The organism is Curtobacterium sp. PvP017, from assembly GCF_054060195.1.
Genome location: NZ_JBSSCY010000005.1, coordinates 57201 through 112249, shown reverse-complemented (window position 1 = coordinate 112249; position 55049 = coordinate 57201). Strand labels below are relative to the sequence as shown.

General features: G+C 70.2%; 55 protein-coding genes and 2 tRNA genes (2 of these 57 cut by a window edge). 21 read left to right on the top strand and 36 right to left on the bottom strand.

Annotation, left to right across the window (positions count from 1 at the left end; genetic code table 11):
- Positions 1-1792: the 3' portion of a valine--tRNA ligase gene (gene valS, locus ACVKXF_RS11555; RefSeq protein ID WP_456795790.1), read on the top strand. The gene continues 803 nt to the left of window position 1, outside the view; the window shows 1792 of its 2595 coding nt (coding positions 804-2595); its start codon lies off the left edge, out of view; the stop codon is at positions 1790-1792.
- 65 nt (positions 1793-1857) lie between these two features.
- Positions 1858-2109 carry a hypothetical protein gene (locus tag ACVKXF_RS11550; protein WP_123313465.1) on the top strand — a complete coding sequence of 84 codons (252 nt, stop codon included), beginning with the start codon at positions 1858-1860 and terminating at the stop codon, positions 2107-2109.
- Positions 2110-2236: 127 nt separating this feature from the next.
- Here the strand turns inward: ACVKXF_RS11550 and ACVKXF_RS11545 are convergent, their stop codons facing one another.
- Positions 2237-3076, bottom strand: coding sequence for an alpha/beta fold hydrolase (locus tag ACVKXF_RS11545; protein ID WP_456795789.1), 840 nt, complete (start codon positions 3074-3076; stop codon positions 2237-2239).
- Positions 3077-3197: 121 nt separating this feature from the next.
- On the opposite strand from ACVKXF_RS11545, the gene ACVKXF_RS11540 reads away from it, so the two are divergent.
- Together ACVKXF_RS11540 and ACVKXF_RS11535 are read left to right on the top strand one after the other, a co-directional pair.
- Entirely contained in the window at positions 3198-3791 is a 594-nt protein-coding gene (locus ACVKXF_RS11540; RefSeq protein ID WP_396290597.1) for a TetR/AcrR family transcriptional regulator, read from the top strand.
- A gap of 176 nt (positions 3792-3967) precedes the next feature.
- Entirely contained in the window at positions 3968-5992 is a 2025-nt protein-coding gene (locus tag ACVKXF_RS11535; RefSeq protein ID WP_456795788.1) for a M3 family metallopeptidase, read from the top strand.
- A gap of 221 nt (positions 5993-6213) precedes the next feature.
- On the opposite strand, the gene clpX is transcribed toward ACVKXF_RS11535, so the two are convergent.
- The gene (gene clpX / locus ACVKXF_RS11530; RefSeq protein ID WP_111084519.1) at positions 6214-7494 is read right to left on the bottom strand and encodes an ATP-dependent Clp protease ATP-binding subunit ClpX; all 1281 of its coding nucleotides are present in this window, start codon (positions 7492-7494) and stop codon (positions 6214-6216) included.
- Positions 7495-7730: 236 nt separating this feature from the next.
- Between clpX and ACVKXF_RS11525 the strand changes: the two genes are divergently transcribed.
- Positions 7731-8459 (top strand): YcnI family copper-binding membrane protein, encoded by a 729-nt coding sequence (locus ACVKXF_RS11525; RefSeq protein WP_456795787.1) that lies wholly within the window; start codon positions 7731-7733, stop codon positions 8457-8459.
- Positions 8460-8509: 50 nt separating this feature from the next.
- On the top strand, positions 8510-9115 hold the full coding sequence (locus ACVKXF_RS11520) for a copper resistance CopC family protein (RefSeq protein WP_456795786.1): 606 nt from the start codon (positions 8510-8512) through the stop codon (positions 9113-9115).
- Positions 9116-9177: 62 nt separating this feature from the next.
- On the opposite strand, the gene ACVKXF_RS11515 is transcribed toward ACVKXF_RS11520, so the two are convergent.
- The 5 genes from ACVKXF_RS11515 to ACVKXF_RS11495 form a co-directional block, all read right to left on the bottom strand.
- Positions 9178-9837, bottom strand: coding sequence for an ATP-dependent Clp protease proteolytic subunit (locus tag ACVKXF_RS11515; RefSeq protein WP_027464696.1), 660 nt, complete (start codon positions 9835-9837; stop codon positions 9178-9180).
- 26 nt (positions 9838-9863) lie between these two features.
- Complete coding sequence (locus tag ACVKXF_RS11510) at positions 9864-10493, bottom strand: ATP-dependent Clp protease proteolytic subunit (RefSeq protein ID WP_340196154.1); 630 nt, start codon at positions 10491-10493, stop codon at positions 9864-9866.
- A gap of 168 nt (positions 10494-10661) precedes the next feature.
- Positions 10662-11969 (bottom strand): trigger factor, encoded by a 1308-nt coding sequence (gene tig / locus ACVKXF_RS11505; protein WP_185021418.1) that lies wholly within the window; start codon positions 11967-11969, stop codon positions 10662-10664.
- Positions 11970-12021: 52 nt separating this feature from the next.
- A tRNA-Pro gene (locus ACVKXF_RS11500) sits at positions 12022-12098 on the bottom strand.
- A 93-nt stretch (positions 12099-12191) separates the two neighbouring features.
- Entirely contained in the window at positions 12192-12467 is a 276-nt protein-coding gene (locus ACVKXF_RS11495) for a hypothetical protein (protein WP_456795785.1), read from the bottom strand.
- 68 nt (positions 12468-12535) lie between these two features.
- Between ACVKXF_RS11495 and ACVKXF_RS11490 the strand changes: the two genes are divergently transcribed.
- Positions 12536-12606: transfer RNA gene (locus tag ACVKXF_RS11490), tRNA-Gly, on the top strand.
- 31 nt (positions 12607-12637) lie between these two features.
- Positions 12638-13198 (top strand): DUF3761 domain-containing protein, encoded by a 561-nt coding sequence (locus ACVKXF_RS11485; RefSeq protein WP_456795784.1) that lies wholly within the window; start codon positions 12638-12640, stop codon positions 13196-13198.
- Between the two features lie 36 nt (positions 13199-13234).
- Here the strand turns inward: ACVKXF_RS11485 and ACVKXF_RS11480 are convergent, their stop codons facing one another.
- From ACVKXF_RS11480 to ACVKXF_RS11445, 8 genes are all read right to left on the bottom strand, one after another.
- Positions 13235-13567: a hypothetical protein gene (locus tag ACVKXF_RS11480; protein WP_222660213.1), complete on the bottom strand. Its 333-nt coding sequence runs from the start codon at positions 13565-13567 to the stop codon at positions 13235-13237.
- Positions 13568-13751: 184 nt separating this feature from the next.
- Positions 13752-14042, bottom strand: coding sequence for a DUF1905 domain-containing protein (locus ACVKXF_RS11475; protein WP_456795783.1), 291 nt, complete (start codon positions 14040-14042; stop codon positions 13752-13754).
- Between the two features lie 152 nt (positions 14043-14194).
- Positions 14195-15118: an endo-beta-N-acetylglucosaminidase H gene (locus ACVKXF_RS11470; RefSeq protein WP_456795782.1), complete on the bottom strand. Its 924-nt coding sequence runs from the start codon at positions 15116-15118 to the stop codon at positions 14195-14197.
- A gap of 28 nt (positions 15119-15146) precedes the next feature.
- Positions 15147-18155 (bottom strand): alpha-mannosidase, encoded by a 3009-nt coding sequence (locus ACVKXF_RS11465; protein WP_456795781.1) that lies wholly within the window; start codon positions 18153-18155, stop codon positions 15147-15149.
- A 32-nt stretch (positions 18156-18187) separates the two neighbouring features.
- Complete coding sequence (locus ACVKXF_RS11460; RefSeq protein WP_456795780.1) at positions 18188-19570, bottom strand: glycoside hydrolase 5 family protein; 1383 nt, start codon at positions 19568-19570, stop codon at positions 18188-18190.
- Positions 19570-20553, bottom strand: a complete 984-nt coding sequence (locus ACVKXF_RS11455) for a carbohydrate ABC transporter permease (protein ID WP_456795779.1) — start codon at positions 20551-20553, stop codon at positions 19570-19572. Before ACVKXF_RS11455 ends, ACVKXF_RS11460 begins: the two co-directional genes overlap by 1 nt.
- On the bottom strand, positions 20550-21428 hold the full coding sequence (locus ACVKXF_RS11450; RefSeq protein ID WP_123673340.1) for a carbohydrate ABC transporter permease: 879 nt from the start codon (positions 21426-21428) through the stop codon (positions 20550-20552). Before ACVKXF_RS11450 ends, ACVKXF_RS11455 begins: the two co-directional genes overlap by 4 nt.
- Positions 21428-22720 (bottom strand): ABC transporter substrate-binding protein, encoded by a 1293-nt coding sequence (locus ACVKXF_RS11445; RefSeq protein ID WP_456795778.1) that lies wholly within the window; start codon positions 22718-22720, stop codon positions 21428-21430. The genes ACVKXF_RS11450 and ACVKXF_RS11445 overlap by 1 nt, the downstream gene beginning before the upstream one ends.
- Before the next feature lie 115 nt (positions 22721-22835).
- Here ACVKXF_RS11445 and ACVKXF_RS11440 point away from each other — a divergent pair, with 115 nt between their 5' ends.
- The 3 genes from ACVKXF_RS11440 to ACVKXF_RS11430 all read left to right on the top strand — a co-directional run bounded on the left by ACVKXF_RS11440 (position 22836) and on the right by ACVKXF_RS11430 (position 24561).
- Positions 22836-23867: a LacI family DNA-binding transcriptional regulator gene (locus tag ACVKXF_RS11440; protein ID WP_456795777.1), complete on the top strand. Its 1032-nt coding sequence runs from the start codon at positions 22836-22838 to the stop codon at positions 23865-23867.
- Positions 23868-23973: 106 nt separating this feature from the next.
- Complete coding sequence (locus tag ACVKXF_RS11435) at positions 23974-24306, top strand: hypothetical protein (RefSeq protein ID WP_123293983.1); 333 nt, start codon at positions 23974-23976, stop codon at positions 24304-24306.
- A 102-nt stretch (positions 24307-24408) separates the two neighbouring features.
- Positions 24409-24561, top strand: coding sequence for a hypothetical protein (locus ACVKXF_RS11430; RefSeq protein ID WP_159572741.1), 153 nt, complete (start codon positions 24409-24411; stop codon positions 24559-24561).
- 8 nt (positions 24562-24569) lie between these two features.
- Here the strand turns inward: ACVKXF_RS11430 and ACVKXF_RS11425 are convergent, their stop codons facing one another.
- The 3 genes from ACVKXF_RS11425 to ACVKXF_RS11415 are packed head-to-tail and all read right to left on the bottom strand — an operon-like array spanning position 24570 to position 27705.
- Positions 24570-25433: an EamA family transporter gene (locus ACVKXF_RS11425; protein WP_456795776.1), complete on the bottom strand. Its 864-nt coding sequence runs from the start codon at positions 25431-25433 to the stop codon at positions 24570-24572.
- Between the two features lie 13 nt (positions 25434-25446).
- Complete coding sequence (locus ACVKXF_RS11420; protein ID WP_111084503.1) at positions 25447-26109, bottom strand: response regulator transcription factor; 663 nt, start codon at positions 26107-26109, stop codon at positions 25447-25449.
- 39 nt (positions 26110-26148) lie between these two features.
- Entirely contained in the window at positions 26149-27705 is a 1557-nt protein-coding gene (locus ACVKXF_RS11415) for a sensor histidine kinase (protein WP_340196147.1), read from the bottom strand.
- A 133-nt stretch (positions 27706-27838) separates the two neighbouring features.
- Here ACVKXF_RS11415 and ACVKXF_RS11410 point away from each other — a divergent pair, with 133 nt between their 5' ends.
- Positions 27839-28681 carry a helix-turn-helix domain-containing protein gene (locus ACVKXF_RS11410; protein WP_456795775.1) on the top strand — a complete coding sequence of 281 codons (843 nt, stop codon included), beginning with the start codon at positions 27839-27841 and terminating at the stop codon, positions 28679-28681.
- A gap of 101 nt (positions 28682-28782) precedes the next feature.
- Positions 28783-29364 carry a hypothetical protein gene (locus ACVKXF_RS11405; protein WP_456795774.1) on the top strand — a complete coding sequence of 194 codons (582 nt, stop codon included), beginning with the start codon at positions 28783-28785 and terminating at the stop codon, positions 29362-29364.
- 66 nt (positions 29365-29430) lie between these two features.
- Here ACVKXF_RS11405 and ACVKXF_RS11400 read toward each other — a convergent pair whose 3' ends face one another.
- From ACVKXF_RS11400 to ACVKXF_RS11370, 7 genes are read right to left on the bottom strand one after another with little or no spacing between them, the layout of a single operon-like run.
- Positions 29431-31083 carry a dipeptide ABC transporter ATP-binding protein gene (locus tag ACVKXF_RS11400; RefSeq protein WP_456795773.1) on the bottom strand — a complete coding sequence of 551 codons (1653 nt, stop codon included), beginning with the start codon at positions 31081-31083 and terminating at the stop codon, positions 29431-29433.
- Entirely contained in the window at positions 31080-31646 is a 567-nt protein-coding gene (locus ACVKXF_RS11395) for a GbsR/MarR family transcriptional regulator (protein ID WP_123313646.1), read from the bottom strand. Before ACVKXF_RS11395 ends, ACVKXF_RS11400 begins: the two co-directional genes overlap by 4 nt.
- Positions 31643-33052, bottom strand: coding sequence for a serine hydrolase (locus ACVKXF_RS11390; protein ID WP_456795772.1), 1410 nt, complete (start codon positions 33050-33052; stop codon positions 31643-31645). The genes ACVKXF_RS11395 and ACVKXF_RS11390 overlap by 4 nt, the downstream gene beginning before the upstream one ends.
- 41 nt (positions 33053-33093) lie before the next feature.
- Entirely contained in the window at positions 33094-33984 is an 891-nt protein-coding gene (locus tag ACVKXF_RS11385) for an ABC transporter permease (RefSeq protein ID WP_123313444.1), read from the bottom strand.
- Positions 33981-34922, bottom strand: coding sequence for an ABC transporter permease (locus ACVKXF_RS11380; protein ID WP_123313443.1), 942 nt, complete (start codon positions 34920-34922; stop codon positions 33981-33983). Before ACVKXF_RS11380 ends, ACVKXF_RS11385 begins: the two co-directional genes overlap by 4 nt.
- Positions 34922-36316 carry a M14 family zinc carboxypeptidase gene (locus tag ACVKXF_RS11375; RefSeq protein WP_456795771.1) on the bottom strand — a complete coding sequence of 465 codons (1395 nt, stop codon included), beginning with the start codon at positions 36314-36316 and terminating at the stop codon, positions 34922-34924. The genes ACVKXF_RS11380 and ACVKXF_RS11375 overlap by 1 nt, the downstream gene beginning before the upstream one ends.
- Positions 36317-36327: 11 nt before the next feature.
- Positions 36328-37914, bottom strand: coding sequence for a peptide ABC transporter substrate-binding protein (locus tag ACVKXF_RS11370; protein WP_260233107.1), 1587 nt, complete (start codon positions 37912-37914; stop codon positions 36328-36330).
- 158 nt (positions 37915-38072) lie between these two features.
- Between ACVKXF_RS11370 and ACVKXF_RS11365 the strand changes: the two genes are divergently transcribed.
- Both ACVKXF_RS11365 and ACVKXF_RS11360 read left to right on the top strand, forming a co-directional pair.
- Entirely contained in the window at positions 38073-38726 is a 654-nt protein-coding gene (locus ACVKXF_RS11365) for an FMN-binding negative transcriptional regulator (RefSeq protein ID WP_456795770.1), read from the top strand.
- Positions 38727-38755: 29 nt separating this feature from the next.
- The gene (locus ACVKXF_RS11360; protein WP_456795769.1) at positions 38756-40192 is read left to right on the top strand and encodes an amidohydrolase; all 1437 of its coding nucleotides are present in this window, start codon (positions 38756-38758) and stop codon (positions 40190-40192) included.
- Between the two features lie 7 nt (positions 40193-40199).
- Here the strand turns inward: ACVKXF_RS11360 and ACVKXF_RS11355 are convergent, their stop codons facing one another.
- The 3 genes from ACVKXF_RS11355 to ACVKXF_RS11345 are packed head-to-tail and all read right to left on the bottom strand — an operon-like array spanning position 40200 to position 42267.
- Positions 40200-41129 (bottom strand): Fpg/Nei family DNA glycosylase, encoded by a 930-nt coding sequence (locus tag ACVKXF_RS11355; protein ID WP_123313440.1) that lies wholly within the window; start codon positions 41127-41129, stop codon positions 40200-40202.
- Between the two features lie 9 nt (positions 41130-41138).
- Positions 41139-41636, bottom strand: coding sequence for a ribose-5-phosphate isomerase (locus tag ACVKXF_RS11350; protein ID WP_123293994.1), 498 nt, complete (start codon positions 41634-41636; stop codon positions 41139-41141).
- A 22-nt stretch (positions 41637-41658) separates the two neighbouring features.
- Positions 41659-42267, bottom strand: coding sequence for a helix-turn-helix domain-containing protein (locus tag ACVKXF_RS11345; RefSeq protein ID WP_456795768.1), 609 nt, complete (start codon positions 42265-42267; stop codon positions 41659-41661).
- On the opposite strand from ACVKXF_RS11345, the gene ACVKXF_RS11340 reads away from it, so the two are divergent.
- On the top strand, positions 42266-42784 hold the full coding sequence (locus ACVKXF_RS11340) for an N-acetyltransferase family protein (protein ID WP_456795767.1): 519 nt from the start codon (positions 42266-42268) through the stop codon (positions 42782-42784). The genes ACVKXF_RS11345 and ACVKXF_RS11340 overlap by 2 nt on opposite strands.
- 36 nt (positions 42785-42820) lie before the next feature.
- On the opposite strand, the gene ACVKXF_RS11335 is transcribed toward ACVKXF_RS11340, so the two are convergent.
- A complete protein-coding gene (locus tag ACVKXF_RS11335) occupies positions 42821-43381 on the bottom strand; it encodes a mycothiol-dependent nitroreductase Rv2466c family protein (protein WP_396291104.1) in 561 nt (186 codons plus the stop codon).
- Between the two features lie 225 nt (positions 43382-43606).
- Between ACVKXF_RS11335 and pepN the strand changes: the two genes are divergently transcribed.
- The 3 genes from pepN to ACVKXF_RS11320 all read left to right on the top strand — a co-directional run bounded on the left by pepN (position 43607) and on the right by ACVKXF_RS11320 (position 47906).
- Positions 43607-46186, top strand: a complete 2580-nt coding sequence (pepN, locus tag ACVKXF_RS11330; RefSeq protein ID WP_396290575.1) for an aminopeptidase N — start codon at positions 43607-43609, stop codon at positions 46184-46186.
- 77 nt (positions 46187-46263) lie between these two features.
- Positions 46264-47331 (top strand): mechanosensitive ion channel family protein, encoded by a 1068-nt coding sequence (locus tag ACVKXF_RS11325; protein WP_396290573.1) that lies wholly within the window; start codon positions 46264-46266, stop codon positions 47329-47331.
- Positions 47332-47390: 59 nt separating this feature from the next.
- Positions 47391-47906, top strand: a complete 516-nt coding sequence (locus ACVKXF_RS11320) for a globin (protein WP_456795887.1) — start codon at positions 47391-47393, stop codon at positions 47904-47906.
- A gap of 194 nt (positions 47907-48100) precedes the next feature.
- Here the strand turns inward: ACVKXF_RS11320 and ACVKXF_RS11315 are convergent, their stop codons facing one another.
- Both ACVKXF_RS11315 and ACVKXF_RS11310 read right to left on the bottom strand, forming a co-directional pair.
- Positions 48101-48943, bottom strand: coding sequence for an NAD-dependent epimerase/dehydratase family protein (locus tag ACVKXF_RS11315; protein WP_456795766.1), 843 nt, complete (start codon positions 48941-48943; stop codon positions 48101-48103).
- 37 nt (positions 48944-48980) lie between these two features.
- Positions 48981-49682, bottom strand: a complete 702-nt coding sequence (locus ACVKXF_RS11310; protein WP_123313433.1) for a hypothetical protein — start codon at positions 49680-49682, stop codon at positions 48981-48983.
- Between the two features lie 47 nt (positions 49683-49729).
- On the opposite strand from ACVKXF_RS11310, the gene ACVKXF_RS11305 reads away from it, so the two are divergent.
- The gene (locus tag ACVKXF_RS11305; protein WP_456795765.1) at positions 49730-50593 is read left to right on the top strand and encodes an acyl-CoA thioesterase; all 864 of its coding nucleotides are present in this window, start codon (positions 49730-49732) and stop codon (positions 50591-50593) included.
- On the opposite strand, the gene ACVKXF_RS11300 is transcribed toward ACVKXF_RS11305, so the two are convergent.
- Positions 50580-51035 carry an acyl-CoA thioesterase gene (locus ACVKXF_RS11300; protein WP_222660160.1) on the bottom strand — a complete coding sequence of 152 codons (456 nt, stop codon included), beginning with the start codon at positions 51033-51035 and terminating at the stop codon, positions 50580-50582. The two genes, ACVKXF_RS11305 and ACVKXF_RS11300, sit on opposite strands and share 14 nt — an antisense overlap.
- A 32-nt stretch (positions 51036-51067) precedes the next feature.
- The gene (gene ettA / locus ACVKXF_RS11295) at positions 51068-52753 is read right to left on the bottom strand and encodes an energy-dependent translational throttle protein EttA (RefSeq protein ID WP_111086790.1); all 1686 of its coding nucleotides are present in this window, start codon (positions 52751-52753) and stop codon (positions 51068-51070) included.
- A gap of 190 nt (positions 52754-52943) precedes the next feature.
- On the opposite strand from ettA, the gene ACVKXF_RS11290 reads away from it, so the two are divergent.
- Positions 52944-53669: a hypothetical protein gene (locus tag ACVKXF_RS11290; RefSeq protein WP_456795764.1), complete on the top strand. Its 726-nt coding sequence runs from the start codon at positions 52944-52946 to the stop codon at positions 53667-53669.
- A gap of 23 nt (positions 53670-53692) precedes the next feature.
- On the opposite strand, the gene ACVKXF_RS11285 is transcribed toward ACVKXF_RS11290, so the two are convergent.
- From ACVKXF_RS11285 to msrA, 3 genes are all read right to left on the bottom strand, one after another.
- A complete protein-coding gene (locus ACVKXF_RS11285) occupies positions 53693-54388 on the bottom strand; it encodes a single-stranded DNA-binding protein (protein WP_456795763.1) in 696 nt (231 codons plus the stop codon).
- Positions 54389-54511: 123 nt separating this feature from the next.
- Positions 54512-54715, bottom strand: coding sequence for a methyltransferase (locus ACVKXF_RS11280; RefSeq protein WP_111086793.1), 204 nt, complete (start codon positions 54713-54715; stop codon positions 54512-54514).
- A 37-nt stretch (positions 54716-54752) separates the two neighbouring features.
- On the bottom strand, positions 54753-55049 hold the 3' portion of the coding sequence (gene msrA, locus ACVKXF_RS11275) for a peptide-methionine (S)-S-oxide reductase MsrA (protein ID WP_222660156.1). Its footprint extends 231 nt past the window's final position; only the last 297 of its 528 coding nucleotides appear in the window; its start codon lies off the right edge, out of view; its stop codon occupies positions 54753-54755.

The following is a 55049-nucleotide window of genomic DNA, read 5'->3' as shown; positions in this document are numbered from 1 at the left end:
CCTGTTCGGCACCACGGTCCGCTCCCCCCTGTTCGACGTCGAGGTCCCGGTGCTGGCGCACCACCTGGCACAGAAGGACAAGGGCGCCGGCATCGCGATGGTCTGCACCTTCGGCGACACCACCGACGTCGTGTGGTGGCGCGAGCTGCAGCTGCCGAACCGCGCGATCCTCGGCTTCGACGGCCGTGTCCGCTCCGACGAGCCCGCGTGGATCGAGAGCGAGCAGGGCAAGGCGCTCTACGCCGAGATGGCCGGCAAGACCGTGTTCTCGGCCAAGAAGGTCGTCGTCGACGCCCTGACCGAGTCCGGCGAGCTCGTCGGCGACGTCAAGACGATCAACCACCCGGTGAAGTTCTTCGAGAAGGGCGACAAGCCCCTCGAGATCGTCTCGACCCGCCAGTGGTACATCGTCAACGGCGCCCGCGACGAAGCCCTGAAGGCGACGCTCCGCGCCCGCGGCGAGGAGATCGCGTTCCACCCGGACTTCATGCGCGTCCGGTACGACAACTGGGTCGGTGGCCTGTCCGGCGACTGGCTCATCTCGCGCCAGCGGTTCTTCGGTGTGCCGATCCCGGTCTGGTACCCGCTCGACGCCGACGGCAACCCGGTGTTCGACCAGCCGATCGTCCCGACCGAGGCGCAGCTCCCCGTCGACCCGTCGTCCGACCCGGCGCCGGGCTACTCCGAGGACCAGCGCGGCGTCGCCGGCGGGTTCCAGGGCGAGCTGGATGTCATGGACACCTGGGCCACCTCGTCGCTCACCCCGCAGCTCGCGGGCAAGTGGGAGACCGACCCGGCACTCTACGACCTGGTGTACCCGTACGACGTCCGCCCGCAGGCGCAGGACATCATCCGCACGTGGCTCTTCACGACGGTGCTCCGCAGCCAGCTCGAAGCGGACACCGTGCCGTGGAAGCACGCGAGCATCTCCGGCTTCATCGTCGACCCCGACCGCAAGAAGATGTCGAAGTCGAAGGGCAACGTCGTCACGCCGCTGTCGATCCTCGAGCAGCACGGCGCCGACGCGGTCCGCTACTGGGCGGCGTCGTCGAAGCTCGGCACCGATGCGGCGTTCGACCCGCAGAACCCGAAGCAGATCAAGGTCGGTCGTCGTCTGGCGATCAAGGTCCTGAACGCGGCGAAGTTCGTCTACGGCTTCCCGCTGCCGGAGGGCGCGAGCGACGTGACCGAGGCACTCGACGTCGACATGCTCGCCGAGCTCGGCGCGGTCGTCGAGCAGGCCACCGCCGCGTTCGACGGGTTCGACCACGCCCGTGCGCTCGAGATCGTGGAGCGGTTCTTCTGGACCTTCTGCGACGACTACCTCGAGCTCGTGAAGGAGCGTGCCTACGGCACGGCGGCCGACGCGACGCACGAGACCCAGGCGAGCGCGGTCCTGGCGCTGCGCGGCGCGATCGACGTGCTGCTCCGGCTGCTGGCACCGTTCCTCCCGTACGCGACGGAGGAAGTGTGGGCCTGGACCCACGAGACGAGCGTGCACCGGGCCTCCTGGCCGACCGCTGCCGATCTGCCGACCGACGCGGCCCCCACCGGGCTGCTCGCGGCCGTCGGGCAGGCGTTGATCGGGATCCGCGGCGCGAAGACGGCGGCGAAGGCGTCCCAGAAGACGCCCGTGACGCGCGCCGTGGTCGCAGCGCCGACCGAGACGCGGGTGCTCATCGAGCGCGCGGCGGTCGACCTGGCGGCCGTCGGCCGCATCGAGAACCTGTCGTTCGTCGACGGTGACGAGCTCGCGGTCACCGAGATCGAGCTCGCGGAGCAGCAGGCGTAAGGTCGGCCGTCCGGGCCGGGTCGCGTCGGCGACCCGGCCCGTCCACCACCGGACAGGAGGCACGGATGCAGTTGGGCACACGATGGGGCGTGGGTGCGGAACCACCTGCGCGACTGCCCGAGGCGATGGTCGTCGCCGTGCGCGGGGTCGAGGACGAGCTCGCTGCGGAGTCGGTCGACACCGGGGCGTGGGGCTGGACCCTGACGTTCTTGGAGGGCAAGCCGATCGTCGAGCTCGACGACGGCACCTCGATCCACCTCGACGATGCCGGGCACGCACAGGTCACGAACCCCGACGACGCGGCTGAAGAGGACTAGCGCGCGGTCCGCAGTCCGCGGTCTGCGGTTCGCTTGGTGAGCAGAAATGGTCGGGTCCCTGGTGGGGACCCGACCATTCCTGCTCACGATGCGGGGACCGTGAGGCACCCGCGTGATCGCCGAGGGATCAGGACTCGGCGAGCCAGGTGAGCAGGACCTCGTTCACCTCAGCGGTGTGCGTGGTGAGCAGGCCGTGCGGGGCGCCCTCGATCTCGACGTACTTCGCGGCCGGCAGGGCTTTGGTGAAGCGGCGACCGGTGGCGTCGATCGGCAGGATGTTGTCCGCCGTACCGTGCACGATGAGTGCCGGGACGGTGACCTTCGGGATGTCCTGGCGGAAGTCCGTCGGCCAGGTCAGCGGTGCTGCGGCGGACGCGATCGCACCGGAACCGGCGGCGACGTTCCAGGCGTTGCGGACGGCCTCTTCCGAGATGCGCGAGCCGAGGTTCTCCGACAGGTTGAAGAAGTCCTGGTAGAAGTTCGTGAAGTACGCGTACCGGTCCTTCTCGACGTCGGCGGCGATGCCCTCGAAGAACGACATCGGGCCGGCACCGTCCGGGTTGTCCTCGGTGATGGCCAGGAACGGCTCGAGCGAGGCGAGGAACGCGACCTTGGCGATCCGGTCCTGTCCGTGGCGGCCGATGTAGCGGGCGATCTCGCCGGTACCCATCGAGAAGCCGACCAGGATCACGTCGCGCAGGTCGAGGGTCTCGAGGACCGTGTGCAGGTCGTCGGCGAAGGTGTCGTAGTCGTAGCCGGTGCTCGGCTGCGAGGACTGCCCGAAGCCGCGGCGGTCGTACGTGATCACGCGGTAGCCGGCCTCGAGCAGGGCCGGGGTCTGGCCCTCCCACGAGTTGCCGTCGAGGGGGAAGCCGTGGATCAGCACGATCGGCTGCCCGGTCCCCTTGTCCTCGTAGTGGAGTTCGATGTCGACGCTGTTCTCGGTTCCGACGGTGATGGCACCCATGATCGTTCCTTCCCTGAGTATCGCGGAGAACGATCGTTCTCCGCCGATGTGGATTACACTAGAGAACGATCGTTCCCGGCGCAACTCGGGAACGGTGAACACACAGCGAACGGGGTACGTCATGGCAACCAGCACCGTCGAACCGGATGTCCGCGCCCACATCGTGGACGTCGCGGACCAGTTGTTCTACGCGCGCGGCATCCAGTCGGTCGGCATGGACGAGATCCGCACCGGCGCCGGCGTCTCGCTGAAGAAGCTCTACGCGGCCTTCCCCGGCAAGGAGCAGCTCATCGCGGCAGTCCTGTCCGGGCGGCACGACCTGTGGGAGCGCGGCGTGCACGGTGCGGTCGAGGCCGCCACCACCCCGCGCGACAAACTGCTCGCCGTGTACGACTTCCTCGAGTCGTGGTTCGGGGACGACACCTTCCGCGGGTGCGGCTTCATCAACGCCTTCGGGGAGCTCGGGGCCACGTCGCCCGCGGTCGCCGAGATCGCCCGCGAGCACAAGGACTCGTTCCAGCGGTTCGTGCAGGAGCTCACCGCCGAGGTCGTCACCGATCCGGAGCGTGCCGAGGAGCTCGCCGCCCAGCTCGCGCTGCTGGCCGAGGGCGCGCAGACCACGGCCGCCATCGCCGGCACCACGGTGCCCGCCGCGCACGCCCGCCGTGCGGCTTCCACGCTGATCGACGCCGCGACGGGGCCGTCCCGCGCCTAGCTGGTCGCTTCGGGCGTACTGGGTCGTTTCTTCTGATCCGGTACGCCCGATTCCGCTTTCCAGACCGGTCGCGATGGGAAGGAACGCACCCACAGGGCGGACGGGAGGCGCGGGGCCGGGCCGCCACGGGCCTCCCGTCCGTCCCGTCCCGGCGCGACGTCCGTAGGGTGGTGACCATGGCAACTCCGTTCGACGTCCCGAGCACCCTCCCCTACGCGCTGCCGCCCTTCGGCGACGTGCGACTCGAGCACTACCGGCCGGCCTTCGAGGCCGGCATGGCCGAGCAGCGCGCCGAGGTCGAGGCCATCGCCACCGATCCGCACGCACCGACGGTCGAGAACACCCTCATCGCCCTCGAGCGCTCCGGGCAGTTGCTGACCCGCGTCAGCCACGTGTTCTTCACGCTGTCGTCGGCGGACTCGACGCCGGAGCTGCACGACCTCGAAGCCGAGATCTCGCCGCTGCTCGCCGCCCACCGCGACGCCATCACGCTGGACTCGCGGCTCTACGCCCGGGTGCAGTCCGTGCTCGACGGCGCCGAAGCGGCCGGGCTCGAGGGCGAAGCGCTCCGACTGGTCGAGCGCACCCACGCCGAGATGACCCTGGCGGGCGCCGGACTCGACGACGCCGGCAAGGAGCGCCTGACCGCGATCAACCAGGAGTTGTCGACGCTCACCACCACCTTCGAGCGCAACCTGCTCGAGGACACCAACGACTCCGCCGTGCACGTGACCGACGAGGCCGAGCTCGAGGGCCTCGACGACGGTGCGAAGTCCGCCGCCGCCGGATCCGCCGCCGACCGCGGGCTCGAGGGGTGGCTCATCACGCTGCCGCTCTACACCGGACACCCGTGGCTGCCGTCGCTGGCGAACCGCGATCTGCGCGAGCGGATCATGCGCGCCTCGCTCGCCCGCGGTCGCCGCGGGAACCAGTACGACAACCGCGAGGTGCTGCTGCGCATCGTGCGACTCCGGGCCGAGCGTGCCGAACTGCTCGGGTTCCCGAACCACGCCGCCGTCGTCACCGCCGACGAGACCGCCAAGACCCCCGAGGCCGTCGACGGGCTGCTGTCGTCGCTCGTCGGCGCCGCGGCACGGAACGCCGACGACGAACGAGCCGTCCGGTCCCGCACCGTCGGGTACGACATCGAGTCGTGGGACTGGGCGTACGCCACCGAGATCCTGCGCGGGGAGCAGTTCGCCGCGGACAGCTCCGCGCTCCGGCCCTACTTCGAGGCCGACCGGGTCCTGCACGACGGCGTCTTCCACGCTGCCGGAGCACTGTACGGCCTGACGTTCACCGAGCGTCCGGACCTGCACGGCTACAACGACGAGGTCCGTGTCTTCGAGGTCACCGGCGACGACGACGAGCCCGTCGGGCTCTACCTGCTCGACCTGTACACGCGCGACGGCAAGCGCGGCGGTGCCTGGATGAACCCCGTCGTCGAGCAGTCCGAGCTGCTCGGCACGCTGCCCGTCGTGGTGAACAACCTCAACGTCGCGAAGCCGGCACCCGGGTCGCCGACGCTGCTCATCCAGGACGAGGTCGAGACGCTCTTCCACGAGTTCGGCCACGCGCTGCACGGCCTCATCGCCCGAACCACCTACCCCCGCTTCTCCGGCACGAACGTCGAACGCGACTTCGTCGAGTTCCCGAGCCAGGTGAACGAGATGTGGGTGTCGTGGCCGTCGGTCCTGGCGAACTACGCCAAGCACCACGAGACCGGTGCCCCGCTGCCGCCCGAGCTCGTCCTGGGCCTGAGCGAGTCCGAGGGCTTCAACGAGGGCTTCGGCACGACCGAGTACCTGGCCGCAGCACTGCTCGACCAGGCGTGGCACCGCCTCTCCGCCGCGGAGGCCGCGGCGGTGACGTCCGTCGAGGACTTCGAGGGTTCGGCACTCGAGTCGGCCGGGATCGCCGTCGAGGCCGTCCCGCCGCGGTACTCGTCGACGTACTTCGCGCACACGTTCTCAGGCGGGTACGACGCCGGGTACTACGGGTACATCTGGTCCGAGGTGCTCGACGCCGACACCGTCGAGTGGTTCCGTGAGAACGGCGGGCTCTCCCGGGACGCCGGCCGTCGGTTCGCAACGCGGCTGTTGGGTGTCGGCGGAGCGAAGGACCCGCTCGAGGCGTACCGCGACTTCCGCGGCCGTGACGCCGAGGTCGGGCCGCTGCTGCGGCGCCGCGGGCTGGAGTAGGGCCCCGCGCGGGCGCCGCGCGGGGCGGGGCGGGCGCTTCCGGGCGTACCGCCTCGAATCGGGCATACCTGGTCGGAACTTTCGACCAGGTACGCCCGATCTCACCCTCCAACGCAGCCGTCATGGGAAGTACCAGACGTCGTTCCGCGCACCGCGCCGACCGCCCCACCACGACGAAGGCCCGCACCGAACGGTGCGGGCCTTCGCGGCGTTCCGGAGCGCTACGCCGACTTCTCGACGCGCTTCGCCCGAGGCCGCGGCACGATGGTCGGCGCGGCGTTCTCGAGGACGGACTCGCGGGTGATCACCACGCGGGCCACGTCGTCGTCGGAGGGGACGTCGAACATCACCGGGCCGAGCACTTCTTCGAGGATGGCACGCAGGCCGCGGGCACCGGTCTGGCGCAGCACGGCCAGGTCGGCGATCGCCTCGAGCGCGCCCTGGTCGAACTCGAGCTCGACGCCGTCGATCTGGAACATCCGCTGGTACTGCTTGATCAGCGCGTTCTTCGGCTCGGTCAGGATCTGCATGAGCGCCGCCTGGTCGAGCTGCGACACCGTGGTGACGACGGGCAGACGACCGATGAACTCGGGGATCAGGCCGAACTTGTGCAGGTCTTCCGGCAGGACCTCGGAGTACAGGTCCTGGTGGTCGGTCGCACTGTGCAGCGGCGCCCCGAAGCCGATGCCCCGCTTGCCGACGCGCGAGGACACGATGTCCTCGAGCCCGGCGAACGCACCGGCCACGATGAACAGGACGTTCGTCGTGTCGATCTGGATGAACTCCTGGTGCGGGTGCTTGCGACCACCCTGCGGCGGGACGGAGGCGACGGTGCCCTCGAGGATCTTGAGCAGTGCCTGCTGCACGCCTTCGCCCGAGACGTCGCGCGTGATCGACGGGTTCTCGGCCTTGCGGGCGATCTTGTCGACCTCGTCGATGTAGATGATGCCGGTCTCGGCGCGCTTGACGTCGTAGTCGGCGGCCTGGATGAGCTTGAGCAGGATGTTCTCGACGTCCTCGCCCACGTAGCCGGCCTCGGTCAGGGCAGTGGCGTCGGCGACGGCGAACGGGACATTGAGGCGCTTGGCCAGGGTCTGCGCCAGGTACGTCTTGCCACAACCCGTCGGGCCGATGAGCAGGATGTTCGACTTCGCGATCTCGATGTCGTCGCGGTCTTCAGCAGCGGTGATCTGCCCCTGTGCCCGGATGCGCTTGTAGTGGTTGTAGACGGCCACGGCGAGGGCGCGCTTCGCCGGGTCCTGCCCGATGACGTACTCCTGCAGGAAGTCGAAGATCTCGCGCGGCTTCGGCAGTTCGAAGTCACCGCTCGAGGTGTCCTCGCCGGCTTCGGCCAGGCGCTCCTCGATGATCTCGTTGCACAGCTCGACGCACTCGTCACAGATGTAGACACCCGGACCGGCGATCAACTGCTGGACCTGCTTCTGGCTCTTGCCGCAGAAGGAGCACTTGAGGAGGTCCCCGCTCTCTCCGATGCGTGCCATTGCCGTGCCTCCCTGGTTGGACATGCCGGCCCGCGCGCTCGCACCGGCCGCTGGTGCACCGCTGCTGGTGGGCACCTCGTCGTGGACACGAGCCTAACCGCAACCGGTGACACCGACCGTGCGGCGCCGCGGGATTTCGCGCGCGCGTTCGCCCAGGGCGTTCGGGCCTGCTACCGTGATCCCGTCGTCTCTACAAGTTGTAGAAACCCCGTCGAACCAACCCCCGAAGGATCCCCATGCAGAAGCGTCTCGCCGCCGGCGGCGTCGTCACCCTCGGAGCAGTGGCCGTCATCGTCCTCGGCACCGCCGGCGCAGCCAGCGCGCACGTGTCCGCGACGGCCACCTCGACCGCCGCGAACTCGTACACCACGGCGACCTTCTCGGTGCCGCACGGCTGCGACGGCTCCCCCACCACGAAGATCGAGTTCCAGGTGCCGGAGTCGGTCATCGAGGTCACCCCCACCGTGAACCCGAACTGGAAGATCACGAAGGCGACCGAGCCGTACACGAGCCCCTCCGCCGCGACCGACGGTGAGCACGCCGAGGACGCCGCCGAGCGCGTCACGAGCATCACCTACACCGCGAAGACCCCGCTCCCCGCCGACGAGCGCGACACCTTCGCGCTGTCCTTCTCGCTGCCCGACGGCACGGCCGGCGACCTCGTCGAGTTCCCCGCGATCCAGACCTGCGAGAAGGGCTCGGTCGAGTGGAACCAGGAGCAGCAGGCCGGCGAGGCCGAGCCCGAGCACCCGGCCCCCTCGATCACGCTGACCGCGGCCGAGGCGACCGACGACGACGGTGACCCGGTCGCCGCCACCCCGACCGCCGAGGCCGCAGCCGGCTCGACGGCCCCCGCGGACCCCGACCTGGTCGGCCGCTTCCTCGGCCTGGGCGGCCTGGTCCTCGGCGCCGTCGCTCTGGTCGTCGCCGTCGCCGGCACGCGCCGCCGGAGCTCCGCCAAGTGACGCAGCGCGGCTCGCGTCGGACCCGACTTCGGTCCTCTGCCTGGAGGCTCGTGGCCGGGTCCGCCGCGGCCGTCGCGATCGCGGGCGGTGCGGTCCTCGGGCTCGCGGGGCCCGCCAGCGCGCACAACTACCTGATCGCGTCCACCCCGGAGGTCGACGGCACGCTCACCGCGCTGCCGAAGACGTTCGAGATCACCACGAACGACAAGCTGCTCGACATCGGCGACTCCGGGTCGGGCTTCGCCTTCCGGGTCGTGGGTCCGGACCGGAAGTACTACGAGGACGGCTGCGTCGACGTCGACGGCCCCTCGATGACCACGCCCGCCGCACTCGGCGACTCCGGGAAGTACACCGTCGAGTGGCAGATCGTCTCCGCCGACGGCCACACCGTCTCCGACGAGTACGCCTTCACGTGGAAGGCCCCTTCCGGGTTCTCAGCTGCGACGGGATCGTCGACGCCGCCGACCTGCGCCACCGCGGGCGACGACTCGACCGAGGCCGCCACCACCGGCACTGCCTCGGGCGACACCGACTCGGCCGCGACCGACGCGCTCTGGATCGGCGCCGGAGGCGTCGTCCTCGTCGCCGCGGTCGTCGCGGTGCTTCTGCTCCTGCGGCGCCGCCCCGCGCCCGAGACGGACGACGCCGACGACTGACACCGCTGCACGACGAAGGCCCCACACCGATCGGTGCGGGGCCTTCGTCGTTCCTGCTGGTGCTACTTGACGAGCGCCGGCAGGTTCTTGCGGCTGGTGAGGACCTGGTCGATCAGGCCGTACTCCACGGCTTCCTGCGCGGACATGATCTTGTCGCGCTCGATGTCGTGGTTGATCTCCTCCGGCGTCTTGTTGGAGTGCTTCGACAGCGTCTCCTCGAGCCAGGTGCGCATGCGGAGGATCTCCGCCGCCTGGATCTCGATGTCGGACGCCTGACCGCCACCCTGCTGGGTCGCGGGCTGGTGGATGAGCACACGGGCGTTCGGCAGCGCGAGGCGCTTGCCGGGGGTGCCACCAGCGAGGAGCACCGACGCGGCCGAGGCGGCCTGGCCGAGGCAGACCGTCTGGATCTGCGGACGGATGTACTGCATCGTGTCGTAGATCGCGGTCATCGCGGTGAACGAGCCACCGGGCGAGTTGATGTACATGACGATGTCGCGGTCCGGGTCCATCGACTCGAGCACGAGCAGCTGGGCCATGACGTCGTCAGCCGACGCGTCGTCGACCTGGACACCGAGGAACACGATGCGGTCCTCGAAGAGCTTCGCGTACGGGTCCTGGCGCTTGTAGCCGTAGGCCGTGCGCTCCTCGAAGCTCGGCAGGATGTACCGATTGGACGGAGCCGGGACGTTCTGCGCGCCACCGAGCATTGGGAGATGCATTCTCGTTTCCTTTTCTTCGGTGGGGATCAGGACTGGGCGTCGGGTTCGGCCGCGCTGGTGGGCGTCTCGCCGTCGGCGACGGTGCCGCCGCCACCGATGACCTCGGCGCTCGAGGCGCGGAGGTGGTCGACGAAGCCGTACTCGAGCGCTTCCTGCGCCGTGAACCAGTTGTCACGGTCGTTGTCCTTGAGGATCTGCTCGATCGACTTGCCGGTCTGCTCGGCCGTGAGCTCCGCCATGCGCTGCTTCATGTCGAGGATGACCTTGGCCTGCGTCTGGATGTCGGCAGCGGTACCGCCGAACCCGCCGGACGGCTGGTGCAGCAGGACGCGGGCGTTCGGCGTGATGTAGCGCTTGCCCGGCGTGCCGGAGGACAGCAGGAACTGTCCCATCGACGCGGCCAGGCCGATGCCCACGGTGACGATGTCGTTCGGGACGAACTGCATCGTGTCGTAGATCGCCATGCCGGCGGTGATCGAACCACCGGGCGAGTTGATGTAGAGGTAGATGTCCTTCTCAGGGTCCTCGGCGGCGAGCAGCAGCAGCTTGGCTGCGATCTCGTTCGAGTTGTCGTCGCGGACCTCGGAGCCGAGCCACACGATCCGGTCTCTCAGAAGGCGGTCAAAAACACTGGGGTTCAGTGTTGCTTCGGCCATGGAAAAGCTCCCGTTCAGTTGTCGCTTGTTGTCGAACTTATCGGTTGCAACGCACCACTTCGCGTGTGTTCGCCGACAGCAATGCGGTGGTGCGGAAATACGAGACGGGAGGCACGGTGCCAGCTGGCACCGTGCCTCCCGTCCGTCGTTCTGGTGGCGTCGAGATCGTTACTCGGCGTCCTCAGCAGGAGCCTGCGCAACGCCCGCCGTGAAGGCGGACAGGTCGACGGCGTCGCCGTTGGTGTCCTTGACGGTCACCTTCGACAGGACGGTCGCGACGGCCTTGGAACGGGCGACCTCGCCGACCATGCCGGGGATCTGGCCGTTCTGGTCGATGACCTTGATGAACTCGGCCGGCTCCATGCCGTACTGCGCAGCAGCCTGGATGAGGTACTGGGTCAGTTCCTCCTGCGAGACCTGGATCTCTTCCTTCTCGGCGATCGAGTCGAGGAGGATCTGCGAGCGGAAGGCCGTCTCGCTGGACTCCGAGACCTCCTTGCGGTGCTCGTCGTCCTCGAGGCGGTTCTCCTGCTCGAGGTGACGGTGCACCTCGTCCTCGATGAGCTGCGCCGAGATCGGGATGTTGACGTCCTCGATGAGCTTCTCGACGAGCTTGTCGCGAGCCGCGGCGCCCTGACCGAAGGTCTTGGACTTCGCGATCTGCTCCTTCAGGTCCGCCTTGAGCTCGTCGATCGTGTCGAACTGGCTGGCGATCTGCGCGAACTCGTCGTCGGCCTCGGGCAGCTCGCGCTCCTTGACGGCGGTGACGGTGACGGCGATCTGGGCGGTCTCGCCCTCGCGGTCGCCACCGACGAGCTTCGACTCGAAGTTCGTCGACTCACCGGCGGTCAGGGACTCGAGCGCCTCGTCGATGCCCTCGAGCAGGTCGCCGGAGCCGATCTCGTAGGAGACGCCGGTGGCCGAGTCGACCTCGTCGTCGCCGATGCTGGCGGTGAGGTCGATCTGCGCGAAGTCGCCGGTCTTCGCCGGACGGTCGACCGTCACGAGCGTGCCGAAGCGGGTGCGCAGGTTCTGCAGCTCCTCTTCGATCTCGTCGTCCGACACCTCGACGGCGTCGACGGTGAGCTCGTACGCGGAGTAGTCCGGCAGGTCGAACTCGGGACGCACGTCGACCTCGAAGGTGAGGACGAGGTCGCCGGCGAAGTCGGCGAGGTTCGGCAGCTCGGCGACGTCGGCCTCGGCACGGCCGAGGATGCGCAGCTCCTGCTCTTCGACCGCCTGGCGGTAGAAGTTGTCGATGGCGTCACCGACGGCGTGGTTCAGGACCTCGCCACGGCCGACGCGCTGGTCGACGATCGCCGGCGGGACCTTGCCCTTGCGGAAGCCGGGGATGTTGATCTGCTCGGCGATGTGCTTGTACGCGTGGTCGATGCTCGGCTTGAGATCTTCCGGCGTCACGTTCACGGTGAGCTTGACGCGGGTGTCGCTCACCTTGTCGACGGTGCTGGTGGCCACGGGATGTTCTCCTGTTGGTTGACGTTCGTGTGGTCGATGGTTCTCGAGGACCTGGTCGGGGCGACAGGAGTTGAACCTGCGACCTCCCGCTCCCAAAGCGGGCGCTCTACCAAGCTGAGCTACGCCCCGTTTGACTGGGCCAGGGTGTTCGCGCACGCCGAAGGGCGCACGCGACGCCGATGAGTCTAGCGGTCCGGGGCCGGGCGGTTCCCGGGAGGAACGTCACTCGTCCGCTGCGGCGCGTCGCAGGCCGTTGCGCCACCGCACACCGACGAGCACCTGGACCCCGAGCGCCGCCACCCCGAGCACGATCCCGACGACGATCCGCCACACGTGCAGCAGGGCGTGCGCGGGCTGCGACTGCGGATCACCGAACAGCTCCGGGCGCATCGAGAACACGATCGCCGCGAGGACCACCAGCACGTACGAGACCACCCGCGACCAGCGGATCGTGCGCTCGGCGCCGGCGTCCGGCTTGGGGAGGACGCGCCCTGGCATGTCGTGCTCGTTCGTTCGGTGCTCGTTCGTCCGCTACGATGGTCTGGCTGCGCCTGGTGCGCAGGCGCGGGGATGTAGCTCAATGGTAGAGCCCCAGTCTTCCAAACTGGCCACGCGGGTTCGATTCCCGTCATCCCCTCTCTTCTTCCCCTGTCTGCCGTCGCCGCACGGTGCGGTGTTCTTCAGCCCGTGCACGGTGGGTTGCTCGGTGCGAGATCGTTCTGGCGCACGGAGCGATCAACCCCGCACGCAGCGAACACGCGCGCACCGTGCATCTCGGCACCACCCTGAACTGGGGATGGGGCGGCGGAGAGACCTCACGGGTCGCGTTCGGCTCCACGACGGTGCAGAGCTCGACCCTGGCCCAGGGCACGACCTCAGTGACGACGCCCGGGGTCCGCGGTGTCAACACGAAGACGTACCTCGTCACGTACACGGACGGTGTGGAAACCGACCGTGTTCTGCGGAGCGAACGCGTCACGACGCCGCCGGTGACGCAGGTCACCACGGTCGGAACCTACGTCGCCCCAGCAGCACCTGCCGCTCCCGCGGCCCCGACGTGCACGAACGGCACCTACGTCAACGCGGCGGGAGCAACGGTCTGTCGACCAGAAGCGGCTTCGAGTGCGCCCGCTGGCGCGACAGCCAAGTGCGTCGACGGTGTTTACAGCTTCAGCCAGTCACGGCGAGGAACCTGCTCTGGGCACGGAGGCGTCGCCGTCTGGCTGTGACACATGCCTGCTGGTAGCGGCACCGATGCTCGGTTGTCAGAGCGCGCCGATCGGCTCTTCGTCGACTTCCTGTCGCAGCATCCGGTACTGCCGCTCCCAACCAGGGGTGCCGCGCCCAGCGGCGTGCAGCGCAGTCCGGACTGCCCCGAGCGCACGGTCGAGCGCACCGAACTCGTCGTCCGAGACGACCCCGATCGAGAAGTTGAGGGTGCCGGTCGCGATGTCGACGGCCAGGTCCTGATCGTGGACGTCGTCGAGATCGAAGAGCGCGTCCGCGATGACGTCGAAGTCCGCCGTGAGCTCGGCGCGGAGGTCGTCCGCTGCCTCGAGCTGTGCTGCGCACTCGACGCGCACGATGTAGTTCGTCATGAGCTTCTCCTGTCCCAGCAGCCTGTTCTCTCGAACCGATACTTCAGATGCACAACGTACCAGGGGTTCGACGGCGTCACGTGGACCGTGTGCAGGTGCTCGCCGCACGGGCAGTACGCCTTGTAGTACTTCTTCCCTTGCCTGCCGTCCCCGCACGGTGCGAACACGAGCGCACCGTGGGTGGTCAGGAGCCGCCGAGTTCGAGCGTGATCTGCGGGGCCTCGCCGACCTCCACCTGAGCACGGCGACGCTCGACAGCACGAAGGGGCACGAGGTACCCGCCGTCCTTCGGGAACAAGGAGGTGGTCCAGGTGACGGCGCCGATCGTCACCCGGGCGGGGATCACACCCCACCCGTAGGTGAGCATCGGCGCGAGGTCGGCGATGACCTCGGCGGCGTCCGGCGGCACGACGGCGAAGAAGAACGGCGACGGGCCGCGCCACTCGACGACCTCGCCGCGGAACTCGAGCTCCATGCGGCGATCGTACGGCCGCACCCCTCGCACGGTGCGAGGTCGACGGAACTCCGTGCGAGGTTCCACACTCGGTGCGACGGCGGGGGGCTCGCACCGAGTGCGGAACCTCGCACCAGGCCGAGCCCCCAGCCGCTGCCGTCAGCGCGAACGTGTCAGCGGTACGACGCGGCCTGCCCGTAGAGCTTCTGCGTCAGCGCGGAGACGTAGGCGGACTTGTCGCCTCCCGGCAGGTTGTACGTCATGAAGACGCCGTACCCGTCGGCCTTGGTGCGCGAGGCGAGCGACACCGCGGTCGACTGCGAGGTGTTCTGGATGTCCACCGCGGCAGCCGACAACCGGGACTTGTCGAGCCCCGGGATCGACGGCGCCGAGTACGTGCCGTAGTAGGGGTTCCAGGCGTAGTCGAGCTTCGAGCCGATGGTGCTGCTCGACTGCGACAGCGAGGACGACGCCGGGCCGATGTCGTAGAACGAGATGAGCTTGCCGGGCATCTGGGCACGCAGCGCGGTGATGAGCCAACCGATGGACTGCTGGTTCGGCTGCGGGGTGCCGTTCGCGCCGTAGTCGGAGTACTCGTCGTCGAGGTCGACGCCGTCGAGTCCGTACTTCGACACGGTGGCGGCGATCTGGGACGCGAAGTCCGACGCCGCTGCCTGGGTCGGGAAGTTGGCGATGCCCGCGCCCTGGTGGTTGCCGAGGACCGACAGCGACACCTTGATGCCCTTCGCCTGCAGCGGCTTGATCTGCGTCGCGGCGTTGTCGAGGGTCGCCTGCACCTTGTCGTTGTTGACCAGGACGGCCTTGGAGCCGTTCCAGTTGATGTTCGCCGCGAAGATGATCGCGACGTCGAAGGCGTTCGCCCCGCCGGACAGCGTGTACCGGCCGACGTTGGCGAGCTGGTCGTTGTTGACCTCGACGTAGGCGATGCTCGTCGGCCCGGACTTGGTTCCGGCGGCAGTGCCGATGGCAGTCGCGGCGGCCGCACCGGGCGCGGCCGTCGCTGCGGTCGGCACGAGCGGTGCCGCCACCATCGCGGCGATGGCCGCCACGATCCCGAACTTCATGGACTTCTTCATGTCATTCCTCCTTGAATGGGTCGGTCGTTCAGTTGTGTGGGAAGCGGAAGGTGCGGACCTCGTAGGCGTCGACGGCGAACGAGGACGCGTCGACGGTCCCGGCCGAGGCCAACGGCTCTTCGAGCAGGGTGACCTCGGCAGCCGGACCGAACGGCCCGTCCACCGCGACCCCACCGGTCCCCCGCCGCCCCACCGGCTCGTACACCCGCACGACCAGGTCACCGGAGCGGTCGTCGGCGAGCTTGACGCTCGACAGCACGACCCCGCCGGACACCCGCACGAGCGGTGCGAAGCCGTGCGCCCCGGTGATCGTCCGCGCTCCGGCGTTCATCCGCACGCCGGCCGCCGTCGCCCCGAGCTGGTCCGTCCCGATGACGATGCCGTACCGGTGCGTCTGCACACCCTGATCGGTCTCGGGGTCCGGGAACCGCGGTGCCCGCAGCAGCGACAGCCGCACGGTGGTGGTGACGTGCCCGTCGACCGCGTCGCGGGTGGTGTCGAACCCGTGGATCGAGTCGTTCACGAGCGCCACGCCGAAGCCCGGCTCCGACACGAGCACGTAGCGGTGCATCGACGTCTCGAACTTCGCGGCCTCCCACGAGGTGTTCGTGTGCGTCACCCGCTTCTGCGCACCGAACTGCGTCTCGGCGACGGTGTGCTCGGCGCGGACATCGAGCGGGAACGCGACCTTGAGGAACTTCTCGGTCTCGTGCCAGTCGGTGGTCTGGTCGAACTCGAGGGTGCGGGAGTCCGGCGCGAGCGTGATCTCCTGGCGCACGGTCGAGTCGCCGAAGGCCCGCGAGACGACGACGCGCGCGACGCCGTCGGCATCGACGGACGCGTCGAGCGACGTCAGCGCGACGAGGTCCTCGACCCGGTTCCGGTAGTACCGGTCGACGTCCCACGCGTCCCACATGTTCGGGAAGTCCTGGTGCAGCTGCAGCAGGTTCGCGGACTGTCCGGCAGCGATCGCCTCACGGCCGCTCGCCAGGTCGACGGCGCTCGTCACGAGCCCCTGCGCGTCGACGACGATCCGCACCAGCTCGTTCGCCAGCACGTACCCGCCGTCCTGCTCGGTCAGGGTCACGGCGGTGGCTTCCGGCACGTCGGTCGCCAGGACCGCGCCCTGCGCGGGTGCGCCGGCCTGGAGGAACGGGGCCGGGTTCACGACGACGGCTGCCTGCCCGGTACCGGCCAGCGCCGAGAGCGCCTGGTCGATGATCGCGGTCAGGGCCGCGGCCGTCTCGGCGTAGCGCTCGACCGCTTCCCGGTGCACCCACGCGATCGAGGTGCCCGGCAGGATGTCGTGGAACTGCTGGAGCAGGACCTGCTGCCACAGGGCGTCGAGCTCGTCGTACGGGTAGGCGAAGTCGGTGCGGGCGGCGGCGGTCGCGGCCCAGAGCTCGGCCTCGATGAGCAGCTGCTCGCACCGGCGGTTGCCCTGCTTCGTGCCGTGCTGGCTGGTCAGCGTGGCGCGGTGCAGCTCGAGGTACAGCTCCCCCACCCACAGCGGCGGGTCGGTCAGCTCGGACTTCGCGCGGTCGAAGAACGTGTCCGGGTGCTCCCACCGGACCTTCGCGCTCCCCTCGAGGTCGGCAAGGCGTGCGGCCGTGCCGGTCATCTCGCGGGTGGTGCCACCACCGCCGTCGCCCCAGCCGACCGGTGCGATCGAGCCCGTGGCGAGCCGGTTCTCACGGAACTGGCGGGAGGCCTTCGCGACCTCGCTGCCGGACAGGCGGGAGTTGTAGGTGTCCATCGACGGGAAGTGCGAGAACACCCGCGAGCCGTCGATGCCCTCCCACAGGAACGTGTGGTGCGGGAACTTGTTCACCTGGTTCCACGAGATCTTCTGCGTGAAGAACCACTCGAAGCCCGCACGGCGCATGAGCTGCGGCAGGGCCGGTGAGTACCCGAAGCTGTCGGGCAGCCAGACGCCCTTGGGTCGGATGCCGAACTCGCGCTCGAAGAACCGCTGTCCCTGCGAGAACTGCCGGACGATGCTCTCGCCGGTCGGCATCACGGTGTCGGACTCGACCCACATGCCGCCGATCGGCAGGAACCGGCCGGCCTCGACCGCGGCCTGCACCCGCGCGTAGACCTCGGGGCGGTGTTCCTTGATCCACGCGTACTGCTGCGCGCTCGACATGCCGTACAGGAAGTCGTCGGTCTGGTCGATGAGCTCGGTCATCGTCGAGGTGGTGCGGGCGACCTTGCGGATCGTCTCGCGGACGGGCCAGAGCCACGCGGAGTCGATGTGGGCGTGGCCGATCGCGGAGATCGTGTGCGCCGAGGCCTCTGCCGGGGCGGCGAGCACGTCGGCGAGCGCCGCGCGTGCGTCACCCGCGGTCGCGGCGATGTGCTGCAGGTCGAGCCGGTCCAGCGCATCGTCGAGGGCCTGCAGGATCCGCATGCGTCGGGGTCCCTCGGGCAGCTCGGCCTGCAGTTCGAGCAGGACGTCGATGTCGAGCGCGAGTTCGTGCACCTCGGACTCGAAGACGGCGAGGTCCATCCGGCGCGAGGTGTAGAGCCGCTTCGACGACGAGGTCTGCACATCCCCCTGCTGCGTCGGCAGGAAGGGGTGGTAGTCGAGCAGGACGGGGTTCGACGCGGCCTCGACGAAGAGCTCGATCGTCTCGCCGCCCTCGGCCCGCTCGGTGACCAGGACCCACTGGTTGCGCGGGTTGATCGACTTCACGGGTGTGCCGTCGGCCAGGTAGACGAGCCCCTCGCACTGGAACCCGGGCATGTTCTTGTCGAACCCGAGGTCGATCACGGCCTCCACCCGACGTCCGACCCACTCGGTCGGCACGGTCCCGGTCAGCCGGAACCACGTGGTGCCCCACGCCGCGCCCCACGGAGTGCCCACCTCGTACGGTTCGAAGGCGAGCTGCAAGCCCTCGGTCGGCGGGATGGGCTCACCGGGCAGTTCGTGCCACGCGGTCTCCAGCGGCACGGCGGTGGCGTGCACCGCGGGCGTGATCCGCTCGTCGAGGACCCGGCGGGCCCGTCCGGTGGTGAGGGGGATGTCGTCGTGCATGGGGCCTTCCAGGGTCGGGGCGTTGTCGCAGGTCAGGGCGTGGTCGCGGGGTGCGCGACGCGGATGGTGGTGGAGTCGAGGTCGGCGGGCACGTCCACGCAGCGGTCGATGCCACGGGCGGCGAGCATCTCGGTGTCGCCGAGTCGGGAACGGAGGACGACCTGCGGACCGCGACCGTCCGGTTCCGCCGACGCGACGGCGAGCCAGGCGGCGGCGAACCGGCCTCCGGGGGCGCAGTCGGCACGCATCCCGTGCCGGTCCGAGCCGTCGGGCAGCACGTCGTCGAGCACGAGCGCGGTGGCCGGCGGCGCAGCAGCGGCGGCGGCGCCTGACCGTGCGACGGCGGCGAAGGCCTCCCCCGCCGGCTTGACGCGGCCGTCGTTGGTGAAGAGCCCGAGGTCGTACTCGAGCTCCGGGAAGTCGGCGAGCGACCGGGCGACGTCGTGCGAGCACCACCACGTGACACCGAGCACCTGCTGCGCCCCGAGCACGTGCCGGATGGTCTGCTCGGTGAACGAGGCGGCGTCCTCCGGGGCGATGACGTTGGTGGGCGCTCCCACTTCTTGCAGCCAGTTCGGCCGTGCTGGGTCGCGGTTCCAGGCGGCGGCGAGCTGGAGCAGGTACTCACCGTGCCGCACCGATCCCGGTCCGAGTGCGCCGTGCAGCGCTGCCGAGCCGTTGAACACCCACGAGTGCGTGACGGTGGCGTCACCGTGGTCCGCCGCGTGCTCCGGACCGAAGGGCTGGGCGTCGTCGTACCACGCGGCGTCGTACTGCGCGACGGTGACCAGCGGCCGTGGACGCGACCCTGCGCCGGACGGCGCCGACGTGGCGGGGTCGAGCCGTGCCTCCAGGCCAGACCCGCCGGACGAACCGGCCGAATCGGCCGACAGCCCGTCACGCGCCGCCGCGACCATCGCCGCCGCCCACGCGTGGCCCTGCTCCGCCGTGATGTCGTGCGGCGCGGGGTGCGGCGCGTGCGCGAACTGGTTCACCTCGTTGCCGATGGTGATGCCGAGCAGGTTCGGCTTGTCCGCGACCGCTCGGGCGAGCGCCCGGACGTACGCCGCGGTCGACGCGACGACGTCCGGGTCGGTGAACATGTTCCGGCGGTGCCAGCTGTCCAGCCACGCGGGCACGAAGTCGAAGCTCGACAGGTGCCCCTGCAGGGCGTCGACGTTGACGTCGAGCCCGAACGAGCCGGCGATGTCGACGACCGTCGCGACGTCCTGTAGCGCCGAGGCCCGGATGAGCGTCCGGTTCGGCTGCACGACCGGCCAGAGCGGGAAGATCCGCACGTGGTCGGCGCCGAGCGAGGCGATCGCCTCGAGGTCCCTGGCGGTGTCCGACGGCGAGAAGTCGAGCCACGAGTGGAACCAGCCGACCGAGGGCGTGTAGTTGACCCCGAAGCGCATCAGCCCTTCACACCGCCCTCTTCGACGCCCTTGAAGAAGAAGCGCTGCAGGACGGCGAAGATCACGGCGATCGGGATGAACGCGATCATGGTGCCGGCGGCGATCATGCGCTGGTCGGTCGCGAACGTGCCCTGCAGGTACTGCAGCCCGACGGTCAGGGTGAGGTTCTCCGGCGACTGCAGCACGATGAGCGGCCACAGGAAGTCGTCCCACGCCCCGATGAACGAGAAGATCGCGATGACGGCGATCGTCCCCTGCACGGCGGGCAGCGAGATGTACCGCAGCCGCTGCATCGCGTTCGCGCCGTCCATCACGGCGGCCTGGTCGATCTCCTCCGGGATCTGCCGGAACGCGTTGAACATGAGCAGCACGTTGAGCGCGGCGATCATCCCGGGCAGGGCGACACCGACGAGGTTGTCGGCGAGGCCGAGGTCCTTGACGGTGACGAACTGCGAGATGATCGTCGCCTCGCCGGGCAGGACGAGCGTGGCGAGGAACAGCCCGAGGACGAGCTTGCGGTGCCGCCACTGCAGCCGCGCCAGGGCGAAGCCGGCGAGCGTCGCGAAGACGATGTTGCCGAACACGTCGATCGCGGCGACGAGCAGCGAGTTGCCGATGTACCGCCAGACCGGGATCGCGGCGGCCACCTTGAGGTAGTTCTCGAAGGTCGGCTCGGTCGGGATGAAGGACGGGTTCGCGGTGTAGATGTCCTCGCCGGCGCCCTTGAGCGATGTGGACAGCTGCCACAGGAACGGGCCGATCGTGATGAAGAGCACCACGATGAGCAGGACGTAGCGCAGCACTTTCTCGCGGGTGGACATGACGCCCCAGACCGCGCGACGGCGCTTGCGTCCGTCTCGTCCGTCTCGTCCGTTCGGTCGGGAGGCCCGTCCCGCGTCCGTCGCGCCGGTCACGTCCGGCGTCGGGCTGGCTGCACCGCGCGCCCCGCCCAGTGCGGGTTCGGTGGTCGTCGTGTTCGTCACTTGTCCGCCTTGCTGTTCATCCGCGCGAGGGCGAGCATCGGGATGAGCGTCACGACGAAGAGCAGGAGGCTCAGGGCGGACGCGTACCCGAGGTTGCCGGTGAAACCGCGGGCGTACTGCTGGATGAGCATGACGAGCGAGTTGTCCTGCCCGCCGGGTCCACCGGTGCCGTTGGTGAGGATGTAGAGCTCGCTGAACACCCGGAGCGCGGAGACGCACACCAGGATCCCGACGAGCGTCATGGTGCCGCGGACCCCCGGCATGGTGACCGACCAGAACCGTCGCACCGATCCGGCGCCGTCGAGGGCGGCCGCTTCGTGCAAGTCCTTGCCGACGTTCCCGAGGGCCGCGAGGAAGATGATCATGTAGTAGCCGAGGCCCTTCCAGACCGTCAGGCTGATGGCGCTGAGGAGCAGCAGCCACCGGTCGGTCAGGAACGGGACGCTGCCCTGCACGACGCCGAGCGCCTGCGCCATCTCGTTGATGACGCCGCGGTCGTCGAGGATCCAGGTCCAGATGAGCCCGACGACCACGGCCGAGGCGATGACGGGCGTGTAGAACGCCGTGCGGAAGAACGCGATCCCCGGGAGCTTCTGCTGGACGAGCACCGCGATGAGCAGCGGCAGCACGGTCAGCAGGGGCAGGCAGATCGCCATGTAGATGACGCTGTTGAGCAGCGCCTCCCACACCTGCGGATCGGCCAGCAGGGTCTCGAAGTTCGCAAGGCCCACCCACTGGCTCACGCCCCCCAGCGGGCTGGCGTTCGTGAACGACAGCCGGACGGTGTTGATCGACGGCCAGAGGCTGAACGCGACGAGCCAGACGAGGGCCGGCAGGACGAGCAGCCAGGGCGTGAACCAGCGGTTGGCGCGCATCAGCCGTTGGCCAGCAGGCTGTTCATCTTGGTCTGCGCCGTCTGCAGTGCCTGCTCCGGCGCGACCTGGCCCTTCATCGCGAGGGCGATCTGCTGGTCGAGGAAGTCCGTCATCGCGGAGTTCGCCTCGACCGGGTTGATCACCTTCGCGGTCTTCAGGGCCTCGTTCGCCAGGACACGGGCCTCACCGTTGACGGTGCCGTCGTCCTTCGAGAAGTACGGGTCGGACTGCGACGACGTGGTCGACGGGAAGATGTTGACCTCGTGGGCGAACGCCTCCTGGTTCTTCGCGTTCGTCATGAACTTCGCGAACGCCTCAGCCGTGGCGAGGTGCTTCGACTTCGCCGACACCGACAGCCCCTGCACGTACAGCGGCGGGGTGTCGAGTGCGGGGCTGACGGTGACCTTGCCCTTGAGCGACGGGTTGTTCTTCTCGAAGTCGGCGAGCGAGGTGGCGCCGCCGGTGGTCCACGCGACCTTCTGCTGCGTGAACAGCGTCGAGTTGCCGAGGTAGTCGCTGTTCAGCACGTTCGAGGGCATGTAGCCGTCCTGGTACGCGTCCTTGTACCGCTCGATCAGGTCGGCGGCCTTCGACGAGTCGGCGAAGGTGAACTTCGTGCCGTCCGCGTTGAGGACCTTCACGCCGGCCAGGGTGAAGTCGCCGAGGCCGGGCTTGCGGCTCATCAGGTAGTCGGTCGGGCAGTTCTCGTGCATGGTCTTCGCCTGCGTGAACAGCTCGTCGGTGGTCTTCGGCGGGTTCTTCGCATCGAGGCCGCACTTCGCGAACATCGTCGCGTTCCAGTAGTCGACGTCGGTGTTGAGGTACCAGGGGTACCCGAACGTGCCGTCCACGCCCTTGTACTCGTACGAGTCCAGCGCACCGGCGACGTAGGTGCTCGCGAGCTCGGTGTCGCCCTTCGCGACGTCCTGCAGGAACCCGCGCTTGGCGAGCGGCAGGGCGATGTCCGGCGGCAGGTTGATGACGTCGGGCAACGAGTTCGACGACGCCTGGCTGAGCACCTTGTCGGCGTAGCCGTCGCCCGGCTGGTCCTGCAGCTTCACCTTCGCGTCCGGGTGGGCCTTCTCGAAGTCGGCGATCACCCCGTTCAGGTAGTCCGTGTACGTCGGCGTGAGCGCCCACGTCTGCAGCGTGATCGACCCGCTGATCTCCCCGCCGCCGTTGTCGGCCGCGGTGCTGCCGCCCGAGCAGCCGGTCAGGACGAGCGCCGTGGCGGCAGCTCCTGCGAGCAGCGCCGCAGCACGGCTCCTCGTCGCACGTGTGGTGGTCCTCATGGCGTCTGACTCCCTCGTCATCCTGCTTCGTCAGCGTGCTGAACCGGTTCAGTTCCTGTCCCTGAACCCGCTTGTGGCAGTGACTATGAAGGACTAAAACGCTATAGTCAAGCCCATGGCCGCGAACCGTCGAACGACGATCTCCGACATCGCCGCGCGTGCCGGCGTGTCCGTCAGCGCGGTCTCGTTCGCCCTGAACGACCGCCCCGGCGTGTCCGACGAGACCCGTGCTCGCGTGCGCGCGATCGCCCGCGAACTCGACTGGCAACCGCACACCGCAGCCCGCGCACTCGGCGGCGCCAAGGCCGGCTCGATCGGCTTCGTGCTGAACCGGCCGGCCCGCACCCTCGGCACCGAGTCGTTCTTCGGCGACCTGATCTCCGGCATCCAGCTCGGACTCGCCGGCACCCACGTCGGGATGAACCTGCTCGTGGCGCGCGACGCCGCCGAGGAACTCGAGACCTACCGGGCGTGGTGGCGTGGGCACCGCGTCGACGGGGTGGTCGTCATCGACCCGCGGCGCGACGACGACCGGTTGACCCTGCTCGCCGAACTCGGCATGCCCACGGTCGTCGTCGGGTCCCACCCCTCGCCCGAGGGCTCCGCGCCGAGCGTGTGGATCGACGACGGCGACGCGACCGACACGGTCCTGCGGTACCTGCACGCGCTCGGGCACCGGCGGATCGCGCACGTCGCCGGGCGCCCCGAGTTCGAGCACACCGCCATGCGGATCGGACGCGTCCGGGCGTTCGCCGCGGCCGAGGGGCTCGCCGACGCGGTGTCGATCCCGACCGACTACTCGGCCGAGGCCGGTGCGAGTGCGACCCGCACGCTGCTGTCCCGCAGCAGCCGACCGACGGCGATCGTCTACGACAACGACGTCCTGGCGGTCGCCGGGCTCGGGGTCGCGAGCGAGATGGGCGTCGCCGTGCCGACCGACGTCTCGATCGTGTCGTTCGACGACTCAGCGATGATCCAGCTGGTCCGGCCGTCCATCACCTCGCTGACCCGCGACACCGTTGAGCTCGGGCAGCGGGCGGCGACGCTCCTGCGCGCACAGATCGACGCCGACGCGCCGCTGCCGTCACGCCCCGGGCCACCGCTGACACTGAGCGTCCGGGAGTCGACGGCGCGCGCCGGGTCCTGAGACGCCGCACCGTCGCTCCGCCGCGACACGCCCAGCGGGCGTCCGACCGAGGTCCACGGCACGCGGCGGACTTGACTCCCGTTCGAACACACGTTCGAATACCGTCGTGGGACGGCGTCGCGAGAACCGGTGGCAGCCCCCGGAACACCCGGAGGTCGAACGTCCGCGCGCCTACTCGCTGTCCGAGGACGCCCGCGGGCCCGACGTCTGCCACGCCGTCACCCCCGTGCCGGTCTGGGCGTGGATCCAGTTCCCGACCTTCCACGTCCGGGTGAAGGCCTTCGCGAAGAGCTGGACCCGTGACGCCGTCATGGTCGAGTGGGCGCAGTTCGGACAGCAGGCGGACGCGTGGGTGTGGCGGTCGGCCGTGAAGCACCGCACCCTGCGTGCCGACCAGGCGGAACGCGCGATGCGGAGTCCGCAGAACGCAGCGCGTTGACTTCCGGTCGCACCCCGAGGATGGTTTAGCGAACACCGGTTCGGCAAGTAACTCACTGATCGAGGCATTCGTTCGAGTGCCGCTCCGGAACGAGGAGGCACCATGAAGAACACCGCGGTGCCGTCCTGGGTCGCCCACGTGCTCACCCCGCCCGAGGTCATCAGCGCCTACGTCGAGGCCCGGGTCAACGACCCCGCTCTGCTGTCGGGCGAGCACACGGAACCCACGTACGCCGACTTCCTCGGCGACGAGTAGACGGTCGTTCAGCGGCGTCGGCGGCGCGCCGAGAGCGTGACGCCGACGCTCGCAGCGGTGACGCACACCAGCGCCACCGTCTCCAGCACCGACAGCCCCTCACTGAGCACCACGAGGCCGGCCAGCGCCGCGATCGCCGGGCCGAGGCTCTGCAGGACGCCGAACACCCGCGTCGGCATCCGCCGCAACGCCGCCATCTCGAGGGCGTAGGGCAGCACGCTCGACAACACCGCGACCGCGCCGAAGACCAGCAGGAGCACGGGTTCGCGGACCACGCCGTCCACCGCGGACGGGAGCCCGAACGGCAGCGACACGAGCATCGCGACCACCATCGACACCACCAGGCCGTCGACCCCGGGGATCGCCGCGCCGACGTGCCGGTTCATCACGATGTAGCCCGCCCAGCACGCCGCCGCGAGCACGGCCCAGACGACCCCGCCGACCTCGGTCACGGCGCTCGGGCCGACCCCGAGCAGCACGACGCCGGCGAGCGCCAGGACAGCCCAGAGCGCGTCCCGCCAGCGTCGGGTGTGCACGAGGGACAGGGCGAGCGGGCCGAGGAACTCGATCGTCACCGCGACCCCGATCGGGATGCTCGCGAACGCCAGGTAGATGAAGACGTTCATCCCACCGAGCGCCAGCCCGAGACCGACGGCGCCGACCCACTGCGCGCGGGTCCAGTGCCGGACGCGGGGACGGACGACCAGGGCGAGCACCACCGCGCCGATGACGAGCCGGAGCGCCGCGGCCCCGACCGCGCCGACGTCGTCGAAGTGGGTCTTCGCGATCGCGGCGCCGAGCTGGACGGACACCATCGCGGTGAGGGCGAGCAGCGGAGCCGGGACCCGATCGGTGCCGCGGGCCTGGTTCATCCGCGCGCCCGGGTCATCCGAGGTAGGCGAGCACGGCGAGGACGCGGCGGTGGTCCTCGCCGGTGTCCTCGAGCGCGAGCTTGCCGAAGATGCTCGAGACGTGCTTCTCGACGGCGCCGGTGCCGATGACGAGCGCGCGGGCGATGGCTGCGTTCGTGCGCCCCTCGGCCATCAGGCCGAGCACGTCGCGTTCACGAGGGGTGAGCGCGGCGAGGGGGTCGCGCCGACGGCTCATCAACTGCGTGACGACCTCGGGGTCGAGCACGGTGCCGCCGGCCGCGATCCGGCGCACGGCGTCGTCGATTTCCTCGAGCCGGGTGACGCGGTCCTTGAGCAGGTAGCCGATGCCCGTCGCGCCGGCGGCGAGGACGTCTTCGGCGTAGGTGGCCTCGACGTACTGCGAGAGCAGGAGCACGCCGGTGCGCGGGGCGATCCGGCGGGTCTCGACGGCCGCGCGGACGCCTTCGTCGGTGAAGGTCGGCGGCATCCGGACGTCCATGACCACGACGTCGGGAGCGCCGTCGGGCAGCGTCGCGAGGAACGCGCGGGCGTCGGCGTACTGCCCGATGACGTCGATGCCGGCTTCGTCGAGCACGCGGGCCAAGCCCTCGCGCAGCAGGACGGCGTCGTCGACGACGACGGCCCGGATGCGTGCTGCATCCGGGCCGTCTGTCATGCCGACCAGCCTAGTGGGAGCGCGGGCGCTCCCGTGGGGTCACGACCGCGGGTTCGCCGTCGTGGGGACGCCGTTCAGGGCACCGAGCGGGATCCGGGCCGTGGCCTCGGTGGGTCCGCCCTCGGGGCTCGCGACGACCAGGTCGCCGTCGAGCGCGCGCATCCGGCCGATCAGGCCCTCGATGCCGTGGCCCTGCTGGGGTCGGGCGCCACCACGGCCGTCGTCGGTGACGCTGACGGTCAGGTACCAGAGCCCGGAGGCGTCGACCACGAGCCCGAGGTACACCCCGGCGGTCGTCGCACCGGCGTGCTTCATGGTGTTCGTCAGGAGCTCGCTCACCGTGAAGTACACGTTGCGCTGGATCTCCGTCGCGAGCTCGAGGCCCTCGGGCAGACGGACGTCGAGGCCGACCGGGATCGGGGTGCGGGCGACGAGCGCCTCGAGGGCCGCCACGAGCCCGCGGTCGAGCAGGATCGGCGGGGCGAACCCGCGGGACAGCGCACGCAGTTCGTCGAGGGCGTCCTGCGCGTGCTCCGATGCCTCGCCGATCAGCTGCTTCGCCTTCTGCGGGTCCTTGTCGAACGCGCGCTCGGCGGCGGACAGGTCCATCCGGAGCCGCACCAGGCGCTGCTGGGGGCCGTCGTGCAGGTCGCGCTCGATCTGGCGCAGGGCCTGTCCCTCGGCGGTCACCGCACCGGCACGGGATGCCTGCAGTCCGGCGACGCGCTGCTCGAGCTGCTCCGCACGGAACCCGCCGAGCAGGCCGAAGTCCACCCAGTAGTGCGCGATGACCGAGCCGCGGGCCCACAGCGGGAACAGCACGACCGAGGCCGCCATCGACAGCAGCCCGAGGAACCCGATGCCCGTGGCGAACCCGATGCCGTCCGGGAAGTACCCGGACCGGACGTTGTTGAGCAGGAACAACCCGCCGACGGCGATCGGCCAGAGGAACCCAGCGAGCAGGATCGCTCCGGCGCCGACGGTCACCAGGGCGACGAGCGGGTACACGACCGCTGCGTGCAGCAGGTAGAGCCAGTAGTGCGGGTTGGCGACCGCGGACCCCGTGCGGGTCCACCAGTTCTGCTGCCAGCGGGGCGTCCAGTCCACCGGCCGGATCGGACGCCGGTCTGCCCATCCGATGCGGAGCTTCTCGAACTGTCCGAGCCACCGCGCCACGAACAGCGCGATGAAGAACATCAGCAGCACGAACGGGTTGAACAGGTCGCGGAACCCGCCACCGAAGATCGCTGCGGGGAACGCGACGTACAGGGTGCACAGCAGCACGGCCGTCAGGGCCATGTAGCCGAAGTCGCGCGGCAGGCGCTTCCAGGACTCGCGGTAGAACGCACCGGCGGTCATGCCGGAACCCGGACCGCGGCCGTGGCCACCGACGGGTGCCGATCCGTTCGGCGGGGTCGCGCCCCACGACGCCGGCGGCGTCTGCTGGTCGTGCTGTCGTGGGTACTGCGGCATCGGCTTGGTGGCTCCAGGTGGGACGGAGTCGCCCAGCGGGACGGTCTGGGCCTGGTCGGGCGAGGGCGTGACGTCGTCCAGCGGGACGGTTCGCGCCTGGTCGAGGCGGTCGGTGTCGGTCATGACTCCAGCCTCGCGATCACGGGGCCGTTCCCCCATCCTGCCCCCTCCCCACCCCGGGTGGGGTTATCCCCCCTCTCCACAGATCGCCCGAGGTCGATCGTCGCGGGACGGCCCGCCGGACATGCTCTTGGCGATGGGCGACGCACTCCGAGCACTGATCGACGCCGTCGGCCTCGAGGTCGGCTCCGGCCAGGAGATCCGTTCGGACGACGACCTCTGGACGCTCGATCCCGATCCGGGCGGCACGCATGCCTGGGTCGCGTCCCTGCGCCGGCCGGTCTGGGTCCGTCACGACGACACGCTCGTGTTCGTCGAGGCGGGTGGAGCCGCACTGGTCGAGCAGCACCCGACGATGTCGATCGGCTCCGACCCTGAACGGCACGGCCCGCCTCGTACTGCTTCTTCGTACGACTTCCCGCACGAGGCCCTGTTCGCCGACACCGGCGTCGTCGTCGGATCCGCGTCGCTCGGGCCACTCGCTGCCGAGGCCCTCGCGCTCCCGCCGATCGCCACCACGCAGCCCGCGGGCTTCCCGTCGGCGGACGTCGTGCTGGCGCTGCGTCACGTCGGTCACCTCGACGGCGGCCGGTGGCACGGCGTGCAGCAGGATGCGCTCGCGCGACTCGTGGTCACGACCGTGCTCCACGACAACCCACCACCCTTGCTGCGCGACAACAGTCTGGCGAGGGTCCTCGACCGGCTCTTCGAACCGGCGGGCGGACACTCGACCGCGGACCTGCTCGACGGCGTCCGCATGTCTACGCGCACCCTCGAGCGTCGGTGCTTGGAGACAACGGGCTGCACGCCGGCCCAGCTCGGGCGGTGGTTCCGGAGCCTCGGTGTCCGGAGTGCACTCACCCGGGGTGACCGTCCCGCCGAGGTCGCTGCACGCTTCGGCTTCAGCACCACCGCCTCCATGCGGCGCGCGCTGCAGCGGGTCCACGCACCGGACACCGACATCCCTCGGCCGATCTGACGGTTCTGGTTCACGGATCCCGCGGTTCGCGAACCAGGACCGTCAGCGGCCCGGCCAGAACGTGCTTTCCCTGCCGTACTGGGTGCGCGTAGTGTGCGGGCATGCAGAACATCACGGGGGTTCGGGTGGTCTCGGCCGCGGCAGTCGTCGCAGCGGTCGTGTTCGGGGCGCGCGGACTGGTGGGGACGATCTGGCTCGCGTCGTGGGACCTGCCGAACGGGCTGCTCCTCGTCGCCACGGCGCTCGCCGGGCTGGCAGCTGCGGTCGTGCTCGTCGCAGCGGTGCGCGCTCGGGACCGCCGGGCGCTCGCGTTCGCGGTGTCGGTCCTGGCGTTCGCGCTCCTGTGGCCGGCGCCGGGCTGGGCCACCGAAGTGCTCCTCGTGGTCGCGCAGGGCGCACTCGTGGCGTTCGGCGTGCTGACCGTCCGGAACGAGGACAGCGTGCAGCGGGCCTTCGGCTGGGTCGTCACCGTGGCGGCGTCCCTGTGGTTCGTCGCGGCGCTCCTGTCGAACACGGTGCTGATCCTGGCGACCCCACAGGAGGCGCTGGGCATCGTGCTGGCCGTCCCGGGGCTGCTGCAGACCGTGGCGTACCTGGCGGCGACGGTGCTCGTCGCCGTCCCGCTCCTGCGTCCGGTCGGTCGGGGCGCGAACGCCCTGTGGGTCTCAGCCGAGGTGCGCTGACGCCACACGGACGCCGACCCCGCAGCTGCGCTGACCCCGCAGCGGCGCCGAGCCTGCGAGTGCCCCTCAGCCGACCCGTGCCGCCAGGCGCTCGGATCGGCGGACGGCCTGCTCGGCCGGGTCGGGTACCGGCGCGGCCTGGATGAGCCGGCGCGTGTAGGGGTCCTGCGGCGACCGGAGGATGGCGTCGCGGGTCCCCTGCTCGGCGACCTTCCCGCCGTGCAGCACGACGACCCGGTCGCACAGCGTGTCGACCACGGCCAGGTCGTGCGTGACGAACAGGCACGCGAAGCCCAGGCGCTCCTGCAGTTCCCGGAAGACGTCGAGCACCCGCGCCTGCACCGAGACGTCGAGGGCACTCGTCGGCTCGTCGGCGATGAGCAGTGCGGGGTCGAGCGCGACCGCGCGGGCGATCGCGACGCGCTGCCGTTGCCCGCCGGAGAGCTCGTGCGGGAAGCGCTCGCGGTACCCGCCGTCCAGGCCGACGTCGGCGAGCAGCCGGTCCACCCGTTCGTCGATCTGCGCCGACGGCAGGCGCAGGACCTGCCGGAGCGGCTCGGCGACGGTCTGTCCGACCGTGTACCGCGGGTTGAGCGACCGGAGCGGGTTCTGGAAGACCACACCGACGTGTCGCCGCATCTCGCGACGAGCTGCTCGCCGGGCGACCGCCACGTCGGTGCCCTCGACGACGACCGATCCGGACGTGATCGGTGCGAGTCCCACGGCGGCGCGGCCGATGGTGGTCTTGCCGCTGCCGGACTCCCCCACGAGTCCGACGATCTCACCGCGACCGACCGTGAAGGACACGTCGTCGACCGCGCGGAACCGCCCGCGCAGCGCACCGCCGTACTCGACCACGAGGTGCCGGACGTCGAGGACGACCGAGGGGGCCTCCGAGACGGGGTCGACCCGGGCCTCCTGGCCGGACCCGGTGCCCATGCGTGGGACCGCAGCGAGCAGGTCGCGGGTGTAGTCGGCGGACGGCGCGGCGAAGACCGCGGCGACGGTGCCCGTCTCGACGACGCGACCGCGGCGCATGACGACCACGCGGTCGGCGATGTCGGCGACGACGCCCATGTCGTGGGTGATGAGGAGGATCGCGGTGCCGGTGCGTTCCCGCAGCGCACGCAGGACGTCGAGCACCTCGGCCTGCACCGTGACGTCGAGTGCGGTCGTCGGCTCGTCGGCGATGAGCAGGTCGGGGTCGGCGGCGAGCGCCATCGCGATCATCACGCGCTGCGCCTGTCCGCCGGAGAGCTCGTGCGGGTACTGGCCGAGCCGGCGTTCGGGCTCCGGCACCTCGACGGCGCGCAGGAGTTCGAGCGATCGTTCGCGGACGGCGGCGCGGTCGTGCGAGGCGTCGGCGCGGCGGACGGCCTCGGCCAGCTGGAACCCGACCGTGAACACCGGGTTGAGCGCGGCCGACGGGTCCTGGAAGACCATCGACACGCTGCGGCCGCGGACCCCGCGCAGGGTGCGCTCGTCGGAGCCGATGACCTCGAGGTCGCCGAGCCGGATGCTGCCGGAGGCGCGCGCGCCGTCGGGGGCTATCCCCATCGCCGTCATCGCGGTCATGCTCTTGCCCGACCCGGACTCCCCGACGACGGCGACGACCTCGCCGCGGCCGACGGTGAACGAGGCGTCGTCGACCGCGCGGACCTCGGCGCCGTCGACGTCGAAGGTCACGGACAGGTGGTCGACGGTCAGGACGTCGGTCATGGGGTCTCCGAACGGTCGGTGTGGTCGCGGGCGGCCTTGAACGCCTCCCACTCCTCGAGCATCTTGCGGTGGTACCCCTGCAGCCACTGCATGTAGTCGCGGCCGTTGAGCAGGCGCTCGCGGACCTCGGCGTCGACGTCGCCCTCGCCGGTGCGGCCCGCGGCCTCGACGACGGTGAGTCCGCGGCCGATGATGTCGCGCTGCCGGTCGAGGTACTTCCGCTCGCTCGCGAGCCAGGAACCCCAGACGTCCGCCTCGGCGCGGAAGTAGTGGCTGCGTTCGCCGGCGACGATGTGGCGCTTCACGAACCCGGAGTCGACGAGCCGTCGCGTGGCCATCGACACCGAGCCCGAGCTGGCGCCGAGGGCGTCCTGCAGGTCGGCGGAGGACGAGTGCGGCGCGCGGGTCATCATGAGGTAGCCGAGCACGCGGGCGTCGGTGAGGGGCATGCCGGCACCGTCGTTGAGCATCAGGGCGAACTCCTCGACGAACGCCTGCCGCTCGGGTTCGAGCACGACGTCGTCGTGCCCGACACCGTCCTCCCGACCGTCGACGCCGCTCACGGTGCCAGCCCCGCCGCGACCTCGGGCGACTCGGTCGGGATCGTCCACGGTTCCTCGGTCATGCCGCCACCGGCGCGGATCGACCGGACGGTACCGTCGGCGTCGCGCGTGAAGGTGATGTCCTCGTCGATCGAACCGAAGCGGTTGCCGTGCGTCATCCGGAGCCTGTCCGCGTCGACGACCTCGAGCCGGGTGGGGGTGTCGAGCGGTTCGGGTCCGGACGGGTCGACCTCGACGAGCCGGTCGCCGATGCGGGCGATGTCGCTGACGCCCCACGGGTTGGCGAAACGGCCGGTGTACGCAGCGGTGTCGACGTCGTCGGGCACGGGGGTGCCGGGTGCGGACGCGTCCGCCGCGGCGTCGAGCATCTGCACGACGGCGGTGGCGATGAGGGTGGCGGGTCCGGCGGCAGCGCTCGTCAGCACGGAGACGACGAGGCCCGATGCCGGGTCGAACAGCGACTGCGTGATGTGCCCGGGGAACCCGCCGGAGTGGCCGCGGACCTCACGGCCTCCGATGCGGTCGACGATGAAGCCGGCGCCGTACCCGCGGGCGGCCGGGTCGTCGGTGGCGCTCCAGGCCTTGCGCTGTGCGAGCCGCTTCGAGTGGTCGTCGAGCAGGCTGCCGTGCCCGATGACGTGCTGCGAGAAGTACCTGACCAGGTCGGAGGCGGTGCCGTGGAACCCGGTGGCGGCGGCCATCGCGCGGGTGTCCACGTGGTCGATGCGCTGCCGGCGCCGCGCGGTGTGGAACCCGGTGTACCCGACCACGAAGTCGTCGGCGCGGGTGGGGTCCCAGTCCGGGCCGGTGTTGCGGAGTCCCAGGGGTTCGGTGATCGACTCGCGGACGAAGTCGTTGTAGGACCGGCCGGAGACCGCGGCGATGACGAGTCCGAGCAGGGAGTAGCCGAGGTTCGAGTAGTTGAAGGACGACCCGGTGGGGACCTTCTGACCGCGGTCGAGCACGAGTGCCAGCAGCTCCTGCTCGTCGGGGAACGGCCGCAGGAGCGACCAGTAGTCGCCGTCGTGGCCGTCGCGGATGACCCCGGCGCCCATCTCCATGAGCTCCCGGATCGTGGCGTCGGCGAGCGGGGAGCCGCCGTCGACCAGAGCGGGGATGTACGTGCCGACGGTGTCGTCGAGCCGGAGTGACCCGCGCTCGGCGAGCTGGAGCAGGGCCGTCGCGGTGAAGGTCTTCGAGTGCGAGGCGATGCGGAACAGGTCGGTGGTGGTCAGGCGACGCCCGGCCTCGACGTCGGCGTAGCCCCAGGCCTCGTCGAACAGCACCTCGCCGCCGAACCCGATGGCGACCTGCACGCCGGGCACCCGCAGCTGCCAGACCTTGTACGACACCCACTCGTGGATGTAGGGCAGGGTCTTCCGGTACGCGGAGAGGGTGTCGGTCACGGTGGTCCTTTCGAGAACGGTTCTGCAGCGAGTCTGGCGTGTCAGCGCCGACGCGGGTCGAGCGCGGCACGCAGCGTGTCGCCGAGCGCGATGACGGAGAGCACGGTGACGGCGAGGAACGTCGCCGGTGCGATGAGCATGTGCGGGGCGCGGAGGAACTGCGAGGTCGCGGCGGAGAGCTGCAGTCCCCACGAGATCGCGGGGCTCTCGAGCCCGATGCCGAGGTAGGTCAGTGACGACTCGGACACGATGACGCCGCCGACGGTGATCGTCGCGAGCACGAGCAGCGGCGAGATCGACGACGGCAGGACGTACCGGGTGGTGATCCGCCAGGTGGACAACCCCATCGTGCGGGCGGCGAGCACGAACTCGGCGTTCCGCACGCTGCGAACGCTCGACCGCACGAGCCGGGCCATCGTCGGCCACCCGAACAGTGCGAGCACGAGCGACACGGTGAGCACCGAGCGCTCCCCCACGCTGTTGAGCACCACGACGGCGCCGAGCAGGAACGGGAAGCCGAGGAACACGTCGGTCAGGCGGGCGAGCACGGCGTCGACCCAACCGCCGACCATGCCCGCGATCGTCCCGACGACGACGGCGACCATGCCGGCGAGCACGGTGGTGAGCACCGCGACGGCGATCGACGACCGGGTGCCGTACACGACGTTGGCGTACACGTCGCAGCCCTGCAGGTCGAAGCCGAACGGGTGTCCGCCGGTCGGCGAGGCGCCGCTCTGCCCGAGGTCGCACACCCGGGGGTCGCCGTGGCCGAACAGTCCGGCGAACAGCTGCGGGAACGACGCGACGAGCAGCACGACGACCAGGACCGAGGCGGGCACCCAGAAGCCGGGAGTCCGGGCCGCGGCCAGCAGGGGCCGGCGGCGACCGCCGACGACGGGTTCGACGGTGGCGCTGAGCGCTGAGGTGGTCATGCGGCTGCTCCGGTCCGGACGCGTGGGTCGAGGGCGGCGTGCAGCAGGTCGACGAGCACGCTCGTGACGAGGAACACCAGGATGAGCGCGGTCGAGATGCCGACGACGACCGCGCCTTCGTGCGACCGGATGCCCTGGAACAGCAGGTTGCCGACGCCGGGCAGGTTGAAGATGCCCTCGATGATCACGGTGCCGCCCATCAGGTACCCGAGGTCGGTCGCCAGGTAGGTGGCGGTGGGGATGAGCGAGTTCCGCATCACGTGCACGCCGACGATCCGACCGGGCGCGAGCCCCTTGGCCCGTGCGGTGCGGACGTAGTCGGCGTCGAGCGTCTCGATCATCGAGGTGCGGGTGAGCCGGGACACCGCGGCGAGGCCGAACAGCGCGATGACGAACGCCGGCAGGATGTACGCCGTCGGCCAGCCCGCGGTGACGCCGGCGACCGGGAACCAGTGCAGCCGCACCGAGAACACCAGCTGCAAGGCGACCCCGAGGACGAACACGGGGATCGCGCCGACGACGATGGTGCCGACCAGGACCGTCTTGTCGAGGGCGGTGCCGCGCTTCAGGGCGGAGAGCACCCCGAGCCCGATGCCCAGCACGATCTCGAGGGCCCAGGCGGTGAGCGCCAGGGTGATCGTGACGGGCCACCGCGAGGCCATCTGCTCGCCGACGGACTGCCCGTTGAAGTCGGTGCCGAAGTCGCCGCGGAACAGCCCGCCGAGGTACTGCACGTACTGCAGCCAGAGCGGCTGGTCCAGGTGGTACTCGGCGCGGAGCGTGCGGACGACCGCGTCGCTGAGCGGACGCTCGCCGCCGAGCGCCTTGATCGGGTCGCCGGGCAGCGCGAAGGTCATCGCGTAGATGAGGAACGTCACCCCGAGGAACACGATGGCCAGGCCGCCGAGCCGGCGACCGACGGCGAGCGTCGGACGCATCACGCGCCTCCCGACACGGCCGCCGACACCGGACGGGAGGCGCGGGTCGGGTCCGCCACGTGCGCCGCGCAGGCGAGGATCGCCCCGTACTGCACCCCCACCAGTTTCCGCACCGGGATCGGCTGGGCGTCCGTGGACGCGTCCGCCTGCCAGCGCGCGTACCGCTCCACCAGGCGGTCGCACAGGCGCCGGAGCGGCGCGGACGCCGTGCCGGCGGTGGTCTCCGCCTCGACCGCACGGAGCAGCATGCCGCCGTAGCGCAGTCGGAAGCAGCGGACCAGGTCCTCGCAGCCGAAACGCTCCGCGACCGTGGCCATCCGCTCGGCCGGCTCGCGGTCGGCGCGACGGCGGTCGGTGTCGGCCGTGCTGACGAGCATCGGCACGAAGGCGCGCGACGCCTCGAGGAACGGCGACTCGATCGACAGCATCGGCGACGCCTCGTCGAGGAGCTGCTGGAGTTCCTCCCCCGAGGCACCGAGCTCGGCGGAGCAGCGCCGGAGCAGGTCGGCGTACGACTCGTCGGTCGGGGTCTGGTCGTCGGCGTCCGGGTGGCTCCAGTAAGGCAGTTCGGCGACCATGCACAGCGCCCCGTGCCGCATCGCCCATGCCGCGCTCGACGCCCCGTGGATGTGCTCGCCCGGGTCGACCCCGAGTCCTTCGAGGTAGTCGTACGCGGTCTCGATCCCGTCCATCGCGAACACCGCGGGGGCGAGTTCGCGCAGGAACGGCGACTCGGGCTCCCCGGTGTCGAGCGGCAGCCCGAGCGCGGCCGGTACCGCGTGCAGGGTGTCGACGACGTCGGGCAGGTCCTCGGACAGGTAGTAGTAGACCCCGCCCATCTCGCCGTTGTGCAGGCTCACGAGCAGGTCCGGCTCGGTGTCGTCGATGAGCCGCATGAACGCGAGCGTCTCGGGCAGCACCTGGTCGAAGTACACCGACCGGTAGCTGTTCGGGAACGTCCACTCCACCTGGCTGTCCGGGGCCGGGCGGTAGAAGTGCCGCGAGTAGAACACCCGGTCGTGCGGGTCGTGGAACCAGGCCTCGTTGAGCCGCATGCCGTCCGGGTCGATCGTCGGGACGATGTGCCAGGTGACGTCGAGCGCACGGGCCTCGTCGTCGGTGGTCATCGTCTCGGCGAGGTGCAGGGCCGTCCACGAGCCGATCGGTTCGTTCGGGTGCACGCCGCCGACCACGACGGCGGCGTGCGACCCGGTGCCGATCCGGTAGGAGTGCAGCGGTTCGCCGAGGCGGCTGGTGCCGATCCGGGTGACCGTGACCCGGTCCGGGTGCGCCGCGGCGAGTGCGTCGAACCGGGCGTGCAGGTCGTCGACGAGCGGGAAGCCGTCGCGGTCGGGGACCTCGGCCGCCAGGCGGAGGATGGTGCGCTGGTCCATGTGGTGGTGCCCTACTTCACGGCGATCTGTGCGACGACCGGGCTGCCGGCGACCGCGGGGAGCTTCGTGACCTTGTCGCTCGTGACGTACGAGTACTTGTCGAAGAAGGTCGGGACGACGGGGAAGTCCTCGAGCACGGCCTCCTGCGTCTTCGTGTAGTACTCGTTCGCCTCGTCCTGCGACCCGGCCGAGTCGGCCTTCGCGAGCAGGGCGTCCACGGTGTCGGACTGGTAGTACCCGGTGCAGGGTGCGCAGCCGCCGGCCGTGGTGAACAGGGCGCGGAGGGTGTTCTGCTGGCTGATGTACAGCGCGCCCCAGTGGCCGAAGTGCGGGCCGGCGACCTTCTTGTCCGTCAGCTCGGAGTAGTACGAGGCCCAGTCGGTGGTGGCCTTCGCGACGGTGTCGACGCCGAGGTTCTGCCGGATCTGGTTGGCGTACGCCTCGTAGAGCGAGTCGAGGCCGCTGCCGCCGGGGTAGACGAGCGTGATCGTGCCGTCGAAGCCGCCGGACTTCGCGAGGAGCTTCTTCGCCGCGGCGGGGTCGAACTCGCACGCCTCGCCGCAGATGCCCTCTTCCGTGCCGGACATCGACGGCGGCGTGAGCGCGGTGGCGGGTTCGTACAGGCCGCCGTAGATGGCGGTGTTCACCTCGTCGCGGTCGATCGACATCGAGATCGCGCGTCGGACGTCGGGGTCGGAGTACCGGTCGTCCCAGAGCGGGAACCCGAGGTAGTCGATGCCGGGGGCGTCGAAGGAGTGCAGGCGGTCGCCGAAGTCGGCCTCCGCGCTGGTCATCTTGTCGGTCGGCAGGAACAGCACGTCGGCGTTGCCCGCGAGGACGTCGGTGTAGGCGGTGTTCATGTCGGAGTAGCTCCGGAACGTGACGTCCTTCGTGACCGGCTTCGTGCCCTCGTAGTCCTTCCACGCGGTGACGGTGAACTCCTTGTCCGCCTTCCACGCCGACTGCATCTCGTAGGGGCCGTTGCCGATCGGCTTCTTGTCGTACGCCTTGAGATCGTCGTACGCGGCCGACGGCATCGGGTAGAACGCCGTCTGGGCCTGGCTGAGCTGCAGCGGGAACTGGCTGTCCGCGTGGGTGAGCGTCACCGTGAAGGTGTCCTTGCCGGTGACCTTCAGCCCCGACATCTCCTTCGTCTTCGGGGTGCCCTTCGCCGGGTTGAGGTCCGTGTAGCCGACGATCGCGGCGAGCTGGCCGCTGTTCTCCCACGCGTTGGGTCCGTAGGCGACGTGGTTCCACGCCGTCACGTAGCTCTCCGGGGTGACGGCCTCGCCGTTCTGGAACGTCCAGCCGTCCCGGAGCGTGATGGTCCACGTGGTGGCGTCGTCGCTCTCGACGCTCTTCGCGGCGACGTCGTGGAGCTCGCCCTTCGCATCGGTCTGCGTCAGCGGCGCGAACAGGCTCTGCACCTGGTCGAACGCGACGGTCTGCCGTCCGGGCGTGAGGTGGTCGGGCTCGCCGGTGGCGTACACCAGGCTGGATCCGCCGTCGGAGTCGGCCGTGCCGCTCGCCGAACAGCCGGTCACCACGAGTGCCAGCGTGGCCGCCGTGGCCAGCGTGGCGATGGTCCTGCGTCGCATGGGGTCTCCTCCGGGTCGTCGTTGATGAGTGAAGCTAGGCCCGCAGCAGTACCCGGCACAATGCTTCTTTCAATGAACTCTGAAACTTTTACCGTGCTGAAACACTCGCGAAACGACAGGTGTCGCGCTCGGCCGGGGCCGTGTGCCACGCTCGGACCATGCGGCACACACCCCACTTCCTGATGACGGACGTCGACGAGGTCAAGCGCCTGGTCACGGGCAACCCGTGGGCCACGATCGTGTCGCACACCGACGCCGGGATCGTCGCGTCGCACTACCCGTTCCTGCTCGAGGCACCCGGCCCGGACGACGACCCCGACGAGATCGTGCTCGTCTCGCACGTCGGCCGTCCGGACGAGGTCGCGCACGAACTCGGCCGGCACGAGGTCCTGGTCGTGGTGCAGGGTCCGCACGGGTACGTCTCCCCCGCCTGGTACCCGCCGGAACAGTTCGTGCCCACCTGGAACCACGTCACCGCACACCTGTGGGGCACGCCGGAGCTGCTGTCCGACGACGAGAACTTCCGCGTGCTCGGCGAACTCGTCGACCACTTCGAGCGCGTCATGCCCGAGCCGGTGTCCCTCGAGATCGACGAGGAGACCGCGCGCCGGATGGCGAAGGGCACCGTGGGCATCCGCATCCGGATCACCCGGTTCGACGCCCGCGCGAAGCTCTCGCAGAACAAGGCGCCCGAGGTCGTCGACCGCATCATCGCGGGGCTGCGCGGCGACGGACCCTACGCGTCGCCGGCGCTCGCCGACGAGATGGAACGAGCGCACGCTGCGCGCGCTGACGATCGGGAGGAACGGTGACGGAGATCCTGCTCAGGACCGTCCGCAGGGTGGGCACCTCCGGGGCCCCTGCCGACGTCCGCATCGCCGACGGCCGGGTCGCCGAGATCGCGCCGGCCGGCACGCTCGACCCCGCAGGCCCCGACACCGAGGTCGTCGAGACCGCCGGCGCGTGGCTCGGCCCCGGCCTCCGCGACCACCACACGCACTTCGACCAGTGGGCGCTGGTGCGCCGCCGCGTCGACGTCTCCGGCTGCGACTCCGCGGAGTCGACCGCCGACCTCCTCGCAGCGGTCGCGCGGACCGGGGCGCCGGACCGCGTGCTGATCGGACACGGCTACCGCGACGGGTTGTGGCCGACCCCCGCACGACGCGAGCTGCTCGATCAGGCCGCACCGGGCCTCCCGACCGTCGTCATCAGCGGTGACCTGCACGCGGTCTGGTGCAACGCCCTCGCGCTCGCCCACTTCTCCGCACTCGTCGGCCGCTCGCTCGAGGCGGGTGACGACGGGGTCCTGCGCGAGCAGGACGCCTTCGACGTGACCGGTGCACTCTCGCAGGTGCCGGACGACCTGCTCGACGGGTACGTCGCCGACGCGGCGGAGGCCGCTGCCGCCCGCGGTGTGACGGGCGTCGTCGACCTCGAGATGCGCTTCGGCCTCGACCGCTGGGCGCGCCGGATCCACGCCGGCACCGACGCGCTGCGGGTGGCGTCGGGCGTCTACCCGGCGGAACTCGATGCCGCGATCGACCGCGGGCTCCGCACCGGCGACGTCGTCGATAGGACCCGCGGCCTGCTGACGATGGGGCCGTTCAAGGTCGTCACCGACGGGTCCCTCGGCACCCGGACCGCGGCCATGACCGACGGGTCCGGCGTGCTCGCGTGGGAGTTCGACGACCTCGTGGCCATCACCCGCCGGGCCGTCGACGCCGGACTCGTCCCCGCGATCCACGCGATCGGCGACCGGGCGAACACCCTCGCGCTCGACGTCTTCGAGGCCGTCGGCGCCCGCGGCACCATCGAGCACGCGCAGCTCCTCGTCGACACCGACGTCGACCGGTTCGCCAGGCTCGGGGTGGCCGCCTCGGTGCAGCCCGAGCACGCCATGGACGACCGCGACATCGCCGACCGGCACTGGGCGGGCCGCACCGACCGCGCCTTCGCGTTCGCGTCGCTCGCCCGAGCCGGAGCCCGACTGCTGCTCGGGTCGGACGCCCCGGTGGCGCCCCTCGACCCGTGGGTGTCGATGGCCGCGGCCGTCGGGCGCGACCGCGACGGCCGCGACCCGTGGCACCCCGCCGAACGGCTCTCGGCGCTCGCCGCGTGGCAGGGGTCGACGGACGGTCGGGTCAGCGTGGTCGTCGGCGACGTCGCGGACCTCGTGCTCGTCGGGTCGGACCCGCTCACGGCGTCGTCGTCCGCGTTGCGTTCGATGCGGGTGCTCGCGACCGCGATCGCCGGGCGGTTCACGTACTGCGAACTCTGAAGGCGCGCTACTTCTGGTCCTTCGGGCACCAGTAGAGCTTCCGGCCGGCCATGTCGGCCATCCGGATCTCGGTGCCGCAGACCCGGCAGGGCTCGCCCTGCCGGTGGTAGACCCAGTGGCGGTCCTTGCGCGAGCGCAGGGCCTTCTTGTGGTCGGCCTCGGACAGGTCGTCCATCGTCATCATCAGGCCGTCACGGACGCCGTCGTGCAGCAGCTTCGACCAGTCCGCCCAGAGCGCCTTCGCCTGCTTGACAGTGATCTTCTTGCCCGGCTTGTACGGGTCGATGCGCTGCCGGAACAGCAGTTCGGCACGGTAGATGTTGCCGATGCCGGCCACGACCGACTGGTCCATGAGCAGCTGCCCGATGGCGACGTTCCGCTTCCGGACGTTGTCGACGAACACCTTCTCGGCCTCGGGGCCGTCGTCGTTCATCGGGTCGGGGCCGAGCTTGTCGAGGGCGCGCTGCACCTCGGCCGGCGTCTCCACGACGCACGCGGTCGGGCCGCGCAGGTCGGCGACGGTGTCCTCGGTCAGGATCCGGACGCGCACCTGGCCGACGGGGTCCGGTGGGAAGGACTCGATCGGGTCCTCCGCCTTCTCCTGCTCGGCCATCCGGTACCGGGCCAGCCGCGGTGCGCCGATCGAGCTGAGCGACTCTTCGCGGTCGTCGTCGTCCGACAGCGCCTCGGCGGTGGAGATCACCCCCGCGAAGTCCCACGCGCCGTAGAGGCCGAGGTGGACGCGGAGGAACAGGTCGCCCTCGAACTCGAGGAACATCTGCTTCGCCACCGCCCGGGCAGCGATCATCCGCTTGCCGTCGAGCTGCGCGGCTCCGGCGGCGAACCGCCCCTGCGGACTGGACACCTCGCAGCGCTTGCCGACGAAGTGCCGGGTGAACTGGTTGGCGATTCGGTGGACGGAGTGACCCTCGGGCATGGGACCTGTCTACTCGGCCGAGCCGTCGATCTGCTTGCCGGCGATGTGCCCCGTCTGCTCGTACTCGGCGAGCTGCGCGATGCGGCGGGCGTGACGCTCCTCACCCGAGAACGGCTCGGCGATGAACAGGTCGACGAAGCGGATCGCTTCGTCCTCGGTGTGCTGGCGGGCACCGATCGAGATGACGTTGGCGTCGTTGTGCTGACGCGCGAGGAGCGCGGTCGACTCGTTCCAGACGAGCGCTGCGCGGACGCCCTCGACCTTGTTCGCGGCGATCTGCTCGCCGTTGCCGGAGCCGCCGAACACGACGCCGAGCGCCTGGACACCGGCGCGCTGGTCCTGCACCACGGCGTGCGCGGCGTTGATGCAGAACGAGGGGTAGTCGTCGAGCGCGTCGTACTCGGTCGGTCCGTGGTCCACGACCTCGTGCCCGGCTTCCGTCAGGTGCGTCGCGAGGGTCTGGTTGAACTCGAGGCCGGCGTGGTCCGTTCCGAGGTGGATGCGCATGGAACCGATCCTATTCCTGCGGCTACTGCCCCCGGACCACCACGACGACGTACCGGGTGGGCCCGTCGCCCGGGTTCCGGTAGACCACGTCGGCGGGGTCGCCGAACTCGATCCGGTCGCCCGCGGCGAGCCGCGTCGACTCGCCGCCGACGACGAGCTCGAGCACGCCGTCGACCACCCAGATGCAGTGGCGCAGGAACGCGTAGGCGGACGCCGGGTAGGCCACTTCGCGGCCGGCCGGGAGGCGCACCTCGGTGACGTCAGCGGGGAAGGTCGCGCTCGAGACCGGACGGCGGCGGTACCCGGTGTCGGGATCGGTCCAGGACTCGGCGGTCACGCCGCGTTGGATGCCGCGTGCGTCGTCGGGATCGGTCGCCCTGGGCACCTCGTGCTCGAGGGCCTCGTCGAGGAGCTGCGAGATCGTCATGCCGAAGGCGCCGGAGAGCCGCCCGAGGATCGTCGCGGTGGGGCTGGAGACCCCGCGCTCGACGCGGTTGATCATGGCGCGGGAGACGCCGGACTCCTCGGCGAGCTCGGTGAGGCTCCACTTCCGTTCGGTCCGGAGGCGCTGGAGTCGCTCGCCGAGGGCCCGTTCCGCGAGACCCGGCTCGTCGTCTACGATGTGAGACATGACGACAGCATATGCGACGAACGGAGTCGTGGTCCGCGACTGCACCCCGGCCGACCTCGACGTCGTGCACGCCCTGCACGTCGACGCCGTGCTGCACTCCACCGCCATCTGGCAGGAGGAGCCGCACCCGCGCGCGTACTTCGACACCTGGCTGTCCGAACGGCAGGGCGACGGGTACCCCGTGCTCGTCGCCGAGGTCGACGGCACCGTGGCCGGGTACGCCACGTACTCGCAGTGGCGGCCGCACCACGGGTACCGCCTGACCGTCGAGCACAGCGTCTACGTGGTCGAGTCGTTCCGCGGCCGAGGCATCGCCTCGACCCTGATGCGGTCGCTCGTCGAGCGGGCGACCGCCGAGGGCCGGCACGTCATGATGGCGGGGATCTGCAGCACGAACACCGGATCGATCGCCCTGCACACCAAGCTCGGGTTCAGCACGGTCGCGGTCGTGCCCGAGGTCGGACGCAAGTTCGACCGCTGGCTGGACCTGACGCTCATGCGCCTGCCCCTCGCCTGACGGGACGGACGTGGCGGTGGCGAGCCGCGCCTCCCGTCAGTCGGTGGTGTCGAAGATCGGACCGACGGTGCGCGAGCGCTTGAGCTCGAAGAAGCCGGGGTACTTCGCCACGGCGACGACGCCGTCCCACAGGTCGAGCGCTTCCTGCCCCTTGGGTGCCGGGGAGATGACCGGTCCGAAGAACGCGGTGCCGGCGACCGCGATGACGGGCGTGCCGACGTCCTGTCCGACCCGGTCGATGCCGTCCTGGTGGCTCGCGCGCACGGCGGCGTCGACCTCGTCCGTCCAGGCGTACTCGAGCAGGTCGGCGTCGAGACCGAGCTCGGCGAGCACGGCGGGGACGACCTGGTCGGGGTCCTGCTCCTGGCGGTGGTGGACGTGCTCGCCGAGGGCGTCGTAGAGCGGCTTGACGACGTCCTGGCCGAGCCGGAGCCGCGCCGCCGTGACGATGCGCGGGTACAGCTGTCCCTTGTGGATGCGCTCGCGGTACTCCTCAGGGATGTCCTGGTCCTCGTTGAGGACGAACAGGCTCATCACCTTCCACGTCACGTCGAGGTCGCGGTGCTCGGCGACCTCGCCCACCCAGCGGCTCGTCATCCAGGCCCAGGGGCAGTTCGGGTCGAACCAGAACTCCACGGTGGTTCGTTCGGTCGTGTCTCCGGTCGGGTGTTCCGTCGTCTTGTCCTCAGTCGTCTCGCTCACGCTCCGAGCGTACGCGGCGTCGCTAGGCTGGAACCCATCGTCCCGCCGGTGCACGACGCCGTGCCGGGACTCCCCTCGCGGACACGATCGTCCGCGTCCCCAGCGAAGATGGAGCGTTGCGTGCCCGGAGAGAACCTCACCAGAACCGAAGCCCAGGAACGTGCCGGCATCGTCAGCGTGCAGACGTACGACGTCGAGCTCGACCTGACCCGCGGCGCCGAGACCTTCGGCAGCACCACCCGCGTGCGCTTCACCGCGACCGCCGGTGCGTCCACGTTCATCGACGCGATCACGAAGACCGTGCACTCCGTCACCCTGAACGGCACCGCGCTCGACGTCGCCGCGGTGAACGACGGTGTCCGCATCCAGCTCGACGACCTGCAGGAGCAGAACGAGCTCGTGGTCGTCAGCGACGCGCTGTACACGAACACGGGCGAGGGCCTGCACCGCTTCGTCGACCCGGTGGACGACGAGGTGTACCTGTACTCCCAGTTCGAGGTCCCCGACTCGCGCCGCATGTTCGCGGTGTTCGAGCAGCCTGACCTCAAGGCACAGTTCTCCTTCACCGTGACGGCGCCGTCACGGTGGCAGGTCGTGTCGAACTCCCCGACGCCCGAGCCCCACGTCGACGGCGACGTCGCGACCTGGGCCTTCCCGCCCACCGCCACCATCTCGAGCTACATCACCGCGCTCATCGCCGGCCCGTACGAGGTCGTCCGCGACGAACTGACGAGCAGCGACGGCCGCACCATCCCGCTCGGCGTCTTCGCGCGCAAGTCGCTGGCCGAGTACCTCGACCCCGAGTACGTGTTCGAGACCACGAAGAAGGGCTTCGCCTACTACGAGGAGAAGTTCGACGTCCCGTACCCGTTCGAGAAGTACGACCAGCTCTTCGTGCCGGAGTTCAACGCCGGCGCGATGGAGAACGCGGGCGCCGTCACGTTCACGGAGACCTACGTCTTCCGCTCGAAGGTGACCGACGCCATCAAGGAGCGCCGGGTCGTCACGATCCTGCACGAGCTCGCGCACATGTGGTTCGGCGACCTCGTCACGATGAAGTGGTGGAACGACCTCTGGCTGAACGAGTCGTTCGCCGAGTGGGCGTCCACGATCGCCACCGCCGAGGCCACCGAGTGGACCGAGGCCTGGACCACGTTCCAGGCGATGGAGAAGTCCTGGGCCTACCGCCAGGACCAGCTCCCCTCGACGCACCCGATCGTCGCGACGATCAACGACCTCGAGGACGTCCAGGTCAACTTCGACGGCATCACCTACGCCAAGGGCGGCTCCGTCCTGAAGCAGCTCGTGGCGTGGGTCGGCATCGACGCGTTCTTCGCCGGTGTCTCCGCCTACTTCAAGAAGCACCACCACTCGAACACCGAACTCCGTGACCTGCTCGTCGAGCTCGAGGCCACCAGCGGCCGCGACCTGTCCGGGTGGTCGAAGCTCTGGCTCGAGACCGCGGGCGTCAACACGCTCCGCCCGGAGATCGAGGTCGACGAGTCCGGCGCGATCACCTCGTTCGCCGTCCTGCAGGAAGCGCCGGCCGACCACCCCACGCTCCGCCCGCACCGCCTCGCCATCGGCGTCTACGCGTTCGGGACGGACGACTCCGCGCCGTTCGGTGCCGACACCGCGTCGTCCGGCGGCAAGCTCGAGCGGGTGCACCGCGTCGAGATCGACGTCGACGGCGCACGCACCGAGGTCCCCGAGCTCGTCGGTGTGCAGCGCGGCGACCTCGTGCTCCTCAACGACGACGACCTGGCCTACGCCAAGATCCGTCTCGACGAGCAGTCCCGCACGACGGCGATCGAGCACCTCGCGGCCATCGCGAACCCGCTCGCCCGTTCGATCGTCTGGGGTGCGATGTGGGATGCCACGCGCGACGCCGAGTCGCCCGCCAGCGACTACGTCCGGCTCGCGCTCGGCAACATCGCGACCGAGTCCGAGTCGACGACCATCCGCACGACCCTGTCGCAGCTGCTCCTGACGACGCGCAACTACGTGGCGCCGTCGAAGGTCGACGCCACGGTCCGCACGGTGGGCGACACCCTCTGGCAGCTCGCGGCCTCGGCCGAGGCCGGTTCGGACGCGCAGTTCCAGTTCGTGAAGTTCTTCGCGCAGATCGCATCGACGCCCGAGCACGTCGCCACCCTGCAGGGGCTGCGCGACGGGTCGGTCACGCTGCAGGGCCTCGAGATCGACACCGACCTGCGCTGGGAGCTGCTCGAGGGCCTCGTGCTCGCCGGTGCCGCCTCCGACGCCGAGGTCGACGCCGAACTCGCGGCGGACAAGACCGCGTCGGGTGAGCAGGCCGCGGCCCGCGCCCGTGCGACGATCCCCACCGCCGAGGGCAAGCTCGCGGCCTTCGCGTCGCTCGTCGACTCGTCCGAGCTGCCGAACGCGATCGTGCGGCAGACCACGGTCGGGTTCCAGCACGTGAACAGCCCCGTCGTGCTCGAAGGCCTCGTGCCGAAGTACTTCGAGGTGCTCACGCGCATCTGGGCCGAGCGCAGCTACCACATGGCCGACACGATCGTCTCGGGCCTGTACCCGGCGCCGCTCGCGTCCGCCGAGCTCCGCGACGCCGCGCACGCGTGGCTCGAGGCGCACCCGGAGACCCCGGCGCTGCGGCGCATCGTCTCCGAGAGCGTCGCGGGCACGGAGCGTGCGCTCCGGGTGCAGGCGGCGGACGCCTGAGCGTCGAGCTCTGATCGGCGGGGTCTTGGCGTTCCTCATGGAACGCCGAGGCCCCGCCCTCTAGCATCGTCCGGATCATGAGCCTCGCTGCAACCACCGATGAGACCACGAAGGCCGTCTCGAACGCCTTCACCGACTTCGTGACCACCTGGCACGACGCGATCGTCATCGTGATCACGATCCTCGTCGCCGTCGTCCTCCGGCTGATCCTGCGCCGAGTGATCCGTCAGGTCGTCGACCGCGTCGTCTCCGGCGTCAAGAAGCGGCAGGGAGCGACCGACACGCAGGCGCTCATCGCGTCGCCGGTGCAGACCGCACGCGTCGTGCAGCGCACCCGCACACTCGGGAGCGTCCTGCAGAACCTGGCCACGGTCATCGTCGTGGTCATCGCCCTCGTCGTGATCATCCCGCTCCTGGTTCCGAACGCCGCAGTCGGCATCGTCGGTGGCGCCTCGCTCGTCGCCGCGGGCCTCGCCGTCGGCGCGCAGTCGATCGTCAAGGACCTGCTGTCCGGCATCTTCATGATCCTCGAGGACCAGGCCGGCGTCGGGGACGTCGTCGACACCGGACAGGCCACGGGCGTGGTCGAGAACGTCGGGCTGCGCGTCATGCAGGTGCGTGACGTCAACGGCATCCTGTGGTTCGTGCCGAACGGCCAGATCCTGCGCGTCGGCAACCTGTCACAGGGCTGGTCGCGGGTCCTCGTCGACATCACGGTCCCCTACGACACCGACATCGACGCCGTGCAGGACGCCCTGCTCGCGGCCGCCGTCACCATGTCGCAGGAGCCCCGCTGGCGCCAGCGCATCGTCGAGAAGCCCGAGATCTGGGGGCTGCAGTCGATCTCCGAGGACGGCATGGTCTTCCGGCTCGTCGTGAAGACCCGCGCGTCCGAGCTCGACGTCGTCGGACGCGAACTCCGCGCCCGCCTCAAGCACGCCGTCGACGACCTCGGCGTCACCCTTCCCGCCATGGCGATGATCATGCCCGAGGGCTGGGAGAACGCGACCTCGATCAACGGGCTGCGATCCGTCCAGACCCGGCCCACCCCGGCACCGACCAAGCCGCGCCGCACCAAGCGCAACGTGCTCGGGCAGCCGATCCGCACCGACGACCACCACGACGGTGGGAAGGACCCCCAGTGACCGATACCACTCCCCCGAGCAACGGCCCCGGCAAGTCCGGTGGGGCTGGCGGCCTCGGCATGCCCGGCGGGGCTGGCGGCCTCGGCGTGCCCGGCGGGGCTGCCGGCCTCGGCGTGCCCGGCGGGGCTGCCGGCCTCGGCGTGCCCGGCGTCCCGGCGCAACCGATCACGCTGCGGGTCGGCGAGCACGGGGCCTCGGCCACCGGCTCGCTGTACGAGCGGATCGGCGGAGCTCCCACCTTCGACCGGCTCGTCCGGCGCTTCTACGAGGGTGTGCAGCACGACGAGGTCATCTGGCCGATGTACCCGGCCGACGACCTCGAGGGCGCGATCTGGCGCCTGTCGGCCTTCCTGCAGCAGTACTGGGGCGGTCCGGGCACCTACAGCGAACAGCGCGGACACCCCCGGCTGCGCATGCGGCACAACCCGTTCCGCATCACGTCCGAGGCCCGCGAGCGGTGGTTGCACCACATGCGCGAGGCCGTCGAGTCACTCGAACTCGCGCCCCTGGACGAGGCCGAGCTCTGGGCGTACCTCGACCGCGCCGCGCACGCCATGACGAACACCTTCGACTGACCCCTGCCGTCGGCGCCTGGGTCCCGACTGCCCGCAGGTCCTGACTGCCTGCAGGTCCTGACTGCCCTTCAGGTTCCAAAATCTGCACATCTCGGCGGCCTCTCGCGCCGATCGTGGAACCTCGGCGAACGGTGCGCGGCGTGTTGTGGAACCTCGGCGGCGCTGAAGCCGTCGTCGAGGGCCGCTGGTCGTCCTCAGCGCACGTACGAGCCGGTGGCGAGGTCCTCGACGAGGGACGGGTGCGTCGGGTTCCAGCCGTACGCGGAGCGGGCATGTGCACCGGAAGCCTCCTGGTGCAGGAGCAGGGCATCGGCGAACGCCGTGCCGAGTCGCTCACGCGAGGCATCGACGCTCTCGGCCACGACGTCAGACCCGTGGGCCCCAGCCTCGGCGAGCTCCCGCACCGTGGGGTTGTCCCCGGTGGCGGCGACGATGTAGCCGTCCTGCTCGGCCCGCTCCAGCGCGAGGACGTAGAGCTCGCCGAGGTCGTCGACGTGCACCGTGGTCCAGCGCTGCGAGCCGTCGCCGACCAGGGTGACCGGCTGCGTGCCGTCGCTGACGAACATCGCGGGGATCCCCGCACCGTGCCCGTACACGATGCCCGGGGCGACGATCGTGGTCCGCGCGTCGCTCGCCCGAACGGCTGCCTCGTTCGCCGTGCGCCACGACGTCAGCTCGGGCGGGTCGATCGGCGACTGCTCGGAGATGTCCGTCGAGTTGCCAAAGGTGAAGATGCCGCCCGTGTGCACGAACGGCTTCGGGGTGCCGGAGTACGCGCGGAGGACCGTCGCCACGAAGTCGGGGTCGACATCGGGAGCGGACGCGGTGTGGACGACCCCGTCGGTCTCGTGCAGCAGCCGTTCGACGACCTCGGTGTCGGTGACGTCCTCGACGAGCGCGTGCCCGCCGGCATCACGGACGCGCTTCGCCTTCTCGTCGGAGCGCACGATGGCGGTCACCTGGTGCCCGTGGGCGACGAGGGCGCGGAGGACGGAGGAACCGATGTAGCCGGACGCGCCGGTGAGGAAGACGTGCATGCCGCCAGCCAACCACCCGGGCAGGACGCGACGCTCGCTACGGGTTCAGGGTCCAGGCGCGGCGCTTGACGAGGACGTGCCCGCGCGACGTCGTCAGACGGCTCCACGGACCCGTCTCGAACAGTCGGACGGGGTCGTGACCGAGGAAGCCGAGGCTCTCCCCCGCGAAGCCTGCACCAGCGGGCAGGTGCTCGATGCCCGGCACCGGACGGCCCCAGACCTCGGAGCGCACCTTGCGGATGATCGCCTCGCCCGCGTTGGTCGGGACGGCGTCGGCGACCTCGGCGATGCCGTCGCGGGTGGCGCGGCGCAGCAGCTCCGGCGAGATGTCCGGCAGCGGCACCCACCCACCACGAGGCGGTGAGATCGCTGCCCAGGTCACGGTGTGGACCTCGTGCGGGAGCTCGACCTCGATCGGGGTGGCCCGCGTCGGGTCGGCACCGTCGGCGTGCTCGGCGTCCTGTTCCTCGGCGAGGAGTCGCAGCCGCTCGAGCAGCGACTGCAGCGGCACCACGGCATCGATCGTCGCGGGCTCGGTGAGCGAGAACGTCCGGAGTCCGAGGACCGTCGGCAGCTCGTCGAGGAGCCCGAGGGGGTAGAGGATCGCCGTGTAGACCGCGAGGACGCCGGAGTCGGCGATGAACCGGACCGAGCCGTCCTCGATCCGAGCGGCACGTCCGAGGTACGTGCGGAGGTCCCCGAGGGAGGCGGCGTCGGGAAGCGTGAACGAGGTGCCCATGTCGCACCGATCCTACCGGCGCACCCTGTGTTCGTAGACTGCACCTCGTGAACGGCGAACCCGACTTCCTGCGGACACTCCGACTCGAGGACACCGGTGCGAGCACCGGTGAGACGATCCTCACCGGCGCGAACCACTGGTCCCCCGGCGGGCGGGTGTTCGGCGGCCAGGTGCTCGCCCAGTGCATCGTCGCCGCACAGGCCACCATCGAGGGGCGCGACATCCACTCGATGCACGGGTACTTCCTGCGCCCCGGTGACATCGACGTGCCGATCACCTTCGGCGTCGAACGCATCCACAACGGCCGGTCCTTCGCGACCCGGCGGGTGCAGGCCTACCAGCGCGGCGTACCGATCTTCTCGATGATCGCGTCGTTCCAGGTGCCGGACACCGGGGTCGAGCACCAGGACCCGTACCCGGTCGACACCCCGGCGCCGGAGTCGCTGCCGTCGGCCGCGTCGATCCTGTCCGCCATCGACCACCCCGTCGCCAAGGCCTGGGCCGAGCGGTCGATCGACCTCCGGCACGTCGAGGGCCCGGTGTTCGTCGACGTGCAGGGCGAACACGTCCCGCACCAGGCGGTCTGGTTCCGCGTGCAGGGCGACCTGCCCGACGACCCAGCCCTGCACCGCGCGGTCCTCGGGTACGCCAGCGACCTGTCGATCCTCGAACCGATCATGCGGCGGCACGGTGTCGCCTGGGGCACACCCGGCGTGAAGAGCGCCAGCCTGGACCACGCGATGTGGTGGCACCGCGACGGTCGGGCCGACGAGTGGATCCTGTACACGCAGGAGTCCCCCAGCGCGCAGGGCGGCCGGGGGCTCGCGTTCGGTCGGATGTTCTCCCGCGACGGCCGTCTGCTGGCGACCGTGGCGCAGGAGGGCATGATGCGGGTGCCTACGGGCGGCTGAACTCCACCGGAGCCTCGAGGTACGGCTCGCACGCCGCACGCTCGGCCTCGGTCAGCCGCCGAGGACGGTTCGTGGCGGCGTCCACCATGACGAGCGCCGTCGTTGCCCGGGTGTAGAGCTCGGCCGGCTGCTGCCCGACCGGCGACCAGACCTCGTACGACACGTCGATGCTCGCTCCACCGAGGCGGCCGATCCACATCTGGATGTCGAGCGGCTGCCGGAGGTACGGGATCGACGCGAGGTACTCGAGACGCTGTCCGGCGATCACCGTCATCGTGCCGGAGCCCGGCCGGCCGTCGATGATCGGCTCGGGCAGGCTGCCGTCATCCGTCAGCTCGCCCGCATCCGGCCCCCAGAACCCCACGATGCGCGCCTCTTCGAGCAGGCGCAGCATCGCGGAGTTGTTGACGTGACCGTAGGCGTCGATGTCGCTCCACCGCATGCGGATGGGAGCGTGCAGTCTCGCCACGCGGGTCAGTCGCGGGTGAGCTTGCGGTACGTCGCGCGACCGGGCTTCGCGGCGTCGGCACCGAGGCGCTCGATCTTGTTCTCCTCGTACGCCTCGAAGTTGCCCTCGAACCAGTACCAGTTCGGCGTGCCGTCCTCGTTGAGACCTTCCCACGCCAGGATGTGCGTCGCGATGCGGTCGAGGAACCACCGGTCGTGGGTGATGACCACGGCGCAACCGGGGTACTCGAGCAGGGCGTTCTCGAGGCTGCCGAGGGTCTCGACGTCCAGGTCGTTCGTCGGCTCGTCGAGGAGCAGCAGGTTGCCGCCCTGCTTGAGGGTCAGCGCGAGGTTCAGACGGTTGCGCTCACCACCCGACAGGATGCCGGCCCGCTTCTGCTGGTCCGGGCCCTTGAACCCGAACTGCGAGACGTAGGCGCGGGACGGGATCTCGGTCTTGCCGACCTGGATGTAGTCGAGCCCGTCGGACACGACCTCCCACAGGTTCTTGTTCGGGTCGATGCCGCCACGGCTCTGGTCGACGTAGGAGATGTCGACCGTGTCGCCGATCTTCAGCGTGCCGCCGTCGAGGGGCTCGAGGCCGACGATCGTCTTGAACAGCGTCGTCTTGCCGACACCGTTCGGGCCGATGACGCCGACGATGCCGTTGCGGGGCAGCGTGAAGGACAGGTCGCCGATGATGACGCGCTCACCGAACTGCTTGTGCAGCTTCTCGGCGTCGATGACCTGCGAGCCCAGACGCGGGCCCACGGGGATCACGATCTCCTCGAAGTCGAGCTTGCGGGTGCGCTCGGCCTCGGTGACCATCTCTTCGTACCGGGCGAGACGGGCCTTCGACTTCGCCTGACGGCCCTTGGTGTTGCTGCGGACCCAGTCGAGCTCCGAGGACAGGCGCTTCGCGAGCTTCGCGTCCTTCTTGCCCTGCACCTCGAGGCGCGCACGCTTCTTCTCGAGGTACGTCGAGTAGTTGCCCTCGTACGGGTAGAGGCGACCACGGTCGACCTCGGCGATCCACTGGGCCACGTGGTCCAGGAAGTACCGGTCGTGGGTCACGGCGAGGACGGCACCGTGGTACTGCTGCAGGTGCTGCTCGAGCCACTGCACGCTCTCGGCGTCCAGGTGGTTGGTGGGCTCGTCGAGCAGGAGCAGGTCGGGCTTCTGGAGCAGGAGCTTGCAGAGCGCGACGCGACGCTTCTCACCGCCGGACAGGTGCGTGACGAGTTCGTCCCCCGGGGGGCACTGGAGCGCGGCCATGGCCTGCTCGAGCTGCGAGTCGAGGTCCCACGCGTCGGCGGCGTCGATCTCCTCCTGCAGCGTGCCCATCTCGGCCAGGAGCGCGTCGAAGTCGGCGTCGGGCTCGGCCATCAGCGCGGAGATCTCGTTGAAGCGCGCGAGCTTCGCGTGGATCTCGCCGACGCCTTCCTGGACGTTCTCGAGCACGGTCTTCGTCTCGTCGAGCTCCGGCTCCTGCATGAGGATGCCGACGGTGAAGCCCGGCGTGAGCTTCGCCTCACCGTTCGACGGCTGGTCGAGACCGGCCATGATCTTCAGGATCGTCGACTTGCCGGCACCGTTCGGTCCCACGACGCCGATCTTGGCGCCGGGGAGGAACGACATCGTGACGTCGTCGAGGATCAGCTTGTCGCCGACCGCCTTGCGGGCGCGGACCATCTGGTAGATGTACTCAGCCATATCGGCCCCAAGTGTAGTGACACCGCCGGTGCGTCGCGCGCCCGGGACCGGATCGCCGCTTCGCGCACCCGACCGGACGGGGGTCTGTCGGGATCCGTGGCGACGACGTAGGTTGTCCTCGCCAACCACCTCGGGGCCCGTCGCTCACCACGACGCGGACCGGCTCAGGATCACGGACGGGATGACAACCATGACCAGGCACGCCACACGACTGCGCCGACTCGCGCTCCCCTTCGTCGGAGCGATCGCGCTCACCGTCGCCCTCGTCGCTCCGGCCGCGCCGGCATCGGCCGCCGGAGCCGTCCCGAAGGGCGACCCCTACCTGCTCTACACGGCGAGCATCAGCGCCAGCGGGTCCGGCACGGGGTACTCGTCGTACATCAACGTCCACGACGCCCACAACAACGCCTACTCGTTCGGCATCCAGTCGGACAAGGGGTCCCCCGAGAGCAAGGGCAAGCCGCGCTACATCTGGGAGCGCGTGCAGAACGGCAAGTTCACCTACGGCTACCTCGGTCCGGCGACGAACAAGCTCACGCCGATCGGGATGCGCTGGTACAAGAACGACGTCGCGACGATGATCGTGAACCACAAGACGATCGGCACCCTCAAGCTCAACCTGGACGGCCGGCTGTTCTTCAACGCCGAGGCGAACGCCCGCCTGAACGGTGACGTCGTGCACTCGACCGTGCAGAACACGCGCATCACCGTCGGCGACCGCAAGGGCCAGATCGGGCTGAACGGCAAGTGGGACACGAGCTTCTCGTTCCACGGGCTGAAGGCGACGCAGACGAACAAGCCACGGATCCAGGGCGCGAGCTTCAAGATCGACGGCCGGGTCGCCGGGCTGCCGCGCGGTGGAAACTGGGACACCGCGCAGGTGTCCGGCATCGCGATGATCGCGCAGAAGTGGTGACCGTCCGGCGCGTCTGACCGGGTTCACGCGGCGACCCCCGTGAGGGGTCCGTCGTCGTCCGCTGATTCGGGGTCGAACGCGGCACCGTCCTGTTCGAGCATGCGCTCCGACGGCCCGACCGGGTCGGCGTCGTCGAGTCCGTGGTCGATCCCGGCGTCGTTCCCCTGGTCGGTCCCTGGCTCGACCCCGTCCTCGTCCTCGCGGTCGGCACCGGCACCGGCACCGGCCTCGTGCTCGGTGTCGTGCTCGTGCCTCGGGCCGTCGAGCGCCGGAGCAGCGACCAGGCCGCCGCCGTGCACCTCGCCGGTCCGAGGGTCGACGCCCCGCACCCCGCCGTGCCCGGACGACGTGTCGTTCACCTGCCGCGGCACCCGGACCCAGTTGCTGATGCCCCACGCCAGGTCGTGCCCGATGCCGTCGGCGTCGATCTCGACGGACGTGCCACCGCGACCGTCGCGCTCCCAGGTGCGGATCCGGACACGGCCGGACACGACGATGCGGTCGCCCTTCTTCAGGGACTTGAACACGTTCGACGCGAGGGAGCGGAACGCGGTGACGGTGTACCAGTTGGTCGCACCGTTGACCCAGGCGGCGCTGGCCCGGTCCCATCGGCGTGACGGTGAGGCGAGGCGCAGGCTCGTGATGGCGATGCCGGTCTCGGTGACGAGGTGACGGGGTTCCGTGGCGACGATTCCGCAGACGGTGATGATGTCGTTCATGCGTCGATCGTCATCGAGCCCGGGGCTGCCGAAGCAGCCCCGGGCTCGATCTGTGGCGTGTGGACCCGATCAGGCGACCTGTGGAGGACGAGTCCCCCGGGCCTCCTGTCCGGCCCTGGACCGCTAGTGCGCTCGGAACTCGGGCCGCGCCGCGAGCGGCCCGAGCGCGGCGTGGACCGCGCCCTTCGCGGACTCGAGCGACGGGTAGAGCCCGCCGGTGCGCCCTCGTCCGTAGAGTTCGACCTGGAAGCCGTCCGCGGCACGGTGGATGCTGCCCACCGCACCTGCCGGACCGATCGCGACCCAGGTCCCGGTGTTGTTCGTCATCGTTCGACCACCTCCTCGTGGCCCCGACGCCCGAGGATCAGGACGCCAGGATGTACTGACTGTAGGCCTTGCGGACCTTGTTCACCTTGGGCAGCGCGACTGCGAGGCAGTAGCCCTGGCCGGGGTTCTTCGCGAAGAAGTCCTGGTGGTACTCCTCCGCCGGGTAGAACGTCGTGAGCGGTTCGATCGTGGTGACGATGCCGCCGTCCCAGATCTCGGATGCGCGCGCGATCGCCTGCTCGAACAGCACGCGCTGCGCGTCGTCCGCCGGGAACATCGCCGACCGGTACTGCGTGCCGACGTCGGCGCCCTGCCGGTTCAGCTGCCGCGGGTC

What these genes read in the sequence shown, in the direction of transcription:
- ACVKXF_RS11550 (WP_123313465.1), top strand. Translation starts at nt 1,858, where the DNA reads ATGCAGTTGGGCACACGATGGGGCGTGGGTGCGGAACCACCTGCGCGA.
- ACVKXF_RS11545 (WP_456795789.1), bottom strand. Translation starts at nt 3,076, where the DNA reads ATGGGTGCCATCACCGTCGGAACCGAGAACAGCGTCGACATCGAACTC.
- ACVKXF_RS11540 (WP_396290597.1), top strand. Translation starts at nt 3,198, where the DNA reads ATGGCAACCAGCACCGTCGAACCGGATGTCCGCGCCCACATCGTGGAC.
- ACVKXF_RS11535 (WP_456795788.1), top strand. Translation starts at nt 3,968, where the DNA reads ATGGCAACTCCGTTCGACGTCCCGAGCACCCTCCCCTACGCGCTGCCG.
- clpX (WP_111084519.1), bottom strand. Translation starts at nt 7,494, where the DNA reads ATGGCACGCATCGGAGAGAGCGGGGACCTCCTCAAGTGCTCCTTCTGC.
- ACVKXF_RS11525 (WP_456795787.1), top strand. Translation starts at nt 7,731, where the DNA reads ATGCAGAAGCGTCTCGCCGCCGGCGGCGTCGTCACCCTCGGAGCAGTG.
- ACVKXF_RS11515 (WP_027464696.1), bottom strand. Translation starts at nt 9,837, where the DNA reads ATGCATCTCCCAATGCTCGGTGGCGCGCAGAACGTCCCGGCTCCGTCC.
- ACVKXF_RS11510 (WP_340196154.1), bottom strand. Translation starts at nt 10,493, where the DNA reads ATGGCCGAAGCAACACTGAACCCCAGTGTTTTTGACCGCCTTCTGAGA.
- ACVKXF_RS11495 (WP_456795785.1), bottom strand. Translation starts at nt 12,467, where the DNA reads ATGCCAGGGCGCGTCCTCCCCAAGCCGGACGCCGGCGCCGAGCGCACG.
- ACVKXF_RS11480 (WP_222660213.1), bottom strand. Translation starts at nt 13,567, where the DNA reads ATGACGAACTACATCGTGCGCGTCGAGTGCGCAGCACAGCTCGAGGCA.
- ACVKXF_RS11475 (WP_456795783.1), bottom strand. Translation starts at nt 14,042, where the DNA reads ATGGAGCTCGAGTTCCGCGGCGAGGTCGTCGAGTGGCGCGGCCCGTCG.
- ACVKXF_RS11470 (WP_456795782.1), bottom strand. Translation starts at nt 15,118, where the DNA reads ATGAAGAAGTCCATGAAGTTCGGGATCGTGGCGGCCATCGCCGCGATG.
- ACVKXF_RS11465 (WP_456795781.1), bottom strand. Translation starts at nt 18,155, where the DNA reads ATGCACGACGACATCCCCCTCACCACCGGACGGGCCCGCCGGGTCCTC.
- ACVKXF_RS11460 (WP_456795780.1), bottom strand. Translation starts at nt 19,570, where the DNA reads ATGCGCTTCGGGGTCAACTACACGCCCTCGGTCGGCTGGTTCCACTCG.
- ACVKXF_RS11450 (WP_123673340.1), bottom strand. Translation starts at nt 21,428, where the DNA reads ATGCGCGCCAACCGCTGGTTCACGCCCTGGCTGCTCGTCCTGCCGGCC.
- ACVKXF_RS11445 (WP_456795778.1), bottom strand. Translation starts at nt 22,720, where the DNA reads ATGAGGACCACCACACGTGCGACGAGGAGCCGTGCTGCGGCGCTGCTC.
- ACVKXF_RS11440 (WP_456795777.1), top strand. Translation starts at nt 22,836, where the DNA reads ATGGCCGCGAACCGTCGAACGACGATCTCCGACATCGCCGCGCGTGCC.
- ACVKXF_RS11430 (WP_159572741.1), top strand. Translation starts at nt 24,409, where the DNA reads ATGAAGAACACCGCGGTGCCGTCCTGGGTCGCCCACGTGCTCACCCCG.
- ACVKXF_RS11425 (WP_456795776.1), bottom strand. Translation starts at nt 25,433, where the DNA reads ATGAACCAGGCCCGCGGCACCGATCGGGTCCCGGCTCCGCTGCTCGCC.
- ACVKXF_RS11420 (WP_111084503.1), bottom strand. Translation starts at nt 26,109, where the DNA reads ATGACAGACGGCCCGGATGCAGCACGCATCCGGGCCGTCGTCGTCGAC.
- ACVKXF_RS11415 (WP_340196147.1), bottom strand. Translation starts at nt 27,705, where the DNA reads ATGACCGACACCGACCGCCTCGACCAGGCGCGAACCGTCCCGCTGGAC.
- ACVKXF_RS11410 (WP_456795775.1), top strand. Translation starts at nt 27,839, where the DNA reads ATGGGCGACGCACTCCGAGCACTGATCGACGCCGTCGGCCTCGAGGTC.
- ACVKXF_RS11405 (WP_456795774.1), top strand. Translation starts at nt 28,783, where the DNA reads ATGCAGAACATCACGGGGGTTCGGGTGGTCTCGGCCGCGGCAGTCGTC.
- ACVKXF_RS11400 (WP_456795773.1), bottom strand. Translation starts at nt 31,083, where the DNA reads ATGACCGACGTCCTGACCGTCGACCACCTGTCCGTGACCTTCGACGTC.
- ACVKXF_RS11385 (WP_123313444.1), bottom strand. Translation starts at nt 33,984, where the DNA reads ATGACCACCTCAGCGCTCAGCGCCACCGTCGAACCCGTCGTCGGCGGT.
- ACVKXF_RS11380 (WP_123313443.1), bottom strand. Translation starts at nt 34,922, where the DNA reads ATGCGTCCGACGCTCGCCGTCGGTCGCCGGCTCGGCGGCCTGGCCATC.
- ACVKXF_RS11375 (WP_456795771.1), bottom strand. Translation starts at nt 36,316, where the DNA reads ATGGACCAGCGCACCATCCTCCGCCTGGCGGCCGAGGTCCCCGACCGC.
- ACVKXF_RS11370 (WP_260233107.1), bottom strand. Translation starts at nt 37,914, where the DNA reads ATGCGACGCAGGACCATCGCCACGCTGGCCACGGCGGCCACGCTGGCA.
- ACVKXF_RS11365 (WP_456795770.1), top strand. Translation starts at nt 38,073, where the DNA reads ATGCGGCACACACCCCACTTCCTGATGACGGACGTCGACGAGGTCAAG.
- ACVKXF_RS11355 (WP_123313440.1), bottom strand. Translation starts at nt 41,129, where the DNA reads ATGCCCGAGGGTCACTCCGTCCACCGAATCGCCAACCAGTTCACCCGG.
- ACVKXF_RS11350 (WP_123293994.1), bottom strand. Translation starts at nt 41,636, where the DNA reads ATGCGCATCCACCTCGGAACGGACCACGCCGGCCTCGAGTTCAACCAG.
- ACVKXF_RS11340 (WP_456795767.1), top strand. Translation starts at nt 42,266, where the DNA reads ATGACGACAGCATATGCGACGAACGGAGTCGTGGTCCGCGACTGCACC.
- ACVKXF_RS11345 (WP_456795768.1), bottom strand. Translation starts at nt 42,267, where the DNA reads ATGTCTCACATCGTAGACGACGAGCCGGGTCTCGCGGAACGGGCCCTC.
- ACVKXF_RS11335 (WP_396291104.1), bottom strand. Translation starts at nt 43,381, where the DNA reads ATGACGAGCCGCTGGGTGGGCGAGGTCGCCGAGCACCGCGACCTCGAC.
- ACVKXF_RS11325 (WP_396290573.1), top strand. Translation starts at nt 46,264, where the DNA reads ATGAGCCTCGCTGCAACCACCGATGAGACCACGAAGGCCGTCTCGAAC.
- ACVKXF_RS11320 (WP_456795887.1), top strand. Translation starts at nt 47,391, where the DNA reads ATGCCCGGCGGGGCTGGCGGCCTCGGCGTGCCCGGCGGGGCTGCCGGC.
- ACVKXF_RS11315 (WP_456795766.1), bottom strand. Translation starts at nt 48,943, where the DNA reads ATGCACGTCTTCCTCACCGGCGCGTCCGGCTACATCGGTTCCTCCGTC.
- ACVKXF_RS11310 (WP_123313433.1), bottom strand. Translation starts at nt 49,682, where the DNA reads ATGGGCACCTCGTTCACGCTTCCCGACGCCGCCTCCCTCGGGGACCTC.
- ACVKXF_RS11300 (WP_222660160.1), bottom strand. Translation starts at nt 51,035, where the DNA reads ATGCGGTGGAGCGACATCGACGCCTACGGTCACGTCAACAACTCCGCG.
- ettA (WP_111086790.1), bottom strand. Translation starts at nt 52,753, where the DNA reads ATGGCTGAGTACATCTACCAGATGGTCCGCGCCCGCAAGGCGGTCGGC.
- ACVKXF_RS11290 (WP_456795764.1), top strand. Translation starts at nt 52,944, where the DNA reads ATGACCAGGCACGCCACACGACTGCGCCGACTCGCGCTCCCCTTCGTC.
- ACVKXF_RS11285 (WP_456795763.1), bottom strand. Translation starts at nt 54,388, where the DNA reads ATGAACGACATCATCACCGTCTGCGGAATCGTCGCCACGGAACCCCGT.
- ACVKXF_RS11280 (WP_111086793.1), bottom strand. Translation starts at nt 54,715, where the DNA reads ATGACGAACAACACCGGGACCTGGGTCGCGATCGGTCCGGCAGGTGCG.